At 68.2% G+C, this 55436-nt stretch carries 54 protein-coding genes and 2 riboswitches (2 of these 56 cut by a window edge); of the genes, 27 read left to right on the top strand and 27 right to left on the bottom strand.

The features are described 5' to 3' along the window. Positions 1–356, bottom strand: the beginning of a protein-coding gene (locus KNW02_RS03210) for an ABC transporter substrate-binding protein (protein ID WP_431356733.1). 886 nt of this gene lie to the left of the window's left edge; 356 of the gene's 1242 nt are visible here — the first part of the coding sequence; its start codon is at positions 354–356; the stop codon falls past the left edge of the window. A gap of 183 nt (positions 357–539) precedes the next feature. Here KNW02_RS03210 and KNW02_RS03205 point away from each other — a divergent pair, with 183 nt between their 5' ends. The 3 genes from KNW02_RS03205 to KNW02_RS03195 are packed head-to-tail and all read left to right on the top strand — an operon-like array spanning position 540 to position 4154. Continuing rightward, on the top strand, positions 540–1244 hold the full coding sequence (locus KNW02_RS03205; RefSeq protein ID WP_216031820.1) for a response regulator transcription factor: 705 nt from the start codon (positions 540–542) through the stop codon (positions 1242–1244). Next, complete coding sequence (locus KNW02_RS03200; RefSeq protein WP_216031819.1) at positions 1237–2643, top strand: sensor histidine kinase; 1407 nt, start codon at positions 1237–1239, stop codon at positions 2641–2643. Before KNW02_RS03205 ends, KNW02_RS03200 begins: the two co-directional genes overlap by 8 nt. 20 nt (positions 2644–2663) lie before the next feature. Further along, a complete protein-coding gene (locus tag KNW02_RS03195) occupies positions 2664–4154 on the top strand; it encodes an asparaginase (RefSeq protein WP_216031818.1) in 1491 nt (496 codons plus the stop codon). Between the two features lie 25 nt (positions 4155–4179). Here KNW02_RS03195 and cobO read toward each other — a convergent pair whose 3' ends face one another. Beyond that, a complete protein-coding gene (gene cobO, locus KNW02_RS03190; RefSeq protein WP_216031817.1) occupies positions 4180–4809 on the bottom strand; it encodes a cob(I)yrinic acid a,c-diamide adenosyltransferase in 630 nt (209 codons plus the stop codon). A gap of 39 nt (positions 4810–4848) precedes the next feature. Then, positions 4849–5040, top strand: a riboswitch (cobalamin riboswitch). A gap of 99 nt (positions 5041–5139) precedes the next feature. Here cobO and KNW02_RS03185 point away from each other — a divergent pair. Genes KNW02_RS03185 through cobJ form a run of 7 tightly spaced genes read left to right on the top strand, consistent with a single transcriptional unit; the run spans position 5140 to position 13004 of the window. Next, positions 5140–5502 carry a DUF1636 family protein gene (locus KNW02_RS03185; protein ID WP_216031816.1) on the top strand — a complete coding sequence of 121 codons (363 nt, stop codon included), beginning with the start codon at positions 5140–5142 and terminating at the stop codon, positions 5500–5502. Positions 5503–5505: 3 nt separating this feature from the next. Next, a complete protein-coding gene (gene cobW / locus KNW02_RS03180) occupies positions 5506–6552 on the top strand; it encodes a cobalamin biosynthesis protein CobW (RefSeq protein ID WP_216031815.1) in 1047 nt (348 codons plus the stop codon). Beyond that, positions 6552–9785, top strand: coding sequence for a cobaltochelatase subunit CobN (gene cobN, locus KNW02_RS03175; protein ID WP_216031814.1), 3234 nt, complete (start codon positions 6552–6554; stop codon positions 9783–9785). The genes cobW and cobN overlap by 1 nt, the downstream gene beginning before the upstream one ends. Beyond that, positions 9782–10888 (top strand): precorrin-3B synthase, encoded by a 1107-nt coding sequence (gene cobG, locus KNW02_RS03170; protein ID WP_216031813.1) that lies wholly within the window; start codon positions 9782–9784, stop codon positions 10886–10888. The genes cobN and cobG overlap by 4 nt, the downstream gene beginning before the upstream one ends. After that, positions 10888–11517 carry a precorrin-8X methylmutase gene (locus KNW02_RS03165; protein ID WP_216031812.1) on the top strand — a complete coding sequence of 210 codons (630 nt, stop codon included), beginning with the start codon at positions 10888–10890 and terminating at the stop codon, positions 11515–11517. Before cobG ends, KNW02_RS03165 begins: the two co-directional genes overlap by 1 nt. Positions 11518–11520: 3 nt before the next feature. After that, positions 11521–12264: a precorrin-2 C(20)-methyltransferase gene (locus tag KNW02_RS03160; protein ID WP_216031811.1), complete on the top strand. Its 744-nt coding sequence runs from the start codon at positions 11521–11523 to the stop codon at positions 12262–12264. Next, on the top strand, positions 12261–13004 hold the full coding sequence (gene cobJ, locus KNW02_RS03155) for a precorrin-3B C(17)-methyltransferase (protein WP_216031810.1): 744 nt from the start codon (positions 12261–12263) through the stop codon (positions 13002–13004). The genes KNW02_RS03160 and cobJ overlap by 4 nt, the downstream gene beginning before the upstream one ends. Here the strand turns inward: cobJ and KNW02_RS03150 are convergent. Then, positions 12971–13729 carry a cobalt-precorrin-6A reductase gene (locus KNW02_RS03150; RefSeq protein ID WP_216031809.1) on the bottom strand — a complete coding sequence of 253 codons (759 nt, stop codon included), beginning with the start codon at positions 13727–13729 and terminating at the stop codon, positions 12971–12973. The two genes, cobJ and KNW02_RS03150, sit on opposite strands and share 34 nt — an antisense overlap. On the opposite strand from KNW02_RS03150, the gene cbiE reads away from it, so the two are divergent. From cbiE to KNW02_RS03115, 7 genes are all read left to right on the top strand, one after another. Next, a complete protein-coding gene (gene cbiE / locus KNW02_RS03145) occupies positions 13728–14918 on the top strand; it encodes a precorrin-6y C5,15-methyltransferase (decarboxylating) subunit CbiE (protein WP_216031808.1) in 1191 nt (396 codons plus the stop codon). The two genes, KNW02_RS03150 and cbiE, sit on opposite strands and share 2 nt — an antisense overlap. Next, positions 14915–15262, top strand: coding sequence for a cobalamin biosynthesis protein (locus KNW02_RS03140; RefSeq protein WP_216031807.1), 348 nt, complete (start codon positions 14915–14917; stop codon positions 15260–15262). Before cbiE ends, KNW02_RS03140 begins: the two co-directional genes overlap by 4 nt. Continuing rightward, positions 15259–16032, top strand: a complete 774-nt coding sequence (cobM, locus tag KNW02_RS03135; RefSeq protein WP_216031806.1) for a precorrin-4 C(11)-methyltransferase — start codon at positions 15259–15261, stop codon at positions 16030–16032. The genes KNW02_RS03140 and cobM overlap by 4 nt, the downstream gene beginning before the upstream one ends. Positions 16033–16043: 11 nt before the next feature. Continuing rightward, a complete protein-coding gene (locus tag KNW02_RS03130; RefSeq protein ID WP_216031901.1) occupies positions 16044–17372 on the top strand; it encodes a cobyrinic acid a,c-diamide synthase CobB in 1329 nt (442 codons plus the stop codon). Positions 17373–17391: 19 nt separating this feature from the next. Continuing rightward, a riboswitch (cobalamin riboswitch) is annotated at positions 17392–17614 on the top strand. Positions 17615–17647: 33 nt separating this feature from the next. Beyond that, a complete protein-coding gene (locus KNW02_RS03125; protein WP_216031805.1) occupies positions 17648–18313 on the top strand; it encodes an energy-coupling factor ABC transporter permease in 666 nt (221 codons plus the stop codon). Between the two features lie 50 nt (positions 18314–18363). Further along, positions 18364–19113, top strand: a complete 750-nt coding sequence (gene cobF, locus KNW02_RS03120) for a precorrin-6A synthase (deacetylating) (RefSeq protein ID WP_216031804.1) — start codon at positions 18364–18366, stop codon at positions 19111–19113. Positions 19114–19183: 70 nt separating this feature from the next. After that, positions 19184–19657: a hypothetical protein gene (locus KNW02_RS03115; protein WP_216031803.1), complete on the top strand. Its 474-nt coding sequence runs from the start codon at positions 19184–19186 to the stop codon at positions 19655–19657. A gap of 16 nt (positions 19658–19673) precedes the next feature. Here the strand turns inward: KNW02_RS03115 and KNW02_RS03110 are convergent, their stop codons facing one another. The 4 genes from KNW02_RS03110 to KNW02_RS03095 all read right to left on the bottom strand — a co-directional run bounded on the left by KNW02_RS03110 (position 19674) and on the right by KNW02_RS03095 (position 24718). Beyond that, positions 19674–20669 carry a C45 family autoproteolytic acyltransferase/hydrolase gene (locus tag KNW02_RS03110; protein ID WP_216031802.1) on the bottom strand — a complete coding sequence of 332 codons (996 nt, stop codon included), beginning with the start codon at positions 20667–20669 and terminating at the stop codon, positions 19674–19676. Between the two features lie 12 nt (positions 20670–20681). Further along, entirely contained in the window at positions 20682–22160 is a 1479-nt protein-coding gene (locus tag KNW02_RS03105) for a biotin carboxylase (RefSeq protein ID WP_256447679.1), read from the bottom strand. A 140-nt stretch (positions 22161–22300) separates the two neighbouring features. Next, positions 22301–23293, bottom strand: coding sequence for a carbon-nitrogen hydrolase family protein (locus KNW02_RS03100; protein ID WP_216031800.1), 993 nt, complete (start codon positions 23291–23293; stop codon positions 22301–22303). 132 nt (positions 23294–23425) lie between these two features. Continuing rightward, entirely contained in the window at positions 23426–24718 is a 1293-nt protein-coding gene (locus tag KNW02_RS03095; RefSeq protein WP_216031799.1) for a 4-aminobutyrate--2-oxoglutarate transaminase, read from the bottom strand. 138 nt (positions 24719–24856) lie between these two features. Here KNW02_RS03095 and KNW02_RS03090 point away from each other — a divergent pair, with 138 nt between their 5' ends. Continuing rightward, entirely contained in the window at positions 24857–25438 is a 582-nt protein-coding gene (locus tag KNW02_RS03090; protein WP_216031798.1) for a cupin domain-containing protein, read from the top strand. 21 nt (positions 25439–25459) lie between these two features. Here KNW02_RS03090 and KNW02_RS03085 read toward each other — a convergent pair whose 3' ends face one another. Continuing rightward, positions 25460–25990 carry a phage tail protein gene (locus tag KNW02_RS03085; protein ID WP_216031797.1) on the bottom strand — a complete coding sequence of 177 codons (531 nt, stop codon included), beginning with the start codon at positions 25988–25990 and terminating at the stop codon, positions 25460–25462. A 397-nt stretch (positions 25991–26387) separates the two neighbouring features. Here KNW02_RS03085 and KNW02_RS03080 point away from each other — a divergent pair, with 397 nt between their 5' ends. The 4 genes from KNW02_RS03080 to KNW02_RS03065 all read left to right on the top strand — a co-directional run bounded on the left by KNW02_RS03080 (position 26388) and on the right by KNW02_RS03065 (position 34652). Further along, the gene (locus tag KNW02_RS03080) at positions 26388–29378 is read left to right on the top strand and encodes an NAD(P)-binding protein (RefSeq protein WP_216031796.1); all 2991 of its coding nucleotides are present in this window, start codon (positions 26388–26390) and stop codon (positions 29376–29378) included. A gap of 22 nt (positions 29379–29400) precedes the next feature. Continuing rightward, positions 29401–32412 carry an ATP-binding protein gene (locus KNW02_RS03075; protein WP_216031795.1) on the top strand — a complete coding sequence of 1004 codons (3012 nt, stop codon included), beginning with the start codon at positions 29401–29403 and terminating at the stop codon, positions 32410–32412. 3 nt (positions 32413–32415) lie between these two features. Next, positions 32416–33084, top strand: a complete 669-nt coding sequence (locus tag KNW02_RS03070) for a Crp/Fnr family transcriptional regulator (RefSeq protein WP_216031794.1) — start codon at positions 32416–32418, stop codon at positions 33082–33084. Between the two features lie 83 nt (positions 33085–33167). Next, a complete protein-coding gene (locus KNW02_RS03065; RefSeq protein WP_216031793.1) occupies positions 33168–34652 on the top strand; it encodes an inorganic phosphate transporter in 1485 nt (494 codons plus the stop codon). Here the strand turns inward: KNW02_RS03065 and trhO are convergent. Both trhO and KNW02_RS03055 read right to left on the bottom strand, forming a co-directional pair. After that, entirely contained in the window at positions 34630–35538 is a 909-nt protein-coding gene (gene trhO, locus KNW02_RS03060) for an oxygen-dependent tRNA uridine(34) hydroxylase TrhO (protein ID WP_216031792.1), read from the bottom strand. The two genes, KNW02_RS03065 and trhO, sit on opposite strands and share 23 nt — an antisense overlap. A gap of 39 nt (positions 35539–35577) precedes the next feature. Next, a complete protein-coding gene (locus tag KNW02_RS03055) occupies positions 35578–37164 on the bottom strand; it encodes an SLC13 family permease (RefSeq protein ID WP_216031791.1) in 1587 nt (528 codons plus the stop codon). 191 nt (positions 37165–37355) lie between these two features. Here KNW02_RS03055 and pncA point away from each other — a divergent pair, with 191 nt between their 5' ends. Beyond that, on the top strand, positions 37356–37952 hold the full coding sequence (gene pncA, locus KNW02_RS03050) for a bifunctional nicotinamidase/pyrazinamidase (protein ID WP_216031790.1): 597 nt from the start codon (positions 37356–37358) through the stop codon (positions 37950–37952). A 9-nt stretch (positions 37953–37961) separates the two neighbouring features. On the opposite strand, the gene KNW02_RS03045 is transcribed toward pncA, so the two are convergent. Genes KNW02_RS03045 through KNW02_RS03020 form a run of 6 tightly spaced genes read right to left on the bottom strand, consistent with a single transcriptional unit; the run spans position 37962 to position 42842 of the window. Next, positions 37962–38555 (bottom strand): hypothetical protein, encoded by a 594-nt coding sequence (locus KNW02_RS03045; protein WP_216031789.1) that lies wholly within the window; start codon positions 38553–38555, stop codon positions 37962–37964. Further along, complete coding sequence (locus KNW02_RS03040) at positions 38552–39373, bottom strand: ABC transporter permease (RefSeq protein WP_216031788.1); 822 nt, start codon at positions 39371–39373, stop codon at positions 38552–38554. Before KNW02_RS03040 ends, KNW02_RS03045 begins: the two co-directional genes overlap by 4 nt. Then, positions 39370–40092 (bottom strand): ABC transporter ATP-binding protein, encoded by a 723-nt coding sequence (locus tag KNW02_RS03035; RefSeq protein ID WP_216031787.1) that lies wholly within the window; start codon positions 40090–40092, stop codon positions 39370–39372. Before KNW02_RS03035 ends, KNW02_RS03040 begins: the two co-directional genes overlap by 4 nt. A 6-nt stretch (positions 40093–40098) precedes the next feature. Beyond that, on the bottom strand, positions 40099–40662 hold the full coding sequence (locus KNW02_RS03030) for a cupredoxin domain-containing protein (RefSeq protein ID WP_216031786.1): 564 nt from the start codon (positions 40660–40662) through the stop codon (positions 40099–40101). 24 nt (positions 40663–40686) lie between these two features. Further along, on the bottom strand, positions 40687–41646 hold the full coding sequence (locus tag KNW02_RS03025; protein ID WP_216031785.1) for a YVTN family beta-propeller repeat protein: 960 nt from the start codon (positions 41644–41646) through the stop codon (positions 40687–40689). Between the two features lie 8 nt (positions 41647–41654). Continuing rightward, positions 41655–42842 carry an ABC transporter substrate-binding protein gene (locus tag KNW02_RS03020; RefSeq protein WP_216031784.1) on the bottom strand — a complete coding sequence of 396 codons (1188 nt, stop codon included), beginning with the start codon at positions 42840–42842 and terminating at the stop codon, positions 41655–41657. A gap of 163 nt (positions 42843–43005) precedes the next feature. Between KNW02_RS03020 and KNW02_RS03015 the strand changes: the two genes are divergently transcribed. After that, positions 43006–43563: an SRPBCC family protein gene (locus KNW02_RS03015; RefSeq protein ID WP_216031783.1), complete on the top strand. Its 558-nt coding sequence runs from the start codon at positions 43006–43008 to the stop codon at positions 43561–43563. A 7-nt stretch (positions 43564–43570) separates the two neighbouring features. Continuing rightward, entirely contained in the window at positions 43571–44503 is a 933-nt protein-coding gene (locus KNW02_RS03010; RefSeq protein ID WP_216031782.1) for a YncE family protein, read from the top strand. On the opposite strand, the gene KNW02_RS03005 is transcribed toward KNW02_RS03010, so the two are convergent. The 11 genes from KNW02_RS03005 to hrcA form a co-directional block, all read right to left on the bottom strand. Beyond that, positions 44478–45011, bottom strand: coding sequence for a PQQ-dependent catabolism-associated CXXCW motif protein (locus KNW02_RS03005; RefSeq protein WP_216031781.1), 534 nt, complete (start codon positions 45009–45011; stop codon positions 44478–44480). The genes KNW02_RS03010 and KNW02_RS03005 overlap by 26 nt on opposite strands. Then, positions 45008–45820, bottom strand: a complete 813-nt coding sequence (locus KNW02_RS03000; protein ID WP_216031780.1) for a quinoprotein dehydrogenase-associated putative ABC transporter substrate-binding protein — start codon at positions 45818–45820, stop codon at positions 45008–45010. Before KNW02_RS03000 ends, KNW02_RS03005 begins: the two co-directional genes overlap by 4 nt. A gap of 1 nt (position 45821) precedes the next feature. After that, positions 45822–46481: a c-type cytochrome, methanol metabolism-related gene (locus KNW02_RS02995; protein ID WP_252733403.1), complete on the bottom strand. Its 660-nt coding sequence runs from the start codon at positions 46479–46481 to the stop codon at positions 45822–45824. A gap of 131 nt (positions 46482–46612) precedes the next feature. Further along, complete coding sequence (locus tag KNW02_RS02990) at positions 46613–48415, bottom strand: methanol/ethanol family PQQ-dependent dehydrogenase (protein ID WP_216031779.1); 1803 nt, start codon at positions 48413–48415, stop codon at positions 46613–46615. A gap of 172 nt (positions 48416–48587) precedes the next feature. Beyond that, positions 48588–49421 (bottom strand): S-formylglutathione hydrolase, encoded by an 834-nt coding sequence (fghA, locus tag KNW02_RS02985; RefSeq protein WP_216031778.1) that lies wholly within the window; start codon positions 49419–49421, stop codon positions 48588–48590. Next, a complete protein-coding gene (locus KNW02_RS02980; RefSeq protein ID WP_216031777.1) occupies positions 49411–49929 on the bottom strand; it encodes a GNAT family N-acetyltransferase in 519 nt (172 codons plus the stop codon). The genes fghA and KNW02_RS02980 overlap by 11 nt, the downstream gene beginning before the upstream one ends. Next, the gene (locus tag KNW02_RS02975; protein ID WP_216031776.1) at positions 49926–50561 is read right to left on the bottom strand and encodes an ATP-dependent Clp protease proteolytic subunit; all 636 of its coding nucleotides are present in this window, start codon (positions 50559–50561) and stop codon (positions 49926–49928) included. Before KNW02_RS02975 ends, KNW02_RS02980 begins: the two co-directional genes overlap by 4 nt. A 78-nt stretch (positions 50562–50639) precedes the next feature. Beyond that, positions 50640–51767 (bottom strand): S-(hydroxymethyl)glutathione dehydrogenase/class III alcohol dehydrogenase, encoded by a 1128-nt coding sequence (locus KNW02_RS02970; protein ID WP_216031775.1) that lies wholly within the window; start codon positions 51765–51767, stop codon positions 50640–50642. A 101-nt stretch (positions 51768–51868) separates the two neighbouring features. After that, the gene (gene gfa / locus KNW02_RS02965; RefSeq protein WP_216031774.1) at positions 51869–52453 is read right to left on the bottom strand and encodes an S-(hydroxymethyl)glutathione synthase; all 585 of its coding nucleotides are present in this window, start codon (positions 52451–52453) and stop codon (positions 51869–51871) included. A 113-nt stretch (positions 52454–52566) separates the two neighbouring features. Further along, complete coding sequence (locus KNW02_RS02960) at positions 52567–53097, bottom strand: nucleotide exchange factor GrpE (RefSeq protein WP_216031899.1); 531 nt, start codon at positions 53095–53097, stop codon at positions 52567–52569. A 7-nt stretch (positions 53098–53104) separates the two neighbouring features. Beyond that, positions 53105–54160, bottom strand: coding sequence for a heat-inducible transcriptional repressor HrcA (gene hrcA, locus KNW02_RS02955; protein WP_216031773.1), 1056 nt, complete (start codon positions 54158–54160; stop codon positions 53105–53107). Between the two features lie 72 nt (positions 54161–54232). Here hrcA and rph point away from each other — a divergent pair, with 72 nt between their 5' ends. Next, positions 54233–54946, top strand: a complete 714-nt coding sequence (gene rph / locus KNW02_RS02950) for a ribonuclease PH (RefSeq protein ID WP_216031772.1) — start codon at positions 54233–54235, stop codon at positions 54944–54946. Further along, positions 54943–55436: the 5' portion of an RdgB/HAM1 family non-canonical purine NTP pyrophosphatase gene (gene rdgB / locus KNW02_RS02945; RefSeq protein WP_216031771.1), read on the top strand. Its footprint extends 115 nt past the window's final position; the window shows 494 of its 609 coding nt (coding positions 1–494); it begins with the start codon at positions 54943–54945; its stop codon lies beyond the right edge, outside the window. Before rph ends, rdgB begins: the two co-directional genes overlap by 4 nt.

Raw genomic sequence — 55436 nt, 5'->3', positions numbered from 1 at the left:
TGCGGGGGCAGCACCTCGGCCCAGCCGTTTTCCCCGGCCACGTCGCCGATATCGGCCAGCCCGGTTTCCTCGTACCATTCCTGAATGGCGGGACCCTTCAGCTGCACGGCGGCCGGCGCGTTTCCTGCCAGAACCCGGGCGCGCAGCGCCGTCATCGCGGCATCGCCGCCGCCGCCGGCCACCGGCATGTCGGTCCAGGTGCCGCCCTCGGCCTTGAACTGGTCCTGCAGCACGGCCACAGATTTCGCTTCGCCACCCGAGGTCCACCAGTGCAGCACCTCGGCCGACGGCTCGGCCATCGCGGGCGCGGCCAGAAACATGGCGGTCGAAGCCGCCAGAACGGATTTCATGTACATGGATCCTCCCAGATCGTTGGGACGCAGGTTCAGGCCCCGCGCCAAGACACAGCATGCCAAAGCCACCGCCGTTCCGGCAATGCCGGAGCGCGGTGCGACGGGCAGATTTCGACCCCTGATGTTACAAACTGTTACGCAGGGCCGGGCGGGCTGCTATCACGGGGCATCCGAGGGGGAACGCCGATGAGCCTGCATCGTCTGCTGGTGGTCGAGGACGACGCCGAAATGGCGGCGATGCTGGCCGCCTATCTGCAGCGTCAGGGCTTTTTCGTCACCTGCGCCGACAGCCGCGCCTCTGCCCTTCAGGCCCTGCAAACCGGGCGCGTCGATCTGATCCTGCTCGACGTGTCGCTGGGCGATGACGACGGCGTGCAGATCTGCGCCGAGATCCGGGCCGCGCAGGAGGTGCCGATCATCATGGTTTCGGCGCTGTCGGCGGATCATCAGCGCATGGCCGGATACGAGGTCGGCGCCGACGACTATATCGCCAAGCCCTTCAACCCCGACCTGCTGCTGGCGCGGATCCGGGCGGTGCTGCGCCGCACCCGCCGCAGCGCCAGCCTGATCCACCGGCGCCGGGACGCGATCTGCCGCTTTTCCGGCTGGAGCTATGACGCGCGCCGCGACGAGATCACCGCGCCCGGCGGGTGGCAGGCCTCGCTGTCGGCGCGGGAAACCGCGCTGCTCAGGGTGTTTCTTGCCAATCCGCTGATCCCGCTCAGCCGCGAGGAAATCGCCGCGGCGCTGGACGACGAGGAGGCCGCCGAGGGCCGCGCGATCGACATGCTGGTGAACCGGCTGCGGCAGAAGACCGACCCCGAGCTGATCCGCACCGAGCGCGGCACCGGCTATGTCTTCACCGCCGAGGTCGCGCGCGACGATGGCTAGGCGCCTTGGCCTGCGCTGGCTGGCCAGCCTGTGGGTGCTGCTGGCGATGGCAGCCGGCGGCGCGGCGGTCTGGCTGTGGATGTCGTCGCAGGCGGCATGGATGGACCATCTGGATCGCGCCTATATCGCCGGCCTGGCGCTGCATGACAGCCTGGAAAACGGCAGCGCGCTGCCCGCGGGCCTCAGCCGGACGCAACTGCGGGCCGAGCCGTCCCTGCCGCCGGGCTGGCGCGAGACGCGGGTCGCCCTGACCGGCAGCGCCCGGCCCGACCGGGCGCAGGGCGGGCGGCTGTCATTGCGCATCCAGTCGCCCGACATGCAGTATCCCGTGGCCGAAATTCAAAGTCTGGGCGGGGGCTCGCAGGCGGCGGCGCTGGCCTCGGTCACCCGCGTTCTGGCGCGGTTCTGCAGCGAGGCGCAGCTGTTCGCGCGCCCGGATGACGGGCCCTGGCTGCGCATCGACGGCGCCCCGGTCTGGGGCTGCGAAATCGCCCCCGCCGATCTGCGGCTGCCGGCCGTGGCGATCCTTGTCGCGGCGCTTGTGCTGCTGCTGGGTTGGGTGGCCGAGGTTTCGGGCGCCTTCACCACCTTCGCCGCCGCCCTGCGCGATCACCGCGCCCGCAATGCCGAACTGCCGGTCGGCGGCGTCGATGAACTGCGCCAGACCGCCGAGGCGGTGAATGCCTATGTGGCGCAGGACCGGGCGGCCCTCGAAAACCGGGCGCTGGTCCTGTCGGCGGTCAGCCATGACCTCGGCACCCCGGCGACACGCCTGCGGCTGCGCAGCGCGCTGATCGAGGATGCCGATCTGCGCGGCCGGCTGGAACGCGACATCGACGAGATGACCGGCATGATCGACGGCGTGCTGACCTATACCCGCGCCGAGATCGGCCAGGAACCCTTTCGGGAACTGTCCCTGACCTCGCTGGTCGAGGCGGTGGTCGCCGACTATCAGGATGTCGGGCTGCCGGTGCGCCTGAACGGCGCCCCCGCGCGCGAAACCGGGGCCGGGACGCTGTTCGCCCGCGCCCGCGCCCGGCCCGCACCTGAACGCCACCGCATCCTGATGCGCGGCCAGCCGACCTCGCTGCGCCGGGCGCTGTCGAACCTGATCGACAATGCGCTGAAATATGGCCGCGAGGCCGAGGTGACGGTGGACGGCGATGCCGATGATGCCGTCCTGACGGTGACGGATCGCGGCTCGGTGCTGACCGAAGCGGATCTGGCACGCCTGACCGGGGCCTTCCAGCGCGGCGGCAATGCCGGTACGGCCAGCGGTGTCGGGCTGGGACTGGCGATCGTCTCGACCATCGCGGCCCAGCATGGCGGCCGGCTGGAATTCCTTCGGGCCAGCAACGGGCTTGCCGCACGGATGGTGCTGTGCCGGCACTGGGCCTGAGACAAGGAGACAGGAAAAACATGCGCGTCTGCATCATCAATACCGGCGGCACCATCGGTTGCGTGGGCGAACCCCTGGCACCCATGCCGGCGGGTGAGTTCGCCGCGGCTGTGCAGCACCTGCTGGGCTCCGCGCTCGGTGCCGCCCTGCCGGGGCTGTCGCTGCATTTCGACGCCGGGCTCGGCTTCGACAGCCCGACCGGGACGCTGGACAGCACCGATCTGCGCCCCACGGACTGGTGCAGGATGACGCGGCGGCTGCTGGACCTTTATGCCGGCTTCGACGCCTTCGTGATCCTGCACGGCACCGATACCATGGATTTCACCGCCGCCGCCCTGCCCTTCCTGCTGAATGTCTTCGATCCGCTGGGGCTGGGCCGGGCGCTGCTGTCCAAGCCGGTGATCCTGACCGGCGCGCAACTGCCGCTGCTGCGGCAGACGCCCGAGGGGCTGGTGCTGAATGCCGGCAGCGACGCCTTTGCCAATCTGGCCGGCGCACTCGCCTGCGCGCGCCTGTGCCTGCCCGAGGTGGCGGTCTTCTTTGACGGCCGGTTGCTGCGCGGCAATCGGGCGCTGAAGGTCTCGACCATGCGCTTTGCGGGGTTCGACAGCCCGCACCTGCCGCCCTTGGCCGAGGCCGGGATCGGGGTCTGGCACGGCCCCGCCGCGCCGCTTGCGGGGCCGGCCGCGCCGGAACGGTCGCTGGACGATCCGGCGGCCCGCGATCTGGCGCTGGCGCAGCTTGACGCGGTCGAGGCGGCGCTGGAGGCGCATCCGGTCCTCCAGCTTCCTGTCGGGCCGGCCGATCACCGGCGCGATCTGCCGCTGCTGGCCGACATGATCGACGCGGCCCTTGCCTCGGGCATCCGGGGGCTGCTGATCGAGGGTTACGGCGAGGGCAATGTCCCGGCCGGATCGGGCGCCATCGAGGCCGCCCTGCGGCGGGCGCATGCGGCCGGGGTCACGGTGCTGATCGGCAGCCGGGTGATCGGTGGCAAGGTCGGCCAGTTCCACTATGCCGCCGGTGCCTGGATCGCCCGGACCGGGGCCGTCGAGACGGGCGACATGACGCCGGTCGCGGCCTTCGCCAAGCTGACGGTGCTGCTGGCCGCCGCCGGGCATCACGGTTGGGATCGCGCCACGGTCGCGGCGTTGTTGAAACGGGGGCTGGCCGGCGAATGCACTGCCACCGACCGGCTGGGTCCGGGTGAGGTTCTGTGGCCGGGGATGCGCCTCTGCGCGGCCGACGGCAGGGCCGAGTTGCTGAACGAGGCCGGGGCGGGCCTGGTGCTGCGCGATGGCGCGGGAAAAGACCTCTGGTCGGTTGGCGGGACGGGCCGGATGATGATGCAGGACCGGCCGGCTTTCGTGGCGGCGGATGGCGCCGATCTATGGCAAAGCGGTGCCAGCCTGCCCGGTGGCGTGCTGATCCTGACCGGCGACGACCGGCCACGGCTCATGCTGCATGACCCGGCAGGGCGGCAGGCGCCGCAGATCCTGTTCGGGGCCTAGCGGCGGCCGGGGCAAGGGACGGGGTTCAGAACTCGACCCCCGGCTGCGCCTTGATACCGGCCCGGAACGGATGCTTGACCATCGCCATTTCGGTGACCAGATCGGCCGCCTCGACCAGCGCCTCGGGCGCGCCGCGACCGGTCAGCACGACATGGGTCATCGGCGGTTTCTCGGCCGCCAGAAAGTCCAGCACCGCCTGCGCGTCCAGATAGCCATAGCGCAGGGCGATGTTCACCTCATCCAGCAGCACCATGCGGATCGCGGGGTCGCGGATCAGGTCCTTCGCCTTCTCCCATCCCGCCTCGGCGGCGGCGATATCGCGGGACTTGTCCTGCGTCTCCCAGGTGAAGCCCTCGCCCATGGCGTGGAACTGGCAGAGATCGCCGAAATGCCCGGTCAGCAGGCGCCGCTCGCCGGTGTCCCAGGCACCCTTGATGAACTGCACCACGGCGCAGGGCATGCCATGGGCGATGCAGCGCATGATCATGCCGAAGCCGGAACTGGATTTGCCCTTGCCCGGGCCGGTATGGACGATGACCAGCCCCTTCTCGCCGGTCTTCGTCTCCATCATCCGGTCGCGCGCGGCCTTTTTCTTCGCCATCTTCTGGGCGTGGCGGGCCTGATCCTCGGGCGCGATGTCGCGGGTCTGGGTCATCGGATCGCTCCTTCCGCTTGACAACATGGGGGCGCTTGCCTCAGGTGAGGGCGCGCTGGTTCCTGTCCTATGACAGGCGAAGAGGGAATGCGAAAGGCGTCACGCCCGAACGCAGCCGCCCCCGCGACCGTGACCGGAGAGGTCGCCCAAGCCACTGGCCCCCATGGCCGGGAAGGCGGGCCGACCGTTTGATCCGCAAGCCGGGAGACCTGCCAGCGCAACGTGTTTACGGGCGGACGGGGTGATCCGCGACCGGCAGGCGAAATGCTGGCCGCGCGCCCTTTTCGTCCTTCTGGCCCGCCCCCGACGCACAGGGAAGAAGGGGCCGCGATGCGCGCCATACTGCATGTCTGCACGACCTGCCGCGGGCCCGTACCCGACCCGGTCGAGCCGCGCCCCGGCGCGATGCTGCATGCGGCGCTGGCCGGCGCCGCGCTGCCCGAAGGGGTCGAACTGCGCCCGGTCGAGTGCCTGTCCGCCTGTTCGCAGGGCTGCTCGATCGCGCTGTCGGCGCCTGGCAAGTGGTCCTATGTCTATGGCCGCCTGAGCGCCGCCGACGCCGCCGATATCCTGACCGGCACCGCCGCCTATGCGGCCGCCGCCGACGGGCTGGTGCCGTGGCGCGAACGCCCGACGATCTTCCGCAGGCAGAGCCTTGCCCGCATCCCGCCTCTCGGCCCCCAGCAGGAGTGATCCATGTCCGATCTGACCAAGACCCCCGTCACCGTCATCACCGGCTTTCTCGGCTCGGGCAAGACCACGCTGATCCGGCACCTGATGGCCAATCCGCAGGGAAGGCGGCTGGCGGTGCTGGTCAACGAGTTCGGCACCATGGGTGTGGACGGCGAGATCCTGAAATCCTGCGCCGACGACAACTGCCCGGCCGAGAATATCCTTGAGCTGTCCAATGGCTGCATCTGCTGCACCGTCGCCGATGATTTCATCCCGACGCTGGAACGGCTGATGGCGATGCCGAAAAGGCCCGATCACATCCTGATCGAAACCTCGGGTCTGGCGCTGCCCAAGCCTTTGCTGCGGGCCTTCGACTGGCCGGCGATCCGCTCGCGCATCACCGTTGACGGCGTGATCGCCCTCGCGGATGCCGAGGCGGTGGCGGCTGGCCGTTTCGCGCCTGACGAAGCCGCTGTTCAGGCGCAGCGCGAGGCCGATGACAGTCTGGATCACGACACCCCGCTGGCCGAGGTGTTCGAGGATCAGATCGCCTGCGCCGACATCATCCTGCTGACCAAGGCCGATCTGGCCGGGACCGAGGGTGTGGCCCTGGCCCGCGCCCTGATCGAGGCCGAGGCACCGCGCCCGCTGCCGATCCTGACCGTCACCGACGGCGCCGTCGATCCCCGGGTGATCCTGGGGCTGGGACGGGCGGCCGAGGACGATCTAGACGCCCGCCCCAGCCATCACGACGGCGCCGAGGATCACGAGCACGAGGATTTCGACAGCGTGGTCATTGATCTGCCGGAAATCGACGACCCGGCCGCGCTGACCGCTGCCATCGAGCGGCTGGCGATCCAGCAGAACATCCTGCGCGTGAAGGGCCATGTCGCCGTCCGGGGCAAGCCCATGCGCCTTCTGGTACAGGCGGTGGGCGCGCGGGTGCGGCAGCAGTATGACCAGCCCTGGGGCAGCCGGCCCCGGTCCTCGCGGCTGGTGGTCATAGCCGAACATGACGATGTGAACGAGGCCGCGATCCGCAGCGCCCTGCTGGGGCCGGTGCCTGCCTGATGCATGTGATCTTCCGCGAAAGCCACGGTCTGGAAGAGACCGACACCCCCTATGATCCCGGCCAGACGGCCGCGGATCTGGTGGTGCTGTCGTTCTCGGACAGCGATCTGGGTGCCTTCGCGGCGGGCTGGCGGCGGGCGGCGGGCAGCCTGCCCTCGCTGCGGTTGTGCAATCTGGTGGCGCTGCGGCACCCGGTTTCCGTCGACAGCTATCTGGACAACACGCTGGCCGGTGCGAAGGGCATCCTGATCCGGCTGATCGGGGGCGAGGCCTATTGGTCCTATGGTCTGGCGGCGGTGCAGGATCTGGCCCGGCGCAAGGGCATCGCGCTGGCCGTCCTGCCCGCCGACGGCCGCGACGATCCGCGGCTTGCGGCGGTCTCGACCGTGCCCGGCGCGGTCCTGCGACGGTTGCGGCGGCTCTGCGATGCGGGCGGCGCGGTTGCCGCGCAGGCGGCGCTGGCCCGGATGGCGCTGGCGGCGGGGCTTCCTGCCGGGCCAGTTTCGGGTCGCAGATCGCTGCCCGATTTCGGCTTCTACGATCCCGATGCGGGCGTGATCGCCGCACCACCGGCCGGGCCGCTGGCGCTGGTCAGCTTCTATCGCAGCTATCTGACCGCCGCCGATACCGGTCCTGTCGATGCCCTGATCCGCGGGTTGCGCGGGGCCGGTTTCGCGGCCTGCGGCGTCTTTGCGCCCTCGCTCAAGACCGCCGATTTCGGCGACTGGCTGGCGGGCGCCCTGCCGGCGGCACCGGCCGCCCTCGTCAATGCCACCGGCTTCTCGGTCCGGGTCGAGGCTGGCGGCACGCCCTTCGACGGCTTCGGCTGCCCGGTGTTTCAGGTCGCCCTTTCGACCAATCGCCGGCGCGAATGGGCGCAGGCCGAACGCGGGCTGTCGCCGGCGGATCTGGCCATGCATGTGGTTCTGCCCGAGGTCGATGGACGCGTCTTCGCCGGCGTGATCAGCTTCAAGGCGCCCGAGCCGCGTGATGCCGACCTGCAATACAGCCGCTTCGTTCACCGGGCCGAGCCTGACCGCATCGCCGCCACCGTCGCCCGCATCGCCGCATGGCAGCGCCTGGCGACGACCGCCCCGGCCGACCGGAACCTGGCGCTGATCCTGTCCACCTATCCGGGCCGCGACTGGCAGATGGCCCATGCGGTCGGCCTTGATGCGCTGGCTTCCGCCGATGCGGTCGCCGATCTGCTGGCGGCGGCGGGCCATGACATCGCCCCCGGCCCGGCCGCCGGGGCGCTGGCGACCGGGCGGATCGACTGGCCGCTGGCGGATTACCTCGAAGCGCTTGAAACGCTGCCCCGGTCCCTGCGCGACCGGCTGACCGCAGCATGGGGCGCAGCCGAAACCGATCCCGATCTTTCGGACGGCACCTTCCGCTTCGCCGCGATCCGGCGCGGCAGGCTGCTGCTGGCGCTGCAACCCGAACGCGGCCGGCGCGAGGGTCGCGCCGAGGACTATCACGACCTGAGCCGCGTGCCGCGCCATGGCTATGTCGCCTTCTATCTGTGGCTGCGTGCGCAGGGTTTGCACGCGCTGATCCACATGGGGGCGCATGGCACGCTGGAATGGCTGCCGGGCAAGGCGGTGGCCCTGTCCTCAGAATGCTGGCCCGAGGCCCTGACCGGCCCGCTGCCGGTCATCTATCCCTTCATCGTCAACGATCCGGGCGAGGCGGCGCAGGCCAAGCGCCGCCTTGGCGCGGTGACGCTGGGGCATCTGCCGCCGCCGATGCTGCCGGCGCGGACGCCGGCCGGCATGGCGCATCTGGAACGGCTGCTGGACGAATATTCCTCGGCCGACGGGCTGGACCCGGCCCGCCGCGACCGGCTGATCGGCGCCATCCGCGACGAGGCCCGGGCCGCCGGGGTCGAGGGCGATCTGGGCATCCCGGCCGGGGCCTCGGCGGCCGAGGCCATCACCCGGATCGACCGCTTCGTCTGCGACATCAAGGAAAGCCAGTTCGGCGAGGGGCTGCATGTCTTCGGCACCGGACCCTGCGGCGACGAGGAACGCGCCGGCCTGCTGACCGCGCTTGCCGGCCGGCATGTGGCACCCGGCCCCTCGGGCTCGCCCGCGCGCGGGCGAGACGATGTGCTGCCGACGGGGCGCAACCTTTTCAGCCTCGATCCGCGCGCGGTGCCGACGCCAGCCGCCCATGCGCAGGGGGTGAAGCTGGCCGAGGAACTGCTGCGCCGGCACCTGCAGGACCATGGCGACTGGCCGAGGGGGCTGGTCGTCGACCTGTGGGGCAGTGCGACCATGCGCACGGCGGGCGAGGAATTCGCCATGGCCCTGCATCTGGCCGGGCTGAAGCCGGTCTGGGACAGCGCGTCGGGCCGTGTTTCGGGGGTCGAGATCACTCCGCTGGCGCTGCTGGCCCGGCCCCGGATCGACGTGACATTGCGGGTATCGGGACTGTTCCGCGATGTGTTTCCGGTGCTGGCGCAGTTGTTCGGCACCGGCACCGAGGCCCTGGCCAGTCGCGACGAGGATCCCGCCGACAATCCCTATCTGCAACGCGGGGCGCGCGTCTTCGGGCCGGAACCGGGCCAGTATGGCCTCGGCATGGGCGTCGCGGCCGAGACCTTCACCGATGCCGCCCGGCTGGCCGCCGGCGAAGCCTGGCTGGCTGCCTCAAGCTGGGCCATCGGCCGCGACGGAGGCATGCGGCAGGATCGCGCCGGGCTTGTGGCGCGTCTGGCTGGCGCCGACAGCTTTGTCCATGCTCAGGACCTGCCGGAAAGCGACCTGTTGCTGGCCGCCGATTACGCCGCGCATGAGGCCGGCTTCGCCGCCGCCATGGCCCGGATCGGGGCTGCGGCGCCGGTGCTTTACCATCTGGACGCCACGCAGCCCGGCCGGCCCCGCGCCCGCACCCTGACCGAAGAGATCGCCCGCACGGTCCGCGCCCGCGCCTCGGATCCACGCTGGGCCGGCGCCATGACCGCGCACGGGTTCCGCGGCGCGGCCGAGATCGCGGCGACGCTGGACCATCTTGCCGCCTTCGCGCATCTGGCCGGGGCCGTGCCGCCGCATCTGTTCGACCTTTATCACGAGGCGACGCTGGGCCGACCCGAGATCGTCAGCTTCATGGACGAGGCCAACCCGGCAGCACTTGCCGCCCTGCGCGACCTGTTCGCACGGCTGGCCGAGGCCGGGCTGTGGATCACCCGGCGCAATTCGATCGCCGCCACGCTGGAGACGGGGACATGAGCGCGATCAGGGGATGGTGCCCCGGGGCGCTGCGGCCGATGGAATCGGGCGATGGCTGGGTGGTCCGCATCCGCCCCCGCGGCGGGCGGCTGAGCCCGGCACAGGCCGCGGGTGTCGCGCGGGCCGCAGCCGCATATGGCAACGGCTTGATCGACCTGACCGGCCGCGCCAATCTGCAACTGCGCGGCATCACTCAGGCCAGCCATGCGCCGCTGATCGCCGATCTGCGCGCGCTGGATCTGATCGACCCAGATATCGCCACCGAGACCCACCGCAACATCATCGTCACGCCCTTTGCCGACGACGCCGCCGACGCGCTGGCCGCCCGGCTCGAGGCGGCATTGGCCGCCAGCGCGCTGCCCCTGCCCGCCAAGTTCGGCTTTGCCGTCGATTGCGGCCCCACGCGGTGCCTGGCCGGCGTTCCCGCGGATATCCGGCTGGAGTGCAGCATCGACGGGCGGCTGATGCTGCGCGCCGATGGCATGGCGCTTGGGCGGCCGCTGGCGGATGTGTCGCAGGCGATCGGGCTTGCCGCATGGTTCCTGCAACAGGGCGGGGCGCCCGGTGGCCGGGGCCGGATGGCCCGGCTGATCGGGCGCGGCGTGACGCCGCCCGCGACGCTGGCCCCCGCCCCCGCCGCGCCGCCCGCCAGCCCGGGCCGCACGGCATCGGGAATGCTGCTGGCGCTGGAATTCGGCCAGACCGACCCCGGGACACTGGCCGCGCTGGCCCGGCTGGGCCCGATCCGGCTGACGCCCTGGCGGATGCTGCTGCTGGAAGGGCTGACCGATATGCCCGATCTGCCGGGCCTGATCGCCGATCCCTCGGATCCGTGCCTGCGCCTGCGGGCCTGCACGGGCGCGCCCGGATGCCCGCAGGCCCTTGCGGTCACCCGCCCGCTGGCCCGAAGCCTCGCGCCGCATCTGCCGGACGGCGCGATCCTGCATGTCTCGGGCTGCGCCAAGGGCTGCGGCTGGCCGCATCCGGCCGACATCACCCTGACCGCAACGCCGGCGGGATTCGATCTGATCCGGGGCGGGCGCGCCTCGGATTCCCCCTTGATGCGCGGGCTTGCCCCCGCCCGCCTGCCAGAGGTTCTGTGATGCCATATGATTACGAAAAGGACGGCGCCGCGATCTATCGCCAGTCCTTCGCGACCATCCGCGCCGAGGCCGGCCTGACCCGCTTTGCGCCCGACGAGGAAGGGGTCGTGGTCCGCATGATCCACGCCGCCGGCATGGTCGGGCTGGAGCGGCATGTCCGGTTCACCCCCGGCATGGCAACCGCCGCCCGCCATGCGCTGGAGGCCGGGGCGCCGCTCCTGAGCGATGCGCGAATGGTCAGCGAGGGGATCACCCGCGCCCGCCTGCCCGCATCGAACGCGGTGATCTGCACCCTCAATGATCCGCGCGTCCCGGACCTCGCCCGCGAGATGGGCAATACCCGCTCGGCCGCCGCGCTGGAGCTGTGGCGGCCGCATCTGGCGGGCGCGGTGGTCGCGATCGGCAATGCGCCGACGGCGCTGTTTCACCTGCTGAACATGCTGGAGGATCCGGCCTGCCCGCGCCCCGCCGCGATCATCGGCTGTCCGGTGGGGTTCGTCGGCGCGGCGGAATCGAAACAGGCGCTGCTTGCAGCCGCCCCGGTGCCGGCGCTGGTCGTCGAGGGGCGGCTTGGCGGCTCGGCCATCACCGTGGCCGCGGTCAACGCGCTGGCCAGCCGCAAGGAGTAAGCGATGGGCAGGATCATCTGTGCCGGCCTTGGCCCCGGCGACCCCGACCTGATCTCGATCCGTGCCGACCGGGCGATCCGGCAGGCGCGGCACCTGGCCTATTTCCGCAAGAGGGGCAGGCAGGGGCAGGCGCGACGGATCGTCGAGGGGATGATCGCCCCCGGGACGGCCGAGTATCCGATGGAATATCCGGTCACGACCGAAATTCCCTTCGACAGCCCCGATTACAACGCCCTGCTGGCGGCCTTCTATGACGACTGGGCGGCGCGGCTGGCCGGGCTGGCCGCCTCGGGCGATGTCGTGGTGCTGTGCGAGGGCGACCCGTTCTTCTACGGCTCATTCATGCATCTCTATGTCCGGCTGCGCGGGCTGGTCGAGATCGAGGTGATCCCCGGCATCCCCGGCATGGCGGGCTGCTGGAACGCCACCGGCCAGCCGATCACCTGGGGCGACGATGTGCTGAGCGTTCTGATGGGCACATTGCCCGAGGCCGATCTGCTGCGGCACATGCGGGGATCGGATGCGCTGGTGGTGATGAAGACCGGCCGCAACCTGCCGAAGATCCGCCGGGCGCTGGCGCGGGCCGGGCGGCTCGAGGCGGCATGGCTGATCGAACGCGGCACCATGCCGGGACAGCGTCTTGCCCGGCTGGCCGAGGTCGAAGACGGCGACTGCCCCTATTTCGCCATCGTCATGGTCCATGGTCAGGGCCGCCGCCCGGTGGCGATGCGCGAGGCGGCGGAATGAGCGGCTGGGTATGCGTTGCGGGCCTCGGGCCGGGCGCGGAGGCGCTGGTGACGCCCGAGGTCAGCGCCGCGCTGGATCAGGCCAGCGACGTGGTGGGCTATGTCCCCTATGTGGCCCGCGTGACCCCGCGCCCGGGCCTGACCCTGCACCCGTCCGACAACCGCGTCGAACTGGATCGCGCCCGGGCAGCGCTGGACATGGCCGCCGCCGGGCGGCGCGTCGTCGTGGTCTCCTCGGGCGATCCGGGGGTCTTCGCCATGGCCTCGGCCCTGTTCGAGGCGATCGAGGCCGATCCGCGCCATGTCGGTCTGGATATCCGCATCCTGCCGGGCATCACCGCCATGCTGGCCGCCGCCGCCCGTGCGGGTGCGCCCCTGGGCCATGATTTCTGCGCCATCAACCTGTCGGACAACCTGAAACCCTTCGCCATCGTCGAGCGGCGCTTGCGCCACGCCGCCCGCGCCGATTTCGCCATGGCCTTCTACAACCCTCGCTCGGCCAGCCGCCCGCATCAGTTCGCCCGCGTGCTGGAGATCCTGCGCGAGGAATGCGGACCGGACAGGCTGATCACCTTCGCCCGTGCCGTCTCGACCCCCGACGAGTCGCTGCGCACCGTCACCCTCGGCGAGGCCCGCCCCGAGATGGCCGATATGCGCACCGTCGTCCTGCTGGGAAACGCGCAGACCCGCCGCGTGGGCCGCTGGGTCTATTCCCCGCGCAGGGCCGAGGACGCGGTCTGATGCAGCCAGGCCATCGCCGCCTCGGGTTCGGCCACCGTCCTGCGCGCGGGCAGGGCGGGCCGGTCGATCAGGATCACCGGCAGGCCAAGCCGGCGCGCGGCGACCAGCTTGGCCGCGGCCCCCTCGCCGCCGGCATTCTTGGCGACCAGATGGGTGATGCGGCGGCCGCGCAGCAGCGCCTCGTCGCCGTCGGCCGCGAAGGGACCGCGCGCGATGACCGTTTCCGCATCGGCAAGCGGCAGCGGCCCGTCAGGCGGATCGACGAGGCGCAGAAGGTAGTGGTGCTGCGGCCGGGCGGCGAAGGCGTCGAGATTCTGCCGGCCGATGGCCAGGAACACCCGCGCCGGCGCCTCGGGCAGCGCCGCGACGGCCGCGGCGATATCCGCGACATGGACCCAGCCATCCCCGGGCGCAGCCGTCCATGGCCGGCGTTCCAGTGCCAGAAGCGGCAACCCGGTCGCGGCGCAGGCATCAAGGGCGTTGCGGCTGATCCGGGCGGCAAAGGGATGGGTCGCGTCGATGACATGGGTGATCGCCTGCCCGCGCAGCCAGTCCGCCAGACCTTCGGCCCCGCCAAAGCCGCCCACCCGCGAGGGCAGGGGCTGGGCCGCGGGCGCCGCGGTGCGGCCGGCATAGGAAAACACCGCATCCAGCCCGGCACCGGCCAGAAGCCGGGCCATGCGGCTGGCCTCGGTGGTGCCGCCCAGAAGAAGGATGCGTGTCATGCGTGAACCCTGGCTGACCATCATCGGCATCGGCGAGGATGGCGCGGCCGGGCTGCCGGATGCAAGCCGCGCCACGCTGGATAGGGCCGAGATCGTGTTCGGCGGGCCACGACATCTGCAACTGGCCGGGATCGACACCAGGGGCCAAAGCTGGCCGGTGCCCTTCGACATCGCGCCGGTCCTTGCCTGCCGGGGGCGGCGCGTGGCGGTGCTGGCTTCGGGCGATCCGTTCTGGTTCGGTGCCGGCGGCAGCCTCGCCGCGCATCTGGAACCGGGCGAGTGGAGCGCCCTGCCCGGCCCCGGGGTGTATTCGCTGGCCGCCGCCCGGCTGGGCTGGCGCATCGAGGAGACCGCCTGCCTTGGCCTGCATGCAGCAGCCTTCGCCCGGCTGCGCCCGTGGCTGTCGCGGAACTGCCGGATCATCGCCACCCTGCGCGACGACGCGGCGCCGGCGGCGCTGGCGGCATGGCTGAGGCAACAGGGCATGGGCGCGATGCGGATGGCGGTGCTGGAACGGCTCGGCGGTCCGGCCGAGCGCATCCGCCAGACCCGTGCCGAAGGCTTCACGCTGAACGGGATTGCCGCGCCGGTCGCGGTGGCGCTGTGCGGGGCCGATCTGCCCGGCGGGGCCGGCTTGGCCAATGCGCCGGGGCGGCCCGATGACCTGTTCGCGCATGACGGCCAGATCAGCAAATCGCCGGTCCGCGCGTTGACGCTGGCCGCGCTGGCACCGCGCCGGGGCGAGTTGCTGTGGGATATCGGCGGCGGCTCGGGCGCGGTCTCGGTCGAATGGGGGCTGGCCGGGGGCTGCGCAATCTGCATCGAGCCGCGTGACGACCGGATCGCCAATATCCGCCACAATATCGACGCCTTCGGCCTGTCCGCCTGCGTCGAAGCCATCCATGGAACGGCCCCCGACGCCCTTCGCGGCCTGCGCCGGCCGGATGCCGTCTTCATCGGCGGCGGTGCCGGCACGGCGCTGTTCGAAACACTCTGGCCGGAACTGCCTCGCGGCACGCGACTGGTCGCCAATGCGGTGACGCTGGAAACCGAAAGCCTGCTGGCCGGGCTTCACGCACGGCATGGCGGCCGGCTGATGCGGATCGACCTGGCCGAGGCCGCGCCGCTTGGCCGGATGCGCGGCTGGCAGCCCGCCCGCCCGCTGGTGCAATGGAGCGTGACGCGATGAAGGTCGCCGGCATCGGCTGCCGCGCGGGCGCCCCGCCCGAGGCCCTGCGCGACGCGCTGGCCCGGGCCGAGGCACAGGGCGGCAGGGTTGCGGCACTGGCGACCATCCCGGCCCGCGAGGCCGAGGCCCGCGGACTGAACCGGCCCCTGCATCTGGTCGGGGTGGCGGGCATCGCCACGCCCACGCAATCGCCGCGCATCATGGCCCTGCATGGCACGGGTTCGGTGGCCGAGGCCGCCGCGCTGGCCGCCTGCGGACCCGGCGCCCGCATCACCGTGCCGCGCGTCACCAGTTGCTGCGGGTGCGCCACCGCCGCCATTGCCGAAAGCGAAGGAGCCCCATGACCGTCCATTTCATCGGCGCCGGCCCCGGCGCCGCCGACCTGATCACGCTGCGCGGGCGCGACCTGATCGCGGCCTGCCCGGTCTGTCTCTATGCCGGCTCGCTGGTGCCCGAGGCACTGCTGGCCCACTGCCCGCCCGGCGCGCGGATCGTGAACACCGCGCCGCTGAGCCTCGATCGGATCATCGACGAGATCGCCACGGCCCATGCGGCAGGTCAGGACGTGGCGCGGCTGCATTCGGGCGATCCGTCGGTCTGGTCGGCGATGGGCGAGCAGTTGCGCCGGCTGCGGGCCCTGAACATCCCCTGCGAGGTGACGCCCGGAGTGCCGTCCTTTGCCGCCGCCGCCGCCGCGCTGCAGGCCGAACTGACCCTGCCGGGGCTGGCGCAATCCGTGGTGCTGACCCGCACGCCCGGCCGCGCCTCGGCCATGCCCGAGGGCGAGGCGCTGGCGCATTTCGCCGTCAGCGGCGCCACGCTGGCCATTCATCTGTCGATCCACGCGCTGGACCGGGTGGTGGCGGATCTGCTGCCCTTTTACGGCCCGGATTGCCCGGTCGCGGTGGTCTGGCGGGCAAGCTGGCCCGACCAGCGGCTGATCCGCTCGACGCTGGCGCGGATCGAGGCCGAGGCGCGGGGGATCGACCGCACCGCCCTGATCCTTGTCGGGCCGGCCCTGGCCGCCGAGGGGTTCGAGGACAGCCGCCTCTACGCCGCCGGATACGACCGCCGCTATCGCCCCCTCGGCACCCATCCGAGGTTTCCCGAATGATCCGCCCGCCGATGCCGGGCCTGATGATCTCGGCCCCCGCCTCGGGGACCGGCAAGACCATGCTGATGCTGGGCCTGATGGCGGCGCTCAGGCGGCGCGGCCTGCAGGTGCAGCCCTTCAAGTGCGGTCCCGACTATATCGACCCGGCCTTTCACCTCGCCGCCTCGGGGCGGGCGTCGCTGAACCTCGACACCTGGGCCATGGGCGCGGGCCAGATCGCCGCCCACGCGACCCTGCGGGAGCGTGCCGATCTGGTGCTGGCCGAGGGTTCGATGGGACTTTTCGACGGCGTGGCGAAACCGGGCGAAGCCGGCATCGGCGCCAGCGCCGAGATCGCCACCCTGACCGGCTGGCCGGTGGTGCTGGTCCTCGATGTCTCGGGTCAGGCGCAATCGGCCGCGGCCACGGCGCGCGGCTTTGCCACCCTGCGCCCCGACCTGCCCTTTGCCGGCGTGGTGCTGAACCGCGTGGCCTCGGCCCGGCACGAGGCCCTGATCCGCGAGGGCATGGCCGAAGCCGGGATCGCGGTGCTGGGCTGCCTGCCGCGCCAGGGCAATATCGAATTGCCCGAACGGCATCTGGGGCTGGTCCAGGCCGAGGAAACGCCGGAGCTGACCGCGATCCTGGACCATGCCGGCGCCTTCGTGGCCGCCCATTGCGATCTGGACGCGATCGTCGCGGCGGCGGGGTCGCGCGCCCTGCCCGAGGTCGCGCCGCATGACCCCGTGCCGCCGCCGGGCCAGCGGATCGCGCTGGCCCGCGATGCCGCCTTCAGCTTCGTCTATCCGCATCTGCTGGCCGAATGGCGCCGGCAGGGGGCCACGATCCTGCCCTTCTCGCCGCTGGCCGATCAGACCCCCGACGACAGCGCCGATGCCTGCTGGCTGCCCGGCGGCTATCCCGAACTTCACGCCGGGCGGCTGGCCGCGGCGGCGGGGTTCCGCGACGGGCTGGCCGGCTTTGCCCGGACCCGCCCCGTGCATGGCGAATGCGGCGGCTACATGACACTGGGGGCCGGGCTGGTCGATGCGGGCGGGATGCGGCACCGGATGGCCGGGCTCCTGGGGCTGGAAACCAGCTATCAGAAGCGCCGGATGCATCTGGGCTATCGGCTGGCGCGGCTGGTCGCGGACATGCCCGGCCTTCCGGCGGGGGCGATGCTGCGCGGGCATGAATTCCACTATGCCTCGATCCTGTCGCAGCCCGACGCACCGCTGGCCCGGGTCAGCGACGCCAATGGCGCCGATGTCGCGGAAACCGGCTCTTGCCGCGCCATGCCGGGCGGCGGACAGGTGACGGGAACCTTCTTTCACCTGATCGCAAGGGCACAGCGGCCTTGACCCCGCACCCGCAATCGACTTTAGCTGAAGCCCTGATCGGTGCCCGCACAGACGCCAAGCGTCGGGCTTCATCGGGAATGGGGAAGGGTGGACCCAATTGCGGCGCCCGAAGCCCCAGCCGCCCCCGCGACTGTATGCGGAGAGCGCGCTTCACCAGAGCCACTGGCCCCTGCCGGGCCGGGAAGGCCGAAGCCGCGCCACGACCCGCGAGCCAGGAGACCGGCCGTCAGATCACAGCCAACCGCCGTCGGGTGTGACGGCCACAGGAGACTGACATGCATATCGAACCCGGAATCGTCACCGGCGCGAAAATCGCGCTCAGCCATGCCACCGCCGCCGCTGCGGGGCTTTTCGGCCTGAAGCTGGCCGCGCAATCCATCGGCCAGCGCGGCCTGCTGTCGCTGGTCGCGCGCTCGGCCATGGCGACCACCGCCGTCTTCACCTTCTTCGAGGTCCTGCCGCATTTCCCGGTCGGCGTGTCCGAGGTCCATTTCATCCTCGGCTCGACCCTGTTCCTGATCCTCGGCGCGGCACCCGCGGCCATCGGGCTGGCACTGGGACTGCTGATCCAGGGCCTGTTCTTCGCGCCCTTCGACCTGCCGCAATACGGCATGAACCTGACCACGCTGCTGGTTCCGCTGTTCGCGCTGCGGGCGCTGGCGCAGCGGATCATCGCGCCGGGCACCGCCTATGTCGATCTCACCTATCGGCAGGCGCTGGCGCTGTCGACGGCCTATCAGGGCGGCATCGTCGCCTGGGTGGCCTTCTGGGCGATCTGGGGTCAGGGCTTTGCGGGCATTCAGGGCATCGCCACCTTCGGCATCGCCTATATGATGGTCGTGCTGATCGAGCCGCTGGTCGATCTGGCGGTTCTGGCCGGCGCCAAGTCGCTGCGCGGGCTGAAAGGCAGCGGTCTGGTGACGCCGCGGCTGTTCGCCTGATCCCCTTCGCGCGGGCCGATTGAGGCCCGCGCCCCTGCCTCGAGGTCCTGATGATCGAACTGACCCTGATCGGCATCGGGACCGGCAACCCCGACCACCTGACCCTGCAGGCCATCGCCGCCATGCAGGGTGCCGATCTGATCCTGATCCCGCTGAAAGGCGCGGAAAAGGACGATCTGGCCGGGTTGCGCCGTCGCATCTGCGACCGCCATGCCCGCCCCTCGACCCACATCGCCGAATTTGACCTGCCCCGCCGCGATGCCGGGGATCCCGACTACCGGCATGGCGTGGAACGCTGGCACGATACCATCGCCGAGGCGTGGGAGGCCCGGATCCGCGCCCATCTGCCTGCCCGGTCGGGCCGCGTGGCGCTGCTGGTCTGGGGCGATCCGTCGCTTTACGACAGCACCCTGCGCATTGCCGACCGGCTGGCACGGTGCCTGCCCCTGACCCGCCGGGTCATTCCCGGCATCACCGCGATCCAGGCGCTGTGCGCGGCCCATGCCATTCCTCTGAACCGGATCGGCGCCCCGGTCCAGATCACCACCGGCCGGAACCTGCGCGATCACGGCTGGCCCGAGGGGGCGGATACGGTGGTGGCGATGCTGGACGGCGACTGCGCGTTCCAGACCCTTCCGCCCGAGGGGCTGCAGATCTGGTGGGGCGGCTTCGTCGGGATGGCCGAGGAAATCCTGGACCACGGCCCGCTGGCCGAAGCCGGGCCGCGCATTGTCGAGGCCCGCGCCAGCGCCCGCGCCGCGCATGGCTGGATCATGGACATCTATCTGCTGCGCCGCTGAGACCCGGAACATCCGGCCCCGACCGTGCGTTCCGGCCGGTGTTCCCGTATGTGCTGAAAGGAAATCCGCCATGATGCACCCTCTTGTTCCCGGCCTTGTCCTGGCGCTTGCCGGACCCGCGATCGCCGCATCGCCCCCGGACATGTTCATCGACGACCGGTCGTCGCCGGAACGTGTCGTCACCTCGCTCTATAACGCTATCGACCGCCATGAATATCTGCGGGCATGGAGCTATTTCACCACGGGGAGCGCCCCGTCCTACGGGGAATTCCGTGACGGCTACGCCGATACCGACCGGGTGGAACTGCGGATCGGCGAGACGACCAGCGAAGGCGCGGCGGGTTCGATCCACTCATCGGTTCCGGTCGCGCTGAAGGCCACCGGCACGGATGGCGGGGTGACGGTGTTTCGCGGCTGCTATCGGCTGACGCAGGTGCAACCCGCCGTCCAGGACACGCCGCCGTTCCGGCCGATCCAGATCGACGGCGGCAGCCTTGAGCCCACCACCCAGCCCTTCGAGACCGCGATGGGGGATTGCGACTGAGCCAGGGAACCTGCGTCTAGGAGACGGCAGCGCCGGGGGTCGAGTCCGGGATCAGGATGAATTGCGAGCCAGCCTTGAACCGCTGGAGCCCATGGGTCCAGACATGCTGCGGCCACCATACCTGCATCTGGCCCTCGGCGGGCATGTAGGCGGCAGTGTAAAGCGTTCCGAACCCCGATGAGAAGGCCGTGGAATACAGGGGCGGGCGCAGGAAGACGCTGATAAAGCGATCCTGCGTCTCGGGATGCATGGTCAGCCGGTTCAGCAGGAACCGCTCGCGCTCGACCGTGGCGGTAAAGCGGGCATGGCTGGACCATTCCACCCGCTCCTGATGGTTGGTCGCCACCGGCACATGGGCGATCACCGCCGGCCGGTCCGGGGTCAGGTAGGCGGTGAAATAGCGGCGCTGCCGGTCCAGGACGGTGACGTTATAACTCATGTGGCAGGGGATGCGGCGCAGGGCGGCGGCGGCCTCGTCCAGCGTCTCGCAGGTCTGCAGGATATAGCGCAGGATCAGCGGGATGCCGAAGCCCTCGCCGACCTCGCGCCGGCCGCCGAAGGTCAGCGACAGGGCCAGCCCGGCATCGTTCATGCCGTCGATCAGCCCGAACATGCCATCGCTCATGCCGATGACCCGACGGCCCTGCCAGCGGGTGCGCAGCAGGATCGCATCGAAGGCCCGGGGGCTGTAGTCGTAATTGCGCACCAGCAGCGGCTGGTCGCCCTGCCAGATGGCCTGGCTGCAGCCCGAAAGATAGCGCGGCGGACAGTAGAAACTGAGAAACCGCGCCGCGCTGTCGCTGCCGCCGGCCAGTTCGCAAAGCTCTTCGTAAAGCGGCAGGATTTCGGGCATGTGCCGTTTCAGCGCCAGCCGGCATTCGCGATAGGTGGGGCGCCCGGACACGCCTTCCGACGCCCACCAGCGCCGGTAGAAGGGCCAGAAACCGGCAAACAGCCCGGCCCAGATGGGGCCGGGCTCGTCCTCGCTGATCGCCCTGAAATGCAGCGACATGCCGGATCGCCGCTACATGATCTTGAAGGCGGGCGATTCCATCGCCTGGGCGGCGGGCAGCGGGCGGGCGGAAAAGGCGCTCTTGATCCCGTGGATCCATTTCTGCGCCCGTTCGGTCAGCTGGAAACTGCTGGTCATCGAGCGCCCGCGCGTCACCAGGATGCCCAGATCCGCGCCCTCGTAGCGATAGTCGCCAAGACCCGAGATGCGCAGGAAGAACGCCTCGTTCTCGCTTTCCACCGCGCGGCGGTGATAGTCGAAGCGGTCGAACACCACGCGCCCGTCCTCGAGCATCTTGTAGATGCCGCTTTGCGGGGCCTCGGTGATGATGTCGACATTGTCCTCGGTATGCTTGATGACCATCTGCGACCAGCTGTCGATCATGTCGGGATCGGCCCAGCGGTCGTTCAGTTCCTCGACCTCCAGCTTGAAGGGCTTCTTCGAGAAGGCCAGCAGGTGGAACAGGAACAGCGGCGCATCGGCATGGGCGAAGGCGGCGTGGTTGGTCATCGAACTGGCGCCGGTGATGCGCGGGTTCAACTCGCCCAGCCACAGGTCGCCGGTCTTCTTGTCGATCAGGAAATCCAGCTCGAAATAGCCGCGATAGCCTTCCTTGCGCAGCTGCTCGCCGAACTTGAAGGTCAGCTCGCGCGCCTTCTGGCGGACGGCGGGCGGGAAGGAGGTCGCAAAGATCTCGTTGCCGCACCAGCCGCCGCGATAGGGGGTCAGATCCTTGAAGCCGACCAATTCGGTCATCAGCGGGCCGACGATGGTGCCCTCCTGCGTCACGCAGGCCTCGATGGCCGAGCCGCGGCAGTTGATCCGCTTCATGATCTTGATCTCGCCCTGGCCGACGATCTCGTGCTCGTGCTTGCGGAAATCGGCCTCGGACTTGATGAAGAAGGTGGTGTGGCCGCTGTCGCCGAAGGCGGATTGCAGCACCAGGTCATGGCCCAGCCCGGCCTTGTCGCAGATCTTCTTCAGATGGGCGTAGTCCTTGACCTCGGACAGGGTGTTGGGAACCGAGGGCACGCCGGCCTTGTTGCCGATGCGGACCGTCTCGATCTTGTTGTCGCAGTGTTCGCGCAGCTTGGCCTTGGGGAACCAGACCTCGCCGCCCAGCTCCTTGACCAGCTGTTCGGTCTTTTCGTCGAACATCAGGAAGACGAATTTCGGCTTGCCGCCGCGCCGCTTGACGAGGTCGATGACCTCCTTGTGCTGCAACAGGTAGTTGTTGATGTCCTCGATCGACTGGAATTCCTCATGCGGCAGTTCCGAGGGCACGAAGACGTTGGGGTGACGGCCGTCAAAGCAGTCCATATAGCAGATATACTTGAAGTTCTTCACCCATTCGTCGATGCCGAGCAGGTTGAAGTTCGTCGCCGACACGAAATAGATCGGATCGGTGTTGGTGTGGAAATACCTCCGGATCTCGGAGATACTGTGCAGTGTCTTTTTCGGCATGGTCGATCTCCCCCTGTTACGACGCAGCTTATCGTTATGGTTGTCGAAATGCTGTCACGCCGATGACGCTACGGCAAGACCGCATTCGACACGGCGCATGGCCCCTCCACGGCCCGCACCGCCCCGGGACCGTAAGGTCCCGGGTCCGGTTTTCGACTGATGGAAACCTATTCGGACCCATGCGCCACGCTGGTCAGCGGCAGGGTCAGGCTGGCAGGTGTCGCCTCCGCAGGCGCGTGATGATGGCTGGGCGGTTCGGTCGACAGCATGCTGCGCGGATCGGCCATCTGCAGCCCGGCGGGCGAGCCCTGCACCGGCGTCCGCAGCGGTCCCAGCTTCTGCAGATAGGCGTCGGTGCCGCTGCTGCGGTCATAGACCGAGAAATCGACGCTGCGGTCGCGGAAGCTTTTCAGCACCTGCCCCAGACCCTTCAGGCCGGTCTCGCGCTGGCGGCGCACCTGATCGAGATCGACCTCGATCGGGAAGATATCCTCCTGCCCCGCCGACTGGTGCAGCACCGTGGCCGAGGGATCGATCACCAGCGAGCGGCCGACACCGCCGGCGCTGAGACCGTTCACGTCGAAGACATAGCACTGGAACTGCGCGGCCGTTGCGCGCGCGATGGCCAGTTCGGCATCGCGGTCGGTGGTGCCGGTCAGGACCGGATGCAGGAGCACCTCGACGCCCTGGCTGGTCAGCTGCCGGGTGGTTTCCGGAAACCAGATGTCATAGCAGATCGACAACCCGAAGCGCCCCACATCGGGCACGTCGAAGACGCAGAACTCGGTCCCGGCATCGACACCCTCCTCATAGGGGCGGAACGGGAACATCTTCGAGTATTTCGCAACGATCTGCCCCTCGGGGTCGATCACGACCGAGGTGTTCAGAACCCGCCCGTCCTCGGTCCGCTCGAACATCGAGCCGGGGATCAGCCAGATCCGGTGCTGGCGGGCCTTGTCCTGAAACTGCTGCAAGGTGTCGTTCGGGAAAGGCTGGGCAAATTTGTGCAGCGGCCCGTAGGGGGCAAGTTCGCTGAACAGCGCCATCTGCGTCCAGGGAAAGCGCGCCATCAGGATATCGACGCGATGCAGCATCGCCTCGACATTCGACTGCAACGCCGAAACATGCATCTGGATTCCGGCAATCGCGAAAGGTGTCATTCTGTATTCCTGCTTCTCACCCGGCCGGGTCCGCGGCGAATCGCCCGCCCGGCCGTCGGCGAGTATCCTATGTGCCGCCGCGGATTTGCAACGCGACCCGTGTCTGCCGGGCAGCGGACACGGGCCTTCGGTTCAGGCGGCGTCCTTGAGCGCGACCTCGCGGGCCGCGCGCAGGGATTCACCCAGAATGTCCAGCGCCTCGGCGAAGACCTCGTCCTCGATGGTGATCGGCGACAGGAAGCGGATCACGTTGCCGTAGACGCCGCAGGTCAGCAGGATCAGGCCACGCTTCAGCGCCTCGTCGCGGACCGCATTGGCCAGTGCCGGCAGCGGCGTGCCGTCGGCGTCGATGAACTCGGCCGCGACCATGAAGCCGGGGCCGCGGATATCGGCCATTTCGGGAACTTCGTTCTGCAGTGCTGAAAGACGCGATTTCAACTGGCCGCCCAGCTTTTCGGCGCGTTCGCACAGGCCCTCGTCGCGGATCACGTCCAGCACGGCCAGTGCTGCGGCGATGCCCAGCGGGTTGCCGCCATAGGTGCCGCCCAGACCGCCGGCCTGCGGCGCGTCCATCACCTCGGCCCGGCCGACGACCGCCGACAGCGGATAGCCACCGGCAAGGCTTTTCGCCATCGTGATCAGATCCGGCGCGACGTCGAAATGATCCATCGCGAACAGCTTGCCGGTGCGGGCAAAGCCGGTCTGGACCTCATCCGCGATCAGCAGGATGCCGTGACGGTCGCAAATCTCGCGCAGCCCGCGCACCAGTTCGGCCGGAGCGGGATAGAAGCCGCCCTCGCCCTGCACCGGCTCGAAGATGATCGCGGCGACACGGGCCGGATCGACGTCGGACTTGAACAGCGCCTCGATCGCGGCCAGTGAATCGGCGGCGGTGATGCCATGCGCCTCGGCCGGGAAGGGAACGTGCCAGACATCGGCGGGCATCGGCCCGAAACCGGCCTTGTAGGGCTGCACCTTGCCGGTCAGCGCCATGCCCATGAAGGTCCGGCCGTGGAAGCCGCCCGAGAAGGCGATGACGGCCTGACGCCTGGTATGGGCGCGGGCGATCTTGATCGCGTTCTCGACCGCCTCGGCGCCGGTGGTGACGAACAGGGCCTTCTTGGCGAAATCGCCGGGCGCGGCAGCGTTCAGCTTTTCCGCCAGTTCGACATAGTTCTCATAGGGCGCGACCTGATGGCAGGTATGCGAGAAATGATCGATCTGCGCCTTCACCGCCTCGGTCACGCGCGGATGGCCGTGGCCGGTATTCACCACCGCGATGCCGGCAGCGAAGTCGATGAAGCGCTTGCCCTCGCTGTCCCACAGCTCGGCATTCTTGGCCCGGGTCGCGAAGAGAGGGGTGGTGACGCCCACCCCGCGCGAGATGGCGGCGGCGCGGCGGGCGGAAAGTTCTGCATTGGTCATGGCGTGAGTCCTCAAACTGTGCTTAATATATTAACCGAAGTGATCTTTGCTGCAAGACGATTCAGCGACGGGCGATGAAAGTCGGGCTTTTCCCGCCGACGGGCCCGGGCTAGGGAAGAAGGACAGACGGAAAACGGCATGACCGACACGGAATTCGACATCGGCGGGCGGCTGCGCGGCCTGCGTCAGACCCGCAAATTGTCGCAACGACAGCTGGCCGCGCGGGCGGGGGTGACCAACGGCCTGATCTCGATGATCGAGCAGAACAAGATCAGCCCCTCGGTCGCCAACCTGAAGAAGATCCTCGACGGGCTTTCGACCAGCATGGTGGATTTCTTCCTCGAGGCCGCCGAAGAGCCCAAGACCTTCTGGCGCCATGACGAACTGCCCGAGATCCGCTCGACCGTGCATCACGGCCCCGAGGCGACGCAGGCCAAGCTGTCGCTGCTGCGGGTCGGGCGGGCCGAGCGCAACAACCTGATGCTGCTGCATGAAACCTACGACCCGGGCGCCGATACCGGCCCCACGCTCTATGCGCACGAGGCCGAGGAGGCCGGCATCGTCATCGAGGGCGAGATCGAGATCACGGTCGGCGACGAGGTGTCACGACTTGGCCCGGGCGACGCCTATATCTTCGACAGCCGCCGGCCGCACCGCTTCCGCAATCCCGGGCCATCCCGCTGCATCATCGTCAGCGCCTGCACGCCGCCGACCTTCTGACCGCCGCCCCGTGCCGCGCGCCTAACCGGGCGCCGGGCCGCGTGCGGGGTAGCGTCCCTCGATCGCGATGATGAAGCTGAGACAGAGCGCGGGCGGCATGTTCTCGTGCGGCAGACCTTCCCCGGCAACCGCGATGCTTGCGGCGGCCAGCATCTCCGGCGGCTCGGGCGGTCGGGCCTTGCGGGCATAGCATTCGCCCCGGGCCAGCATCGCCCCGCCCGGACGATCGGCATCGGCGGGCCGGTCCGTCGCCAGCAGGTCATGGCCATGCGCCGGCATCTCGGACAGGCCAAGGGCGATCGTCTCGGCCCCCAGAACCTCGCCCTGGCGGCGCGGCGTCAGCCCCGGCCCCGCGCCGGCATGCAGCGGGACGCGGCCACGCAGATCGGGCAGCGCGAAGGTGGTTTGCCCGTCTCCGCCATAGGCCGTGCCGAGAAGGCTGAACAATTGCGGGTAGCGGTCGATGGGCAGTGTCTGACCATCGCACAGCGCCCAGCCGCGGGGCGCAAAGGTGCCCGCAAACAGGATGATCTGGCCGACGAGGGGTTCCATCCGATTGCTCCGATTGCGGGCCAGGGCGGGACGCGATGGATCCGCAAGGATGCGGGCCTCATCTCTGGCTAACGCCAGAGCCCCGGCCGTTCTGTGTCCGAGATCACAGAACTCCGCGCGACCGGTTGTTATAGTCCCGTCGAACCCGGCCTTGATCGCGGCAGAAGCCGCACGGCTTTCGAAGATGAAACAGGTTCACGGTAACGACGGGCCGAGGCTGCGGCCAGTCCTTTAAAAGGTACTCGAGGCCCACTTGTTCTTCCTGGGGTGTGGGTCGGGTGGGCGGCAGTCGGCAGGCTGCCGCCCGTCTCCGTCATGGGACGCGGGGAACGGCCCCGATCGTCGCGCCAACGGTTCGCACTTCCCAAAAGCGGCAACTCTGGTTCATACTGAACAAATGGGTACGGAAATTCGGCAGCGCCCGGACAGCCGCGAGGTCGACGTGTCATCATCACGCCAGAAGGTCGCCGTCATCGGAGGCGGGGTAGGCGCGATCACCGCCGCCTATGCGATCACCCAACTGCCCGACTGGCAGGACCGTTACGAGATCACGCTCTACCAGATGGGCTGGCGGCTGGGCGGCAAGGGCGCCAGCGGTCGCAATGCCCGCGCGGGCGAGCGCATCGAGGAACACGGGCTGCACATCTGGGCCGGCTTCTACGACAACGCCTTCCGGCTGATGCGCGACTGCTATGAGGGGCTGGTCCGCGCCGGGTTGCGCGATCCCGGTGCGCCGCTGGGCACGCTGGAAAAGGCCTTCCACGGGCTTGACCACTTCCTTCTGGCCGAGGATGTGCCGCAGCCCGACGGCAGTTCCGCGCTGCACCCCTGGCGGATCGACTTCGAGCCGAACCAGCAAACACCGGGCAGCGGTGGCGTCATCCCCTCGCCCTACACGCTGTTCAGGATGCTGCTGGCGCGCCTTGCCGACCTGCTGGGCGCTCATGGCGGCCTGGCCCTGACCGCACAGGAACTGCCGCCACGCTTTCAGCCCGGCTTTCGCACCCGCAACCTGCCGCTCAGTGCGCCCTCGCCGCTTCACGCGCTGCGGGCCTATGCCGACACACTGCCCGAGGACGCCCGCCGGCACGGCCGCAGCGAACGCGCCGAACTGGCCGCGCTGGTCGCCCATGCGCAGGACTGGCATGGCGGCGTCCTGCAACGGCTGCCCGACAGCGATACCGCGCGCCGGGTCCATTACCTCATCAGCCTGTCACTGGCCTTCTGCCGCGGCGCCATCGCCGAAGGCTGCTTTCTCGACGGTTTCGACGCCATCGATGACCGGGAAATCAGCGACTGGCTGCTGCATTACGGCGCCGCGCAGGATGCGGTCTATTCGGCGGTGTTCCGGGGCTGCTATGACTATGTCTTCGGCTATCCGGGCGGGATCACCGACCATCGCAGCGTCGGCGCGGGCACCGCGATCCGCGGCCTGCTGCGTCTGGCCTTCTGCTACAAGGGGTCGCTGTTCTTCAAGATGCAGGCCGGCATGGGCGACACGATCTTCGCGCCCTATTATCAGCTGCTGCGGCATCGCGGGGTGGGTTTTCGCTTTTTCAACGCCGCGACCCGTCTGGTCCTGGATCAGGAAGGCGGCGGCATCGCCGCCATCGAGATGGTCGAGCAGGCCGCGGTCAGGAATGGCGACTACCAGCCGCTGCGCGAGGTGGCCGGGCTGCCCTGCTGGCCGTCGGAACCGCTGTGGGACCAGATCGGGGGCTTTCTCGACCCGGATTTCGAATGCGAAAGGACCCCGCCGCGCGGTCGCGCCTATCGGCTGGAACGCGGGCGCGATTTCGATCAGGTGATCCTCGGCGCCTCGCTGGGCTCGATGCCCTATCTGGCGCCAGAGCTTTGCGCCGCCTCGCCGCGCTGGCGGGCGATGCTGGACAGGGTGCAGACCGTGGCCACCCACGCCGCGCAGTTCTGGGTGGACAGGACGCCGGAGCAACTGGGCTGGAACGATCTGGTCGCCGCGCACAATTCCGGACCGCAGACCGATCTTCAGACCGTCATCACCGCCTTCGCCGAGCCGCTGGATACCTGGGCCGACATGAGCGACCTGCTGGTCCGCGAGACATGGCCCGATCCCGGCCCGGCCTCGATCGCCTATTTCTGCAGCCCCTGCCGCGATGCCGGCGCCGATCCGGGGACGATGCAGCAGCGCACGCGCGACTGGGCCGACAGCCAGCTGGTGCGGATGTGGCCCGGCGCGCTGAAGGACGGGCGCTTCGATGCCGGCATCCTGCACGCCATCGGCGGCGGCGATGACGAGACGCGCTTTGCGGCACAGTATTTCCGCGAGAATTTCTTTGGCTCGGAACGCTATGTGCTGTCGGTGCCCGACAGTGTGCAATACCGGCTGCCGCCCGACGGGTCGGGCTTCGACAACCTCTATCTGGCCGGCGACTGGACCCGCTGCGGCATCAATGCCGGCTGTGTCGAGGCGGCGACGATCTCGGGGCTGGCGGCGGCGCGGGGGTTGACCGGCGCCGAGATCGAGATCGTGGGCGAGGGCGATCTGGCCCCCGACGATGGACCGGGCGATGCCGTGCGGCTGGCCAGCCCCTATGCCCAGACCGCGCCATGGCCGCTGACGCCGCTTTACGGCACCGGCAGCATCGACGGCTTCTTCAGCTTCCACGCCGTCGAGGCCGCCGCACTGGAAGCGGTGCTGCCCGATGGCATGTATCTGCTGCCGCAGGGGCTGACACCCGCCGGAACCCATCCGGTGGCGGTGCTGGCCAACCAGCAGATCGGCGTGCGCATGTCGATCCTGCCCCGGCTGCTGGGCTATCGGAACTATTTCGAGGCCATCGTGGCAATCAACTGGGTCGGTATCGAGGGGCAGGACGGTATCTTCAGCTATCTGCCCAATCTCTATCTCGACAATCGCGCCGCCCAATGGGCCGGCATCTGGATGTATGGCTTCAACAAGCGCATGGGCCGGCTGTCGATGGGTCAAAGCGCCTATGACGTCGCCTCGCCCGAGGGCAGGCCGATCTGGTCGGGACGCTATCGGCAGCCCGGCTTTTCGCGCCCGCTGATGGAGTCGCCCGAATGCGCGGCGGTCGAGGCGCTGTGCCAACAGGTCGTGGTCAGCCGCAGCCGGTTCGGCGGCTGGCACTACTCGGCCTTCGACTTCAACCTGACCTCGGCCCGCATCGCCCCGGTTGCCGCGCGGATCGAGGTCAGCGACCCGACGCTGGCAAATCTGCCCGCCGGAGAAATGTCGGCCCGCCCGCTGGTTATGGGAGATAGCGTGGGCGCCACCCGCCAGCAGGGTCTGCCCGGCGCCTTTCGCATCTGGACCAGTTGGACACTGTCAAATCCGTTCGACAGCCGCCGTCTTGCGGTGCTAGAGGCTGAACGAGCGCGCCTGCCTTGACCCGCAGGTTGCCGGAGGATCCATGCCACAACTCGCCACACGAAACGTCATCGGCCAGGACGGCGAGCGCCGCCAGGTCACGGCGCTGTTCGTCGATATGGCCGGCTTCAGCGAATTTGCCAGCACGGCGGACGCCGAGGATCTGCGGGACTGGCTTGACGGATTCTACGGTCAGGGGCGCGAGATCGTCGAGGCGGGCGGCGGCGAGGTCACCGAATATCTCGGCGACGGCATCGTTGCGGTCTTCGGTCTGGCCCGGGCCGAGGAACATGCCGCCCGCCGTGCGGTCGAGGCGGCGCGCAGCATCGTCACCCTGCCCGGCCTTGTCCGTCCCGATGGCCAGGCGGTGGCATTGCGGGCGGGCGTTGCCACCGGCGAGGTCGCCACGCGCCCGCCGGGCCGGGGCGGAGGGTCATTGCCGCGCATGACCGGCATGGTCACCACCCTGGCCCAGCGCCTGCAATCCGCGGCCCTGCCCGGCGAAGTGCTGATCGCCCCCGAGACCCGCGACCTGCTGCGCGGCGCCCTGTCGCTGTCAGCCCGGCCCGGCACAATGCTGAAGGGCTTCGGGGTTCTGACCGTCTACCGGGTCGAGCCGGACATGGCGACAGGCGCGGGACCGCACCCCTCGCAGGCCGGGCGTCCCTTCATCGGCCGCCTGTCCCAGCGCGGCCGCATCCTCGCGGCGACGGATCGCCCCTGCCTGTTGGTCGGCCCCGCCGGCATCGGCAAAAGCACGCTGGCCGGCACATTCATGCCCGCAGACCGGCCTCATGCGGTATTTCAGGCCGACGCGCTCAGCAGCGGCGAAGGCTATGCCCCTTTCCGGCAATGGCTGCGCGCCCTTTCGGGCGACGGGTCGCCCACGGTCGAAACCCTGACGCGGCGCTTCAAGGGGCTGGACGGGGACGGCATTCTGGGCCTTGCCCTTGTTCTGGGTCTGCCCGAAGGCGGCGCCCTGCTGACCCGCCTTGCCAGCAACGCCCTGCGCGACCGGATCGAGGCCAGCCTCTGCCACGCCATCCGGGCCGAGGTCCCGAAGGGCGTGCTGCTATTCGAGGATCTGCACTGGCTGGACAGCGCCAGCTTCGGCGTGTTGCGGCAACTGATGCAGGATCTGGAACCGGAACGCCACCGGCTGCTGATGACCAGCCGCGAGACGATCAAGATCCACCGCCACCTGTCCGGCCTGCCGCTTGAGATCATCGGCCTCGACGCCTTTGCACCGGCCGAATCGCGCGCCTATCTGGACGCTTTCGGAACCGCGGAACTGGATCAGGCCACCCGCGACGACCTGATCCGCCATGCCGGCGGAGTGCCGCTGTTTCTGGAGCAGCTTGTCCGCCATGCCGGGCGCCGGAACCCGGCAGCGGGCGAAATCCCGGCAACGCTGAGCGATCTCTTGACCGAACGGATCGACGCGGCAGGCGCGGCGCGGCCGGTCCTGTTGCAGGCCTCGGTGCTGGGACGCAGCTTCCCGCAACGCCTGCTTGAGGAATTGGCCGCCCCTCAGCCCGATATCCCGCAGATGCTGAAACGGGCGGTTGCGGCCGATATTCTGCAGCCAGCCGGTCCCGGCCGCTGGAGCTTCAGTCACGCGCTGCTGCAGCGCGCCGCCTATCGCCAGCTTCTGCGCGGCACCCGCGAGGCGCTTCACGCGCGGGTGGCCGAACTGTTGCAGGGGCGCTGCGCCGATCTGCCCGAGGCCGGGCCCGCGCTGCTGGCCAGCCATCAGTGCCGGGCGCAGCTGCACCTGCCGGCCGCCGGCAGCTATCTTCAGGCCAGCCGGCAGGCCCTGCTGCACGGCGCACTGGCCGATGCCGAAGAGCATGCCCGCGCGGCACTGACCATGTGCGCGCAGGCCGGTGACCTTCCCGGCGCGACCCAGCTTGAAATTGCCGCCCAGACCGCACTGGGTTCCATCCTGATGCAGTCGCAGGGCTATGCCTCGGCACCGGTCCGCACCGCGTTTGCCGAGGTTCTGCGCCTCGCCAGCGAGGACAGTTCCGATGCCGGCAACGGCGCGGCGCTGTTTGGCAGCTATTCCCATGCGATCATCGCCGGAAACCGGGAGGCGGCTGACGATCTGGCCCGGCTGCTGGACGACGCCGCCAGAGCCGCCGAAACGAGGCTGCTGCCGGATCGCGTCGAGATCAGGCTCGCGGCCGAGGCGGCGGCGAATTGCGGCTGTTTCTACGCCGGCGAGTTTCGCGACCAGTTCGCCCGCATCGCCCGCATCCGGGCTCTCTATGACCTCCGCCGGCACGCACCGATGATCACGCAATACGGCATGGACATCTTCGCCGCGGCCCAGATGTTCGAGGTGCCGGCCCGCGTCTTCTGTGGCGAAACCGCCCAGCTGACCGCGCTGATCGAGGAAACCGACGCGCATCAGGCGGCCCTGAACATCCCGCTGATGCAGCCCTATGCGCTGATCTGGGGCAGCGTGCCGCTGCATGCCGCCGGCCGCACCGAAGAGGCGCTGGCGCGGCTGCGGCGCGGCATCTCGGTCGCGGCCGAGCAGGGCGCCGGCTTCTGGGGGCTGATCGGCACCTGCTGGCATCACGTCATCGACCCCTCGCGCAGCGACAACCCCGAGGGCCGCGCCGTCTTCCGCCACGCCATCGACATGCTGCGCGGCATCGGCGCATTGATCGGCCTGCCCTATTTCACCGCCCATTACGCCGCCGCCCTTGCCCGTGCGGGCGAAGTGCCGGAGGCCTTCGCCCTGTCCCGCGCCGCCGTCGAGGAAGGCGCGGCATCACGGCTGCTGTGCTGGCAGGCCGAAACCCTGCGCCTGCATGCCGATATCGCCCGGCGTCTCGGCCAAGCCGAAGATGCGGCGCGAGGGCTGGCCGAGGCGGTGGCGCTTGCGGACGGACAGGGTGCGCGGCTGTGGCAGCTGCGCGCGGCACTGGATCTGTCCGCGATCCCCGGTGACGACGGCGCATCTCTGGCCGCTGCCCGCAGCCATTTCCCCGAGGATGCCTCGCTGCCCGAGCTTCGGGGGCATCGTGTCGTGCTGGCCGGATAGCGCATGAGCGGCAGGATACTGGACCATGACCTGCCGCTGCTTGCCGGGCTGACCGAGGCGGACCTGAGCGGCCTTGGCATCCGCCACCATCTTGCGCGGCTGTCCGCATGGGAAACGCTGTTCGACCAGAGCGACACCAGCCGCGATGTCTGTTTCCTGATTTCCGGCGCGCTGATGGCGATCCACTGGACCGAGGACGGGCGCGAGATCATCTTCAGCCGGTTCCAGCCGGGCGATCATTTCGGCGAACTGGCCGCGCTGGACGGGGGCAGCCGGTCGCTGGCCGTGGTGGCGCGTGAAGCCTCGCAGGTTCTGGTGCTGGAACGCGACTCCTTCCTGCGGCTGGTCGATCGCCAGCCACTGGTGCGCGACCGCCTGCTGGCCGCGATGGTCGCCCGGATCCGCCTGCTGACGCGGCGCAACCTCGATCTGGTGACACAAAGCGTCGAACAGCGGGTCCGCGCCTACCTTGTCTCGACCTTCTTCGAGCATGGCTGCCTGCACCCGGGCGGCGTCATCGAGGACATGCCGACCCATTCCGAGATTGCCGCCAGCATCGGCGCCAACCGCGAGATCGTCAGCCGCTCGCTGTCGCAATTGCGCCGCGCCGGGCTGATCCGCACCGGACGGCGCAAGATCGAACTGCTGGATCCGGGGCAACTGGCGGGCTAGACCGTCGTCGGCCACGGCCGGGCACATGCTTGATCTGCCGTGCAAAGGCCAATAGGCAGCCGGCAGCTTATTCCGAGGGCATCATGGCCAATAACGACTTCGAAGCGCGCCATCTCGAAACGCTCGACCGCGATCTGGGGCGGTTCTCGTCGCTTGAACTGGGAACGGCCAGCCTGTCCCGCCCGCTGGTCGGACCCGGCCTCGCCTTCACCTTCATCCTGCTGGCCGCGCTGGCCGCCGCGCTTCTTCTGGGCTTTTCCGGCAACGGGCCGATCGTCGTGGTCGCGGCCGCCTTCGGGGCCTATATGGCGCTGAATATCGGCGCCAATGACGTGGCCAACAACATGGGTCCGGCGGTCGGGGCAAATGCGCTGACCATGGGCGGCGCCATCCTGATCGCCGCCATCTTTGAAAGCGCGGGCGCGCTGATCGCGGGGGGCGACGTGGTCTCGACCATCTCGAAGGGGATCATCGCGCCCGAAAGCATCGGGGCGCCGAAGACCTTTCTCTGGGCGATGATGGCGGCGCTGCTGGCCTCGGCGCTATGGGTCAATCTGGCGACCTGGATCGGGGCGCCGGTCTCGACCACACATTCGGTCGTCGGCGGGGTGATGGGGGCGGGCATCGCCGCCGCCGGGCTTGCCTCGGTCAACTGGCCGACGATGGGGGCGATCGCGGCAAGCTGGGTGATCTCGCCCTTGCTGGGCGGGCTGATCGCCGCCGGGTTCTTGTGGTTCATCAAGGCGCGGATCGTCTATCAGCCCGACAAGATCGCCGCCGCGCGCCGCTGGGTGCCGGTGCTGGTCGGCATCCTGGCCGGCGCCTTCGCCACCTATCTGGCGCTGAAGGGGCTGAAGCATCTGGTCGAGATCTCGTTCGGCGCGGCGCTTGGCCTCGGGTTGGCGGCGGGGATCCTGGTCTGGCTGGTGATGATCCCGGTGATCCGGCGTCAGTCGGCGGGGCTGGAAAATCGCAGCAAGTCGCTGAAGATCCTGTTCGGCATCCCGCTGGTGGTGTCGGCGGCGCTGCTCAGCTTTGCCCATGGCGCCAACGATGTCGCCAATGCGGTCGGGCCGCTGGCCGCCATCGTTCAGGCGGCGCAGTCCGGCGCTGTCGCATCCTCGGTCAGCATTCCGGTCTGGGTCATGCTGATCGGGGCGTTCGGCATCTCGTTCGGGCTGTTCCTGTTCGGCCCCAAGCTGATCCGCATGGTCGGCAGCCAGATCACCAAGCTGAACCCGATGCGCGCCTTCTGCGTCGCGCTGTCAGCGGCGATCACGGTGATCCTGGCAAGCTGGCTCGGCCTGCCGGTCAGCTCGACCCATATAGCCGTCGGCGCGATCTTCGGGGTCGGCTTCTTCCGCGAATGGGACGCCGAGCGCCGGCTGCGGCTGGCGCATGTGGCAAGGCCGGACGTGCCGCGCATCTCGCCCGACGAGCGTGGCCGGCGCAAGCTGGTGCGCCGGTCCCATGTCATGACCATCGTGGCGGCCTGGATCGTCACCGTTCCCGCCGCGGCGCTGCTGTCGGCGCTGATCTTCCTCGCTATCCGCCTGATGATGGGCTGAGCGCCGCGCGCCCGGCCGCCAGATCGAACTGCCGCTGCCTTTCGCGGAAACGGGCGCGGTCGGCCTCGTCATATTCGCCGGCGCAGCGGTGGCAGCACACGCCCTCCTCGTATTCCGGCCGCGCCCGGTCCTCGGGCGCCAGCGGGCGGCGGCAGGCGTGGCACAGCCCGTGCCGGCCCTGCGCCAGCCCGTGGCCGAGGCTGACGCGCTGATCGAAGACAAAGCACTCGCCCTGCCAGAGGCTGTCTTCCTCGGGGACATCCTCAAGATATTTCAGAATCCCGCCCCTGAGGTGGAACACCTCCTCGACACCCTGCGACAACAGGTAATTGGTCGATTTCTCGCAGCGGATGCCGCCGGTGCAGAACATGGCGATGCGCTTGTTGTGAAAGCGATGCGCATTCGCCTGCCACCAGGCCGGAAAATCGCGGAAGCTGCCGGTGCCCGGATCGACGGCGCCCCGGAAGGTGCCGATCCCGACCTCGTAATCGTTGCGGGTGTCGATCACCGCCACATCCGGCGCGCTGATCAGCGCGTTCCAGTCTGCGGGCTCGACATAGCGGCCGACGGCGGCGGTCGGGTCCACATCCGGCTGACCCATGGTCACGATCTCGCGCTTGAGGCGTACCTTCATGCGGCCGAAGGGCATGGTCGCGGCCGTGCTTTCCTTCCAGTCCAGCCCGGCGCAGCCCGGCAGGGCGCGGAGATGGGCCAGAACCGCGTCAATGCCGGCCCGGCTGCCGGCAATGGTGCCGTTGATCCCCTCGCGCGCCAGCAGCAGCGTGCCCCGGACACCCTGCCCGCAGGCCAGTCTGGCCAGCGCCGGCTTCAGCGCGGCGGGGTCGTCGAAACGGGTGAAGTGATAGAGGGCGGCGACGATCAGCATGGGCGCGGCATAGGACAGCCGCGCCCGCTCTGGCAAGCCTCAGAAGGTCAGGCCCATGGCGATTCCGCCAAGAACATAGCAGACCAGCGTGATCAGGATGATGCCGACGATGTTCAGCACCAGCCCGCCGCGCGCCATCTGCGCGATGGTGACCTTGCCGGTCCCGAAGACGATGGCATTGGGCGGCGTGCCGACCGGCAGCATGAAGGCGCAGGTCGCGGCGAAGGCCGCCGGGATCAGCAGGCTCATCGCATCGGCCCCGATGCCCAGTGCCACCCCGCCGAGGATCGGGATGAAGGTCGCCGCCGTGGCCGTGTTCGAGGTGATCTCGGTCAGGAACAGGATGATCGTGACCACCGCCGCCACCAGCATGACCGGCGGCAGCACCCCAAGCCCGGTGACCTGCTGGCCGAACCAGCTGTCCAGACCCGAGGCCGCGACCGCCGAAGCCAGGCTGAGGCCGCCGCCGAACAGCAGCAGCACACCCCAGGGCAGCCCGTCCTCGGCATCCTTCCAGTCCAGCACCATCTTGGTCCGGCCCTCACCCGGCAGGATGAACATGACCAGGCCCGCGGCGATGGCGATGGCGGTGTCGTCCAGACCTCCCAAAGCATCGATGCCCAGGAGGCTGGACAGCAGCCCCGGCACCACCCACAGGAAGGCGGCACCGAGGAAGACATACATCACCATCCGCTCGCCCTGGCTCAGCGGACCAAGCTCGGCAAGCTGGTCCTCGATCATCTGCTGGCCGCCCGGAATCTCGGGCAGGTCAAAACGATAGAGGACCCGCGTCAGCAGGAACCAGGCGATGAAGATGAAGCCGAAGGCCAGCGGGATGCCGAGGATCATCCATTCCAGAAAGCCCACCTCGCGGCCCAGCTCGTCGGCGGCATAGCCCGCGACGATGGCGTTGGGCGGGCTGCCCAGCAGCGTGCCCAGCCCGCCCATCGACGCCGCCCAGGCGATGGACAGCACAAGGCAGACGCCGAAGGCGCGGACATTCTTGTCCTGAACCACATCGGCGATCTTCGCACCGGCCTCCAGCGCCGCCTGGGTCGCGGCTGCGTCCTGATTGGAACTGCGATCGATGACCAGCGACAGGATCGACAGACCGATCGGCAGCATCATCAGCGTGGTGGCGGTGTTCGAGACCCACATCGACAGGAATCCGGTGGCTAGCATCATCCCCAGAACGATCTGGCGCGGATGCACGCCCACGCGGTGCAGGGTCAGCAGCGCCACCCGCCGGTGCAGGTTCCATTTCTCCATGGCGATGGCGATCAGGAAGCCGCCGAGGAACAGGAACACGATGGAACTGGCATAGGGCGCGGTGGCCTGACCGACCGTCCGCTCGGTCAGGGCCGGGATCAGCACGATCGGCAGAAGCGAAGTGGCCGACAGCGGGATCGCCTCGGACATCCACCAGATCGCCATCAGCGTCCCGACCGAGGCGACGACCCGCGCATCCGCGCTCAGCCCCTCGGCGCCGCCCAGAAGCAGCCAGACCAGCAGCGCCATGAACAGACCGAAGGCGCGCAGGCCCCAGATCATCCGGGCCGAGCGTCCGGTCGTCGGGGCATTTTCGTCATATTCACCCTGCTGGTGAAACTCTTCGTCCAAACTCATTTTGGTACCCTCCTCCGCGTGTTTCGCGTTCCTCTTGGGCCACTTGGCCTGACCCGGACGCATCCGAAGCCGTTCTTACAATCTATTGTAGAATCCCGCATTTCGCCAGCGACGAGAAAAAGCGGAAAGACGAACATTGACGCGAGGCACCGCGGTTTTTAGGCAGGGATGAAGGCAGGCGGAGGCGGGCGATGGCAAGGGCGTTGATCGTGATCGACATGCAGAAGGATTTCTGCCCGGGCGGCGCGCTGGCGGTCACCGGCGGGGATGAGATCGTCGGGCCGATCAATGCGCTGATGGCGGATTTCGAGGCCGTGGTCCTGACCCAGGACTGGCATCCGGCCGATCACACCAGCTTTGCCGACAACCATCCGGGCGCCGAGGCATTTTCCTCGATCGAGATGGATTATGGCCCCCAGGTCCTGTGGCCGCGCCATTGCGTGATCGGCAGCGATGGGGCGGGCTTCCATCCCGATCTGGCTCTGGACCGCGCCGATCTAGTGATCCGCAAGGGGTTCCGCGCCGGAATCGACAGCTATTCCGCCTTTTTCGAGAATGACCACGCCACGCCGACCGGGCTTGCCGGGTATCTGCGCGACCGCGGGCTGAACGAGCTGACCTTCGTCGGCCTCGCCCATGATTTCTGCGTCGCCTGGAGTGCGGTGGACGCAGCGAAACTGGGCTTTTCGGTCGGCGTCATCGAAGAGGCCACCCGCGCCATCGACCTGAACGGCAGCCGCAACGCGGCGCGCGCGAACATGCGTGCCGCCGGTGTGATCCTGCGATAGAGGGCCGCGCTATTCCAGATGCCCGGCGATGGCGCGGGCCAGGGCGAAGGCACGCTGTTCCAGGATCACCGGGGTTTCGCAGACATAGGTCAGCGATTGCTGGCGTTCGGTGAAGATGCGCTGATCCCAGTCCAGCGCCGCCTCCTCGCTGTCGATGGCGTCGAAATCGGGCTCGGCGGCGGCCTCAAGCGCGGCCATCTTCGCCCGCCTGTCCTCGATCATCTGCGCCAGTTCGACCTGTTTCTGGCCATAGCGGGCGATGCCCGCGATCAGGGCGCTGCGCTCGGGTTCGATCCTGTCGAACACCGCCACCATCAGCGCGGTCAGCCGGGCATTGTCGGCGGTTTCGGCAAATGCCGCGATGTCGGCCTCGGCCTCCTCGACCGGCAGGCGGCGTTGTTCCAGACGCTCGGCCAGCGCGGCGATGGCCGGCTCGCGGGCCAGATCGCCGATGGCCTCGTCCGGGGCCGGCCCGCTCCAGATCTGGCCCAGCGACAGATGCGGCTGCTTGCGCTGGATGCAGGGCCAGTCCGGGTCGGTGCCATTGGCCGCCAGCGCCGGACCCGCCGCCAGCGCAAGGATCAGTGTCAGGACAGATCTCATGCTCCCCCCCTTTTTCGGGCCCAGAGGCCCTTGGCCGGATCATACATGAACACCGCCGCCCCGAAAAAGCCCGCCAGACAGCCCAGCACCACCGCCAGCGACAGCCAGTTCACCTGCCCGTAAAGCGCGAACCGGATCAGCTCGACCGCATGGGTAAAGGGATTCACCGCGCAGATATCGTGCAGCAGGGTCGAGCTTTCGCGCATCCGCCACAGCGGGTAAAGCGCCGAGGAGGCGAAGAACATCGGAAAGATGACGAAGTTCATCACGCCCGCGAAATTTTCCAGCTGGCGGATGGCCGAGGACAGAAACAGCCCCATCGCCCCCAGCATCAGCCCCGACAGGATCAGCGCCGGCAGCACGGCAAGATAGCCCCAGACGGGCGGCTGCACGTCCCAGAACCAGGCGATGGCAAGGAAGGTATAGACCTGGATGATCGAGACGACGACCCCCGCGACCAGCTTCGAGGCCAGCAGGAACCAGCGTGGAAACGGGCTGACCAGCAGGGTGCGCATGGCCCCGGTCTCGCGGTCATAGACCATCGAGAGCGAGGACTGCATGCCGTTGAACAGCTGGATCATGGCGCAGAGGCCGGGCGTGACATAGACCTCGTAGAGCACATAGGTCTGGTAGGGCGGCGTGATCGACAGCCCCAGAACGGCGCGGAACCCGGCGGCAAAGATGAACAGCCAGACCAGCGGCCGGACCAGCGCCGCAAGGAACCGGCCGCGCTGGTTGACGAAACGCAGCGTCTCGCGCCGGGCGATGCCCAGAAAGGCGGTGATCCACGCGGCGGGCGGAAAGACGCGGTCGCTCATGCGGCCACGCCGGTCAGGGTCAGGAAGGCCTGGGTCAGCCCCAGCTTGCCGGCGATCTCGGCGGCGCTGCCGTGCCGCAGCACCTCGCCCCGGTGCAGGATCACCAGATCGTCGTCAGGCTGGATCTCGTCCATGATATGTGTGGCCCACAGGGCCGAGACGCCATTCTCGGCGATCAGCCGGCGGGTCAGGGCCAGCACCTCGGCACGGGATTTCACGTCAAGCCCGACGGTCGCCTCATCCAGCAGCAGGATATCGGGGCGGTGGATCAGCGCGCGGGCGATCTCGGCCCGGCGGCTCTGGCCGCCCGACAGGGCCGAGACCCGATCGCCGGCCTTCTCGGTCAGCCCGACCTGCGCCAGAACGGCGGCGATCCGCTCACGCGCCTCGGCGCGACCGATACCGTGCAGGCTGGCGTGATAGGCAAGGTTCTGGCGCACCGTCAGATCGGCATCCATGGCCCGGCTTTGAAACACTACGCCCAGCCGCGCAAGTGCCTGCACCGGCTGGCGGCGCAGATCGTAACCCGCAACCCGGATCGAGCCCGAACTGTTGTTGTAAAGCCGGGTAATCAGCGAGAACAGCGTCGTCTTGCCGGCGCCGTTCACGCCCAGAAGCGCGGTGAAGCCGCCGCGCGGCACGATCAGCGAGACATCCTTCAGCGCGTGGACGCGGCCGAAGTTGTGGCTGACCTGATCGATTTCCAGCGCGGCGGTCACGAAGGGTTACTGAATGTTGAACACGGCTTGCTGAGTTTCACCCGAAGAGCCGGGGACCGACAAGGTGTAACGGCCCGGAACGACGGCGATGAAGCTCATCGAGGCGGTGCCGGCATCGTCGAATTCCAGGCTGTGCACACCCATGGGACGAAGCTCGATATCGTTGATGACCACCTCGTTCACCCAGACCGCACGGAAGAAGTCGCCGCCCGACAGGGCCAGTTCCTGGCTGCCGTCGGCATTGATGTCGATGCGGTAGTAACCGCCCGATTTCAGCGTGTATTCGCCGCCCGCCACCGGCTGGCCCGAGGCCAGGGTCAGCGGCGCCAGATCGACGCGGTTGTCGCGCGCCAGGACGCCGGCAAAGCCAAAGTCGAACTTGCCGGCGGCCTGATAGACGCCTTCGCCGCCGGCCGCTTCTTCCTCTTCGTCGTCGTCGTCATCATCCTCTTCGGCGGCTGCCTCGGGCGCGGCCTCGGTGGCCGCCGCGTCACCGGTGGCCGCATCCTGCGCCGCGGCCGGAACGGCCAGTCCGGCCATGATCATCAGAATGGTCAGCAGTCGGGTCATGTCTTTTCTCCTTGTCAGATCAGGTCAGTTCGGTGCGACAACCACGCCCCAGGGCTGCTGGCCCACGGGAACGGATTTGACGACCTTCTCGGCCGCGACGTCGATCACCGAAACGTCGTTGGAATTGCCATTGGTCGTGAACAGGTATTTCTCGTCCGGCGTGAAGGCCATCTGCCAGACCCGCTGGCCGACCAGAAGGTAGTCCTTCACCTCGTCGGTGGCGCCGTCGATCACCGCGACCCGGTTGGCCGGGCCAAGCGCCACGAACAGCTTCGCCCCGTCCGAGGTGATGCGCGCGCCTACGGGCTGGATCGCCTCAGGCAGCACGCCCGGAATGTCGAAGCTGATCTTCTTGACGATCTGCTGCGTCGCGGGGTCGATCACGCTAACCGTGCCGCCGATCTCGCTGGTCACATAGAGCTTGCTGCCATCGGCGCTGTACTGGGCAAAGCGCGGGCGCGAATCGACCAGCACATTGGCGAAGATCTCGAAGCTTTCGCTGTCGATGAAATGCGCCATGTTGGTGGTTTCCGAGGTGTTGATGACCACCTTGCCATCGGGGCTGATGCCCATGCCTTCGGGTTCGACGCCGACCGGGATCTCGGCCAGCACCTGATGGGTCCGGGTATCGACCACGGTGACGAGATTGTCGTCCTCGTTGGCGATATAGAGCGGGTTGCCCGACGGGTGCAGCACGAAGAGTTCCGGGTCCGGCCCCGAGGGCAGGGTGTGCAGTTCTTCCATGGTTTCGGGATCGAAGACCCGCACCAGATTGTCGTCCGAGGCACAGACATACAGTTCCTTGCCGTCGGGGCTGATGGTGATGCCGCGCGGGCGGTTGCCGACCGGATAGGTGCCGATCACCTCCAGCGTCTCGCCGTCCAGAACGGTGACGTCATTGCCCTTCTCGTTGCTGACGAAGACGCGGTTGGCCAGGGCGGGCGTGGTCGCAAGGCACAGGGCCAAAGTGAGGATATGTTTCATCTCGCCTCTCAGAACTGACATTCGGTTTCGGGACGGTCGATCCCCAGCGTGTCAAGCTGGCTGGTCTGGTGCAGATACTGGTCCTGCGGGCTGACCGAAGCGGTCAGGTTGCCGGTGGTCAGCAGGATCGGTTGACGCAGCTGGTGGTCCCAGTCGCGCAGGGTCAGCTTCTGGCCCTTGAAGCCGGCCACGTCGAACTGATCGGACAGCATGAATTCCTTCAGCACCGCCGGATCGGCCGACTGGGTACGGGTGGCCGCCTCGCCGATCATGCGCAGGGCCAGCCAGGTCTGGTAATCGGCCTCGCGCATGCGCCGGTTCGCCAGCTTCTCGAAGCGGTTCTGGAACTGGGTGCCGCCCCAGGCCTCCATCGCCGGATGCCAGCTGCGCGGCACCAGCCCGGCCGAGCCGGTCACCGGTCGCGCATCCCAGGTCTGATAGGGCAGATAGGCGGCGAAGATATCCGCCTCGTCCGCGGCGACGATGACATCATGCTCGGCCGCGCGCTGCGTGAAGACCGGCATCTGCTTTTGCACCTGCACATGGCCGCTGTCGGTGCGCCGGGCGCCGCCGGTATCCTCATAGAGGCGTTCCTCGACGATCTTGGCGCCGAATTTCGTGGCCGAGCGGCGGAAGGCATCTGCCAGCGCCTTGTCCTGCGGATGGCTGCCCTCGATCAGGAACCAGCGCGGCCAGTTCTTCCACATCAGGAACTGCGCCAGCGCATCGGCCATCATCGCCTGGCTGGGCGCGACATGAACGGTATTCGCGCGGCAATCGGCGCCACGCAGGTTGTCGCCGCGCGCCGCGGCGTTGAAGATCATCGCCCGCTCGCCGGCCTGATCGGCCAGCGCCAGCGTGGTGGCGTCATCGGCCAGCACGACCACGAAGGCGACCCCCTCGCCGAGGATGCGGTCCATCTCGGCCGCCGCGGTTTCGGGCGTTGCCGTGACTTCCTCGGCCTCGAAATCCTGCCCCATGAAGCGCCCGGTGGTGTCGTTGTCCTCGATCGCCAGACGCGCGCCGGCAAAGCCGTCATCCTCGGGCGGGATATCCAGCCGCGAGATCGGCGGCAGGCCCGGATCATCGACCCGCAGAACCGCCGCGCGGATCAGCTGAGGCTCGGCCTGCTGTGCCAGGGCGGGCGGTGCCGCCAGACAGATACCAGCCAAAAGTCCTATGATTCCCTTGAACATTTTTTGTCTCCCCGGCGGCATGTTGGAAGTTGGCGCCCGGCGCGGCAAGCCGGTTTATCTTCCCGACGGGGCCGGGAAGATTTGCCATACGCCTTTTGTCCGATGGACGCGGGGCCGTCATGCGCGCATGTTCCGGACCAGATTTCGGGAGGAATGGGAGACGATGATCAGACGAAGCTTTGGTCTGGCCCTTGGCGCGATCCTGGCCATGGCGACGGCCGCCGGGGCGCATGGGCCGTCGCGGCTGAAGACCGAGATGTCGGTGACGCTGGATGCCACGCCCGCCGAGGTGTGGGAGGCCATCGGCAGGTTCGACGACATGGGCTGGCACCCGGCCGTCGCATCGACCGCGATGACGCCCGAAGGCGCGCCGGCCGATCTGCCGGACGAATCGACCCGCGTGCTGCATCTGAAATCCGACAGCGGCGATCCGACCATTACCGAGCAGCTGATGAAGATCGACCCCGACAAGCGCATGTACAAATACATGATCACCGATGTCGCGGTCGAGGTTCTGCCGGTCACGAACTATTCCGCGACGCTGCAGGTCAACGACCTGGACGGCAAGGCCGAGGTGGTCTGGAAGGGCGGCTATTACCGGGGCTTTCCGAACAACGACCCGCCCGAGAACCTGAATGACGACGCCGCGACCGCGGCGGTGACGGCGATCTATCAGGCTGGTCTCGACGCGCTTGCGGAACGCTTTGGCAGGCTCGAATAACCTCGGGATGCTGCTGCGGGCCCTGGCCTTCACCGCATGGATATCCCCGGCCCTCGCCGGGGATATTGCGTTTGTCACCTCGCAGAACGGCAATGCCGTCTCGATCATCGATCTTGGGCAGAACCGTGTCCTTGCCCGGACCACGATCCCGGGCGCGCCGGCGCCGGTCGCCTATGATGCGCAGGCAGGACTCGCTTACGTCATCGCCGCCGATACCGGCCGGCTGAGCGTGCTGGACGAAGACGGCCGGATCGTCAGGCAGAAGGATCTGGGCGAGGGCGCGTTCGGCATCGCCGTGGCGCCGGGCGGCGGGGTCTTTGTCGGCGACTGGTTCGGTGCGCGCCTGATGCGGCTGGATTCGGAACTGCAGCCGCTGTGGGCTTCGGCCACCGGCAAGGCTCCGGCCGGCGTCGCGGTCAGCGAGGATGGCGCGCTGGTCGCCACCGCCGATCGCGACGACGATGCGGTCAGCATTTTCGAGGCTACGACCGGCCGGCTTCTTCACCGCCTCGGCACCGCCGGCGAACATCCCTTCGCGGTGATCTTCCATGGCGGCAGGCTGTGGACCGCCGATGTCATGGGCGACAGCCTGTCGGTCATCGACCCGCTGCGCGGCCGGCTGATCGGTACCGTGCCGACCGGCAGCCGCCCCTATGGCATCGCCTTTGCGGGCGGGCTGGGCTTCGTGACGAATCAATATGCCAGCACGGTGACGGTTTTCGATCCCGAAACGCTGCAGGTCAGGACCGAGATCGAGACCGGCGACTATCCCGAGGGGATCGCCGCCCTGCCCGACGGCAGCGGCGTCATCCTCGCCAACTGGGATTCCGACGCGGTGCAGGTGATCGACGCCACCGACCTGACGATCCGGGCCGAGATCAAGGTGCCGGCCGGTCCCCGCGCCTTCGGGCAGTTCACGGGGCGACGGGTTCGGCCCTGACCAGTTCCCGCCCCAGAACCTGCACCCAGTCATCGGTGCCGCCCGGAAACCACTTCACCTGGCTGTATCCCATGCCCAGGGCGCGTTTCGCGGCATTCCAGCTCATCCAGCAATCGGCGCGGCAGAAAATGACCACCGGCGCCGACCCGTCGCCCGCTGTCGCCTGCGCCAGCCCGTCGGTCAGCCGCGCCTGTTCGGCATCTGACAGCTGCTGATAGCCGGTATCCCACAGCCAGAGCGCACCGGGGATGGTGTCATGGCGCGGTTCGTTCCAGACCGTGCCTTCGGGCAGGCCCTCGGGCCGGCGCCGGCGCGGATAGGCATCGACGAAGGCCACGCCCGCATCATGCAGGGCACCGGCCCTTTCGGCATCGATCACCTCGGCCCCGGCCAGCGTGGCGGGCACCGGCGCGCTGTAAGGCTCGCCCCGATAGCCCTGTGGCTCGGGCACCTCGGCCAGCGCCGGGGTGACGGCCATCAGCAGCAGCAGCGCGGCCCGGCGGATCATGGCAGCAACTCCTTGCCATAGTCATCGACCAGCGGAACCCCGGCCTCGCGCAGCGTGGTGCTGATCTCATCCTGATGGCGGCGGATCAGGCTGTTGAGTTCGCGTTTCCATTCCTGCTCGCCGGGGCGCACGCCCATGGTGATGCGATAGAACATCTTCGGGCCCGCGCCTTCCTTCAGCAACGGCACGAATTGCAGATCCGGATCGTCCTTCACCCGCGGCCCGGCCAGCGGCCCCCAGATCACGGCGGCATCCAGCGAGCCGTCGCGAACGCCATCGATCAGCAGGCCGACCGGATCCTTGACGCGCCGGTCCACGAACAGGTCCGCGCCGCGCATGTCGGCGGCCAGACCGGCCCGGGCCATGATCGTCGCGGGCGGGCTGCCGGCGACGACGCCGATCGGATGCCCCTTCAGCGCCGGATCGCCCAGATGATCGACCGTCGCAAGCGGGCTGTCGCTGCGCGTCACGATGCCGAAAACCGAGGTGTAGTAATGGTTGGTGTTCTGCACCAGCTCGTCGCCCTGGGCATAGCCCATCACCACGTCGCAGGTTCCGGCCCGCAGGGTCCTGGTGATGAAGCCCATGCCCGACGGAAACCAGCTATAGGTCACGGGCAGGTTCAGCCACTGGCCGAACTGTTCGGCCAGCCGGTTCTCGAATCCGGTTCCGTCCTGCATCGACATCGGCGCATTGGCCGGATCGGCACAGACGCGGAACTGGGTGTGAGAGCGCAGGTCGGCCACCTGCGCCACCGCCGGAAACGCCGCGGCGGCCGCGATCAGGGCGGAAAGGAACAGAGGCCGCATGTCACATCGACATGCAGCTGTTTTCCTGTTCGGTGAACTCATCCGATTTCGCCTCTTTCTTCGCCGGCCGTCCGCGCGGAATCCCGTCGGTGCCGCGGGCCAGCAGATAGACATAGATGTCATTGATATAGCACCAGGCATTCTTGTTGGTGCCGAAGGCGGGCATGACCTGGTTCGAGGCGGCGTTCACCTCTTGCTTGCCCGAGGCCGCGATCTCCAGAAAATCGTAATAGTCCATGTTCAGGACCGTATTCTTCAGCGCCGGCGCATAGGTCGAACCCTCGCCATCCGGGCCGTGGCAGACATGGCATTCGGCGTGATAGCGGCGGAAACCCGAGAAGGTGGCGTAATCGGTGGTGCCGTCCTCGGCGATCTTCGGAACCGGGAGGCCATCGGCATTGGTCCAGCGCCCCTCGACCATCTCGACCGGCGTGATATCCATGCCGTTCGGCAGGACGGTGGTGCCGGCCGCGACCCCGGCTGGGCTGTCGCCATGCACCTGCGCGTCCAGTTCGCCCAGTTGCTGGCCCATGGTTTCCGATGCCGCGCCGGCGGCGGTTCCCTTGTCCGCGGTGCTTGGTGGCGGTGCCTCTTGAGCCGGGGCAGCACCGGCCAGCATCGTGCCAAGGAACAGCGTGGCAAGGCTGGTGGTGAATCTCATATGTGTCTTCCTCCCAAATCAGGCTGCCTGCTCTCCTCAGACAGAACCGCCCCAGCATAGTGCCGGGGCGGTCCTTTCACAGGTCAAGTTCGCGCTTGCGAAACGAAAGTATGAGCCGGCTTTGGGCCTTGTCAGCCGGGCAGTTCGAACACCGTCAGCTGGCCGCCCAGTTCGGTATAGTCGCTGAGCGCGGCATAGCCGCCGACCGCGCCAAGACCGTCATTCGGGTTGGTCAGACCGGCTGCCAGACCGATGCCGGCCCAGCCGCCGACACCCGACAGGATGCCGATATACTGCTTGCCGTCATGCATGTAGGTCATCACGTTACCGATGATCCCCGAAGACGTCTTGAACTTGAACAGCTCGGCCCCGGTCTCGGCATCAACCGCCTTCAGATAGCCTTCAAGCGTGCCGTAGAAGACCACGTCGCCCGCGGTGGCCAGGGCCCCCGACCAGACCGAGAACTGTTCCGGGATCGACCACTTGATCGTGCCGGTCACGTTGTCCCAGGCGATGAAGTTGCCCATGCCGCCATGGCTGCCCGGTGCCGGGAACATCGACAGGGTCGCGCCGACATAGGGCTGCCCGGCGGTATAGGCCACGCGGAACGGCTCGTAATCCATGCAGACATGGTTGGTCGGCACATAGAAGGTCTGGGTCTTGGGCGAATAGGACGCGGGCTGCTGGTCCTTCGAGCCAAGCGCCGCCGGGCAGATGCCGGTCGAGTTCACGTCCTCGCCGTTCTGTTCGGTCGAATACTCGGCCACCACGGCCGGACGGCCATAGGTGTCGGATGCCGGGTCCATGTCGACGCCGGTGGTCCAGTTCACCGCCGGGTCGAACTTCTCGGCCACCAGCAGTTCGCCGCTTTCACGGTCCAGCGTATAGGCCAGCCCGTTCCGGTCGAAATGGGTCAGCAGCTTGCGCGGCGTGCCGTCGACATCCTGATCCGTCAGGATCATCTCGTTGACGCCGTCGAAGTCCCATTCGTCATGCGGCGTCATCTGGTAGAACCATTTCGCCATGCCGGTATCGACATCGCGGGCCATGATGGTCATCGACCACTTGTTGTCGCCCGGCCGCTGCGACGGGTTCCAGGTCGAGGGGTTGCCGGTGCCGTAATACATCAGGTTCAGATCGGGGTCGTACGAGAACCAGCCCCAGGTGGTGCCGCCGCCGATCTTCCACTGATCGCCTTCCCAGCTGTTCAGGCTGCTGTCGGGTCCGATCGGCTTGCCCAGATGGGTGGTGTTTTCCGGATCGACCAGCATTTCGGCGTCGGGACCGGTGGAATAGGCCTTCCACGCCTCAGATCCGTCGGCGAGGTTATAGGCCGTCACCCGGCCGCGCACCCCGTATTCGCCGCCCGAGACGCCGACGATGACCTTGTCCTTCACCGGCAGAACGGTGGTGGTATTGGTCTCGCCGATCGCGGGATCGCCGGTCTTGACCTTCCATTTCTCGGCCCCGGTCGTCGCGTCCAGCGCGACCAGCGTGGTGTCGGCCTGATGCAGCAGGATGGTGTTGTCGGCATAGGCCAAGCCACGGTTCACGGTGTCGCAGCACATCACCGCGATGACTTCGGGGTTCTGCTGCGGCTCATAGCGCCACAGGATCCGGCCGTTATCCTTCAGGTCCAGCGCGAAGACCTTGTTCGGGAACGGCGTATGGACATACATCACATCGCCGATCACCAGCGGGCTGCCTTCATGGCCGCGCAGCACACCGGTCGAGAAGGACCAGGCGACGCGCAGATCGCCGACATTACCCTTGTTGATCTGGTCCAGTTCGGAATAGCGGGTATTTGCATAGTCGCCGGTCTGGATCGCCCACTGCTCGGGCTTGGCGACCTCGGCCAGCACGCTTTCATTGGCGTGGGCCGCGGCACCCCCCAGCAGCAGCGCGGCAATCGCGCCGTTCAGCAGATATTTCATAGATGTGTTCCTCCGCTCTTGGCTCATGCGCTGCGGGTTTCCTCCCTGCCGCAGCTTGTCCATGACGGCAGTCTTGGATGCGCACCCCCCGGCGTCAATCGGCCGCCTTGCCGTTTGCCCCTAAAGTCTTATGGTCAAACGGCAAGGCGACCGGGAAGTTTCGGCAAACGGCTCAGAGCAGCCGTTCGGCGTGCCACATCACATGATCGCCGATGAAGGTCTGGACGAAAAAGTAGCTGTGATCGTATCCCGGCTGCATGCGGAACTGGCCGGGCTGGCGGCGGGCCATCATCGCGTGTGCCAGCGCCTCGGGGCGAAGCAGATCGAGGAACTGGTCGGCCGCGCCCTGATCGATCAGCACCTCGCCCGGATAGCCCTTCTCGGTCATCAGAACGGTCGAATCATGGGCGCGCCAGACGGCCTCGTCCGCGCCCAGATAGGCGGTCAGCTGCTTGCGGCCCCAGTCCGAGGCGGTGGGATTGGCGATCGGCGCGAAGGCCGAGACCGAGCGATAGCGGTCCGGATGCGTCATGGCGATGGTCAGCGCACCATGGCCGCCCATGGAATGGCCGGCAATCCCCATCGCATCGCCGTCGACGGCGAAATTCCCGGTCAGCAGCGCGGGCAGTTCATCGACCACATAGTCCCACATGCGGAAATGCGGCTTCCACGGGTCCTGCGTCGCGTTCACATAGAAGCCCGCGCCCTTGCCCAGATCGTAAGCCGCGTCATCGGCCACATCGTCGCCGCGGGGCGAGGTGTCGGGAAAGACGATGGCGATGCCCGCATCCGCGCACCATTCCTGCGCGGCGGCCTTGGTCATGGCGTTCTCATGCGTGCAGGTCAGGCCCGACAGGTACCACAGCACCGGCACCCTGCCGTGCTGCGCCTCTTCGGGCAGGAACAGGCCGAAGGTCATGTCGGTGCCGGTGGCCTGCGACTTGTGCTTGTAGACGCCCTGCGTGCCGCCAAAGCTGCGGTTCTCGGAGAGGGTTTCAAGGCTCATGCGAGTCTCCTGTCAGATCGTGAAACATGACCAGCGCATCGACCGGCCCCAGTCGCGGATGAAGAAACGCAGCGGGCAGCCGGCCGACAATGGCAAATCCGGCCTTCTGCCACAAATGGACGGCATCCTCGTTGGTCGAGACGACGAAATTGAACTGCATCGCCCGGAATCCCGCGCCCCGCGCCCAGATCTTGGCATGAGTCACAAGCGCGCGGGCGACGCCCCTGCCCCGCGCCGCCGGATCGGTGGCGAATGAGGCATTGGCGACATGCGAGCCGCCGCCGGGACGATTCGCGCCGATATGGCTGGTGCCGACGATCCGGCCATCGACTTCGGCCACGAAGGCGGTAAAGGGCGCGGCGAACCAGTCGGCCAGCGCCGCCTCTCGGTCGATATCGCGCGGGATGCAATAGGTTTCCCCCGCGCGATAGACCGGCTTCAGGATCGACCAGATCGCCTCGTGATCGGCCGGTGTCGCGGGGCGGATATTCACCCCGCCGGCAGTCATTTCAGCTCATCCACCGAGGTGATGACCTTGCCCAGAAGGCCGTAATCCAGCGCCTCCTGCGTGTTCAGCCAGAAATCGCGCTGCGTGTCCTTCTCGATCCGCTCCATGTTCTGGCCGGTGGCGTCGGCGAAGATCTGGTTCAGACGCTCGCGCATCTGCCGGATCTGTTCGGCCTGGATCATCATGTCGGACGAGGTACCGCCGATCCCGCCCGAGGGCTGGTGGATCAGGAAGCGGGTATTGGGCAGGCAATAGCGGTTTTCCCGCTTGGCGCCGACAAAGATCAGGGCGCCCGCGGAGGCAACCCAGCCCGAGCCGATGGTACGCACGACCGGGCGGATGAACTTGATCACGTCATGGATCATGTCGCCCGATTCCACATGCCCGCCGGGCGACGAGATCAGCATGTTGATCGGCTCGTCGCTGTCCTCGGCCAGGGCCAGCAGATGCGCCACGGTGCGCTGTGCCAGCTTGTCGTTGATGCCGCCGGCGACGATCACCGTGCGCGACTTGAAATACAGCTTGCCGATGCTGGGGCCTTCGGGAAGGCCCAGGCCCTCTTCCTTGCCGCCCTGTTCGGGCTCGTCGTCGTCATCATCGTCGTCGTCATCGTCCAGCCACTGGTGACGCATCGGCCTGCTCTCCTTGTTCTCATGGCGACGGCGGGACCGATGGCCCCGCCGTTTCTTTACCTAAGCAGCGATGAAGGATCAGTAAAGCACGACCGAGCGGATCGACTCGCCCGCATGCATCAGGTCGAAGCCCTTGTTGATGTCGTCCAGCGGCATGGTGTGGGTGATCATCGGGTCGATCTCGATCTTGCCGTCCATGTACCAGTCGACAATCTTCGGTACATCTGTGCGGCCACGCGCACCGCCGAAGGCGGTGCCTTTCCAGACCCGGCCGGTGACCAGCTGGAAGGGCCGCGTGCTGATTTCGGCCCCCGCGGGCGCCACGCCGATGATCACCGACTGGCCCCAGCCGCGATGGGTGCATTCCAGCGCGTCGCGCATCACCCGGACATTGCCGGTGGCGTCAAAGCTGTAATCCGCGCCGCCGATCTGGTCGAAGGGCGTCTTGGTCATCTCGACGATTTCCTGGACCACATTCTCGACCTTGGTCGGGTTGATGAAATGGGTCATGCCGAACCGCGTCGCCATTTCCTGCCGGTCGTCGTTCAGATCGACGCCGATGATCATGTCGGCACCCGCCAGACGCAGGCCCTGCAGCACGTTCAGCCCGATCCCGCCCAGACCGAAGACCACCGCCTTGGCGCCGATCTCGACCTTGGCGGTGTTGATGACCGCGCCGATGCCGGTGGTCACGCCACAGCCGATATAGCAGATCTTGTCGAAGGGCGCGTCCTCGCGGACCTTGGCCACGGCGATTTCCGGCAGCACGGTGAAGTTCGAGAAGGTCGAGCAACCCATGTAGTGATGGATCGGCGTGCCATCGGGCAGCGAAAAGCGCGAAGTGCCGTCGGGCATCAGCCCCTGCCCCTGCGTGGCGCGGATCCGGGTGCAGAGATTGGTCTTGCCCGACAGGCACGAGGCGCATTCGCGGCATTCCGGCGTGTAGAGCGGGATGACGTGATCACCGGGCTTCACCGAGGTCACGCCGGGGCCGACCTCGACCACGACGCCCGCGCCCTCATGGCCCAGAATGGCCGGAAACAGACCCTCGGGATCGGCGCCCGAGCGGGTGAATTCATCGGTATGGCAGATGCCGGTCGCCTTGATCTCGACCATCACCTCGCCTGCCTTCGGGCCGTCGAGATTGACCTCCATCACTTCCAGCGGCTTGCCGGCCTCAAGGGCCACGGCGGCACGGGTTTTCATCGTTGTTCTCCTCTCGTCCCGATCGGGCGTTTCGGTCATGGCCAAAGGGGCCGACATCGCGGCCCCCCGGGCAGTTCAGGATCAGACGGGCACCGCCCCGGTCAAGCCGGAAGCGCGCCCGAGCGTTTGGCGATATGGGTGGCGATCGCATCCATCAGCGGCGGCGACAGCGCGTCATAGGGCTCGAGCCCCAGTTCGCGCAGGCGGGCGCGGATGCCGTCCATCCGCGACGGATCGACGCCCGATTCGATGATCGAGCTGACAAAGGCCGCAAATTCCGGCGCCGACCAGCCGGCCTGGTCCGACAGTTCGGTATGGACGAAATCGAGGCCATAGAACGGATGGTCCTTGTTCTCGATCCGGCCATACATATGCACGCCGCACCCCTTGCAGCGATGGCGCTGGATCGGCGCCTCGACATTCACGATCTCAAGCTTGTCGCCATTCTCGACCACCTCGATGGCGTCGCGCGACACCACCGCCACCTGGCTGAAGATGGCGCCGTCGGGCTTCCAGCATTTGGTGCAGCCGCAGACATGGTTATGCGCGGTCTGGGCGCCGACACGGACCCGGACCGGATTCGACGCGCAGTGGCAACTCAGCACCCCGCCCGCGAAACTGGGATTCCCCGGTTTGATGCCGTTGTCGACGGCGGGGTGAATCTTCACCCCATCAGTGCTTGCCATGGTCCCTTCCTCCGATAGACCGAATATTCCCATAGCGTTGCGCGGACGGGAAGAAACGGCAAGTCAGCGGAAGGTTGTAGCGCCGCCGTCCCTGCGACCGGGACGGCAGAGCCTCAGCTGGCCGGGGTGGAACTGACGCCGACCTTGGCCGGACGCAGCAGGCGGTCATGCAGGGCAAAGCCGTTATCCATGACCTGGATGATCTCGCCGGCGATGGTGCCCGGGACGGCGGCCTCGAACATGGCCTCGTGCCAGGTCGGGTCGAACCTGTCGCCGTGTTTTGGCGTGATCACGGTGATGCCGTGCTTGGCAAAGACGTTCGACAGCTCGCGCAGGGTCAGCTCGATCCCCTCGATCAGCCCGGCGGCGGCGGCGCGCTGGTCCTCGCCCGCGGACTCCAGCGCGCGGCTCAGCGCGTCATGCACCGGCAGCAGGTCGCGCGCCAGCCGCGAGCCTCCGTATTGCTCGGCATCGCGGCGCTCCTTGTCGGCGCGCTTGCGGGCGTTCTCGGCATCGGCCAGCGCCCGCATCCACTTGTCGCGGAACTCGTCCCGCTCGGCCGCCAGACGGTCAAGTTCCTCGGCCGGGTCGGCCAGCGGGTCCTCGAACATCTCTTCGATCGGCTGTTCGTTCTGCTCGGTCATCATCCACTCATCCTTTCCGGCCGGACAGCACCCGTCCGACCAGCTGCGCGGTGTAATCGACAATCGGCACGATGCGGCCATAGTTCAGCCGTGTCGGTCCGATGACGCCCACCGCGCCCACAATCTTCCGGTCGGCATTCATATAGGGCGAAACCACCAGAGCGGAACCCGAAAGTGAAAAAAGCTTGTTCTCGGAGCCGATGAAAATGCGCACCCCGTCGCCCGCCTCGGTCAGTTCGAGGAATTCGACGATATCACGCTTGCGTTCCAGATCGTCGAACAGCACCCGGATCCGGTCCAGATCCGCGGCCTCGCTGTCCAGAAGATTCGCCCGTCCCCGCACGATCAGGCGGGGATCGCTGGATTCCCCCTCCCACAGCGCCAGCCCGGATTCGACCAGTTCGGCCGCCAGCACGTCCAGTTCACGCCGGCGGGCGGTGATCTCGTGCGAGACATGGGCGCGCAGTTCGGCCAGCGTCCGGCCCTCGGCCATGGCATTCAGGAAATTGCCCGCCTCGCGCATCGAGGACGGGGTCTGGCCGGGCGGCGGGGTGAAGATGCGGTTCTCGACATGGCCATCGGCAAAGACCAGCACCACCAGCGCCCGGTCGGGGCCGAGGCTGACGAATTCGATATGCCGGATCGGCGCCTCGTGCTTGGGCATCAGCACCAGCGAGGCACCATGGGTGATCGAGCTCAGCGCCGTGCTGACCCGGTCCAGCAATGCGCCGGTATCGGGGTCGTCATTGCCCAGCGTCTGGTCGATGGCGGCGCGGTCGGTCGGCGCCACCGTGTCGATTTCCATCATCCCGTCCACGAACAGGCGCAGGCCCAGCTGCGTCGGCAGGCGCCCGGCCGAGACATGCGGGCTGTCCAGAAGCCCCATGAATTCCAGATCCTGCATGACGTTGCGCACCGTCGCAGCGCTCAGCTTTTCCGACAGCGCCCGGGTCAGCGTGCGCGAGCCGACCGGCTCACCGGTTTGCAGATAGGTCTCGACCACGCGGCGAAACACCTCGCGCGAGCGGTCGTTCAGTTCGTTGATCAGCGTTTCCTGGCTCATATCCGTCGCGGGCTTGCGTCACCGGGGCGCGGACCTGTATTGGGCTGCCAATCTTCACCGAAAGGACCGCCCATGCGCCCGTCAGGCCGAGACTTACGCCAAATGCGCCCGATTTCAATTGAAACCGGGGTGATGCGGCATGCCGAGGGGTCATGCCTGATCCGCTGCGGCGAGACCCACGTGCTGTGCAGCGCCAGTATCGAAGACAATCCGCCGCGCTTCCTGAAGGGCACGGGGCTTGGCTGGGTCACGGCGGAATACGGCATGCTGCCGCGCGCCACCAATACCCGCAACCGGCGCGAGGCCGCGCAGGGCAAGCAATCGGGCCGGACGCAGGAGATCCAGCGCCTGATCGGCCGCAGCCTGCGCGCCGGTGTCGACCGGGTGGCCCTGGGCGAACGCCAGATCACCATCGATTGCGACGTGATCCAGGCCGATGGCGGGACGCGCTGCGCCTCGATCACCGGCGGCTGGGTGGCGCTGCGGCTGGCGGTGAACAAGCTGCTGAAGGCCGGGGTCCTGACCAGCGATCCGATCGTGGATCATGTGGCCGCCGTCAGTTGCGGCATCTATGCCGGCCAGCCGCTGGTCGATCTGGACTATGCCGAGGACAGCGAGGCCGGCACCGATGGCAATTTCGTGCTGACCGGCAAGGGCCGGCTGATCGAGGTGCAGATGTCGGCCGAAGGGGCCACCTTCTCGCGCGACCAGATGTCCACGCTGCTGGATCTGGCCGAGGCCGGCATGGCCGAACTGGTGGCGGCGCAGAAAGCCGCAACCGCGTGAGGGCCTTCACCGACAAGCGGCTGCTGGTCGCCACGCATAACGCCGGCAAGCTGGCCGAGATGCGGGCGCTGCTGGCACCTTACGGCGTCGAGGTGACGGGCGCGGCCGAGGCGGGCCTTTCCGAGCCGGTCGAGACCGAGGACAGTTTCCTCGGCAATGCCCGGATCAAGGCGCGGGCGGCGGTCGAGGCCACCGGCCTGCCGGTGCTGGCCGATGACAGCGGCATCTGCGTTGACGGGCTGGGCGGCGCGCCGGGGGTCTATACGGCCGACTGGGCCGAGACCGGCGAGGGCCGTGACTTCGGCATGGCGATGGCGCGGACATGGCGCGAACTGGAGGAGCGGGCCGCGCCCGAGCCGCGCTCGGCCCAGTTCCGCTGCACGCTGGTCCTGATGTGGCCGGACGGGCATGACGAGGCATTTGAGGGCGTGCTGCCCGGGCGCGTGGTCTGGCCGCCGCGCGGGGCCGAGGGGCACGGCTATGACCCGAT

Origin of the sequence: Paracoccus marinaquae, from assembly GCF_018860165.1 — a bacterium.
In the GTDB taxonomy this organism is placed as follows: Bacteria; Pseudomonadota; Alphaproteobacteria; order Rhodobacterales; family Rhodobacteraceae; genus Paracoccus; species Paracoccus marinaquae.
Note: the sequence above shows the minus strand (reverse complement) of the source record. Positions and strands in the feature narration are given on the sequence as shown.

Bases quoted from the DNA above. Each gene is read 5' to 3' on its own strand.
- KNW02_RS03020 (WP_216031784.1), bottom strand. From the start codon at position 42,842: ATGTTCAAGGGAATCATAGGACTTTTGGCTGGTATCTGTCTGGCGGCA.
- KNW02_RS03080 (WP_216031796.1), top strand. From the start codon at position 26,388: ATGGGTACGGAAATTCGGCAGCGCCCGGACAGCCGCGAGGTCGACGTG.
- KNW02_RS03115 (WP_216031803.1), top strand. From the start codon at position 19,184: ATGATGCACCCTCTTGTTCCCGGCCTTGTCCTGGCGCTTGCCGGACCC.
- KNW02_RS03055 (WP_216031791.1), bottom strand. From the start codon at position 37,164: ATGAGTTTGGACGAAGAGTTTCACCAGCAGGGTGAATATGACGAAAAT.
- KNW02_RS03075 (WP_216031795.1), top strand. From the start codon at position 29,401: ATGCCACAACTCGCCACACGAAACGTCATCGGCCAGGACGGCGAGCGC.
- KNW02_RS03045 (WP_216031789.1), bottom strand. From the start codon at position 38,555: ATGAGATCTGTCCTGACACTGATCCTTGCGCTGGCGGCGGGTCCGGCG.
- KNW02_RS02980 (WP_216031777.1), bottom strand. From the start codon at position 49,929: ATGACTGCCGGCGGGGTGAATATCCGCCCCGCGACACCGGCCGATCAC.
- KNW02_RS03040 (WP_216031788.1), bottom strand. From the start codon at position 39,373: ATGAGCGACCGCGTCTTTCCGCCCGCCGCGTGGATCACCGCCTTTCTG.
- KNW02_RS03095 (WP_216031799.1), bottom strand. From the start codon at position 24,718: ATGACCAATGCAGAACTTTCCGCCCGCCGCGCCGCCGCCATCTCGCGC.
- cobN (WP_216031814.1), top strand. From the start codon at position 6,552: ATGCATGTGATCTTCCGCGAAAGCCACGGTCTGGAAGAGACCGACACC.
- KNW02_RS03150 (WP_216031809.1), bottom strand. From the start codon at position 13,729: ATGACACGCATCCTTCTTCTGGGCGGCACCACCGAGGCCAGCCGCATG.
- KNW02_RS03070 (WP_216031794.1), top strand. From the start codon at position 32,416: ATGAGCGGCAGGATACTGGACCATGACCTGCCGCTGCTTGCCGGGCTG.
- KNW02_RS03165 (WP_216031812.1), top strand. From the start codon at position 10,888: ATGCCATATGATTACGAAAAGGACGGCGCCGCGATCTATCGCCAGTCC.
- KNW02_RS02995 (WP_252733403.1), bottom strand. From the start codon at position 46,481: ATGAGATTCACCACCAGCCTTGCCACGCTGTTCCTTGGCACGATGCTG.
- cobJ (WP_216031810.1), top strand. From the start codon at position 12,261: ATGAGCGGCTGGGTATGCGTTGCGGGCCTCGGGCCGGGCGCGGAGGCG.
- KNW02_RS03200 (WP_216031819.1), top strand. From the start codon at position 1,237: ATGGCTAGGCGCCTTGGCCTGCGCTGGCTGGCCAGCCTGTGGGTGCTG.
- KNW02_RS03130 (WP_216031901.1), top strand. From the start codon at position 16,044: ATGCCGGGCCTGATGATCTCGGCCCCCGCCTCGGGGACCGGCAAGACC.
- KNW02_RS03025 (WP_216031785.1), bottom strand. From the start codon at position 41,646: ATGAAACATATCCTCACTTTGGCCCTGTGCCTTGCGACCACGCCCGCC.
- KNW02_RS03125 (WP_216031805.1), top strand. From the start codon at position 17,648: ATGCATATCGAACCCGGAATCGTCACCGGCGCGAAAATCGCGCTCAGC.
- trhO (WP_216031792.1), bottom strand. From the start codon at position 35,538: ATGCTGATCGTCGCCGCCCTCTATCACTTCACCCGTTTCGACGACCCC.
- cobF (WP_216031804.1), top strand. From the start codon at position 18,364: ATGATCGAACTGACCCTGATCGGCATCGGGACCGGCAACCCCGACCAC.
- KNW02_RS03195 (WP_216031818.1), top strand. From the start codon at position 2,664: ATGCGCGTCTGCATCATCAATACCGGCGGCACCATCGGTTGCGTGGGC.
- KNW02_RS03010 (WP_216031782.1), top strand. From the start codon at position 43,571: ATGCTGCTGCGGGCCCTGGCCTTCACCGCATGGATATCCCCGGCCCTC.
- KNW02_RS03030 (WP_216031786.1), bottom strand. From the start codon at position 40,662: ATGACCCGACTGCTGACCATTCTGATGATCATGGCCGGACTGGCCGTT.
- cobM (WP_216031806.1), top strand. From the start codon at position 15,259: ATGACCGTCCATTTCATCGGCGCCGGCCCCGGCGCCGCCGACCTGATC.
- KNW02_RS03090 (WP_216031798.1), top strand. From the start codon at position 24,857: ATGACCGACACGGAATTCGACATCGGCGGGCGGCTGCGCGGCCTGCGT.
- cobW (WP_216031815.1), top strand. From the start codon at position 5,506: ATGTCCGATCTGACCAAGACCCCCGTCACCGTCATCACCGGCTTTCTC.
- KNW02_RS03065 (WP_216031793.1), top strand. From the start codon at position 33,168: ATGGCCAATAACGACTTCGAAGCGCGCCATCTCGAAACGCTCGACCGC.
- KNW02_RS03160 (WP_216031811.1), top strand. From the start codon at position 11,521: ATGGGCAGGATCATCTGTGCCGGCCTTGGCCCCGGCGACCCCGACCTG.
- KNW02_RS03140 (WP_216031807.1), top strand. From the start codon at position 14,915: ATGAAGGTCGCCGGCATCGGCTGCCGCGCGGGCGCCCCGCCCGAGGCC.
- rph (WP_216031772.1), top strand. From the start codon at position 54,233: ATGCGCCCGTCAGGCCGAGACTTACGCCAAATGCGCCCGATTTCAATT.
- fghA (WP_216031778.1), bottom strand. From the start codon at position 49,421: ATGAGCCTTGAAACCCTCTCCGAGAACCGCAGCTTTGGCGGCACGCAG.
- KNW02_RS02960 (WP_216031899.1), bottom strand. From the start codon at position 53,097: ATGACCGAGCAGAACGAACAGCCGATCGAAGAGATGTTCGAGGACCCG.
- KNW02_RS03005 (WP_216031781.1), bottom strand. From the start codon at position 45,011: ATGATCCGCCGGGCCGCGCTGCTGCTGCTGATGGCCGTCACCCCGGCG.
- KNW02_RS03000 (WP_216031780.1), bottom strand. From the start codon at position 45,820: ATGCGGCCTCTGTTCCTTTCCGCCCTGATCGCGGCCGCCGCGGCGTTT.
- KNW02_RS03205 (WP_216031820.1), top strand. From the start codon at position 540: ATGAGCCTGCATCGTCTGCTGGTGGTCGAGGACGACGCCGAAATGGCG.
- KNW02_RS03110 (WP_216031802.1), bottom strand. From the start codon at position 20,669: ATGTCGCTGCATTTCAGGGCGATCAGCGAGGACGAGCCCGGCCCCATC.
- KNW02_RS03085 (WP_216031797.1), bottom strand. From the start codon at position 25,990: ATGGAACCCCTCGTCGGCCAGATCATCCTGTTTGCGGGCACCTTTGCG.
- pncA (WP_216031790.1), top strand. From the start codon at position 37,356: ATGGCAAGGGCGTTGATCGTGATCGACATGCAGAAGGATTTCTGCCCG.
- cobO (WP_216031817.1), bottom strand. From the start codon at position 4,809: ATGACCCAGACCCGCGACATCGCGCCCGAGGATCAGGCCCGCCACGCC.
- KNW02_RS03100 (WP_216031800.1), bottom strand. From the start codon at position 23,293: ATGACACCTTTCGCGATTGCCGGAATCCAGATGCATGTTTCGGCGTTG.
- KNW02_RS03015 (WP_216031783.1), top strand. From the start codon at position 43,006: ATGATCAGACGAAGCTTTGGTCTGGCCCTTGGCGCGATCCTGGCCATG.
- cbiE (WP_216031808.1), top strand. From the start codon at position 13,728: ATGCGTGAACCCTGGCTGACCATCATCGGCATCGGCGAGGATGGCGCG.
- gfa (WP_216031774.1), bottom strand. From the start codon at position 52,453: ATGGCAAGCACTGATGGGGTGAAGATTCACCCCGCCGTCGACAACGGC.
- cobG (WP_216031813.1), top strand. From the start codon at position 9,782: ATGAGCGCGATCAGGGGATGGTGCCCCGGGGCGCTGCGGCCGATGGAA.
- KNW02_RS02975 (WP_216031776.1), bottom strand. From the start codon at position 50,561: ATGCGTCACCAGTGGCTGGACGATGACGACGACGATGATGACGACGAC.
- KNW02_RS02990 (WP_216031779.1), bottom strand. From the start codon at position 48,415: ATGAAATATCTGCTGAACGGCGCGATTGCCGCGCTGCTGCTGGGGGGT.
- KNW02_RS03185 (WP_216031816.1), top strand. From the start codon at position 5,140: ATGCGCGCCATACTGCATGTCTGCACGACCTGCCGCGGGCCCGTACCC.
- KNW02_RS02970 (WP_216031775.1), bottom strand. From the start codon at position 51,767: ATGAAAACCCGTGCCGCCGTGGCCCTTGAGGCCGGCAAGCCGCTGGAA.
- hrcA (WP_216031773.1), bottom strand. From the start codon at position 54,160: ATGAGCCAGGAAACGCTGATCAACGAACTGAACGACCGCTCGCGCGAG.